Consider the following 51,430-nt stretch of genomic DNA (forward strand, 5'->3'; position numbering starts at 1 on the left):
GAAATTAACGAGTTTTTTTACTTTGACAAGTAAGTGGTATTTAAAGCGTGTGCAAAAGCTCATTTTTATAGAGTTTTGACAAAAATATGAACAGACAGCGCAGATAATGACCCTGCGCTGTGCTAGATAGGCTATTTGTTTGCGTGGTAGATCGCGAATTTAGTGGTCTTATTTAGAGTCGCGCATTTTCCAAACGCTTGTTCAATAATTGGAACGTATTTTAAGAAACTGTTCGCAACAATAATCATCTCGCCAGAACGCTTCAAATGCTTAGGAGCCTGAGCAAGTAAGGTCTCAGTTGCGCTGTAGCTTGTATCCAAACCAGAATGGAATGGTGGGTTACTGATGATGAATTGGTAGTCTTTTGATGTGTCGGAATAGACATCTGAGGCGAAGACATTTCCCGTTAAACCGTTCGCTTCTAACGTAGCTTGGCTTGATGCCACGGCAAATGCACTGATGTCGCACATTTCTAGCTCGATATCAGGGTGACGAGATGCCATTACCGCGCCTAATACACCTGCACCACAACCGAAATCCAGTACCTTACCTTTCAGCTTTGGTAGAGTATCAAGTAGCAGTTGGCTACCTACATCAAATTGGCCGTGACTAAACACACCTGGAAGGCTTTTTACAGTCAGTGACTGCTCATCAATGTTAACCGTATAGGTTTTAAACCAGTCTTGCAGATTGAAGGCTTGTGGTTGCTCGAAGCATTGACCCCAGTAGAAAGAGCAACGGCGCGCCGAATCGTATTTCACGACTTTACCGTAAGGAGCGAACATCTTCTCGATACTTTTAACACCAGAACGATTCTCGCCAACTACGACAATCTCGGTATCTTTACCTAGCTTGGCAAATAACATCGCCAACAGAAATTCCGCTTCTGCTTTAGCCTTTGGCCAGTACAGCATCACTAAGTCGGCTTTGGTTTCTTCGGTAAACTCCGCACCATAAAAACGTTGGATGGTGTTGCAGCCTTCTAATTGACGGTAGTAGCTGTAATTAGAGGTAAACACGGTGACTGATTCACAATGTTTCGCTAATTCAACAGGGAATAAGTCTTCTGCCTCACCTGCAACTAAAACATGTTTGCCTTCAAAGTAGGCGAGTTGACGTTGAGCAATCTGGCTTGGGGCAATATAAGCTGACATAGGACACTCTATTGAATCGTTAGCAAAAAATGAGGGCGGATTTTCGCATAATCCGCCCAAAGCTTGAAGTGTTTAATACTCGTTCGGCAACCAAGTTGTCGAACAGTTGATTAACTCTTGTCTTGCTGGTTTAAAAAGTCTTTAAACTCTTCATCGTAGATGTTGAATAGGACAATGGTAATCGCAAAGATTAGCGGGCCGTAGATAAGACCAATTAAGCCGAACAGTTGAATACCACCTAACAGTGAGAAGAAGATCATCAGGGTATTCATGCCTGCACTGCCTTGCATCAGCAGCGGACGAAGCAGGTTATCAATAGAACCAACAATCGCTACACAGTAAACCGTTAGGAAAATCGCCCATGTGGTATCACCAGTTAGGAACAAGTAAGTTGCTGCTGGGATCCAGATTAATGCGGTACCCACAACTGGGATGAAAGAGGCAAAGCCCATCATGGTGCCCCAGAATAGGCCTGGGAAACCGGCAATCCACATACCTAACCCGCCCGCAAAACCTTGCGCTATTGCGGTTAAGAATGAACCCATTACAGCTGATTTCGATACTTGCTCAATCTCGGTTAGCAATTTGTCTTCTTGGCTACGAGATAAAGGCAAAATATGACGAACAACGCTGATGATTTTGTCGTGATCTCTTAATAAGAAGAACAGAACAAACAGCATCAAGAAGAAATCCATCAAGAAATTGGTCGCATCACCAAGGATTTTTGCACTGATACCAACCAGTTTTGAGCCAAAGCTGGTCGCAAATTCACCGACTTTCTGTGCGATGGCTTGAGGCTCAATGTTGTCGAAAGGCAAGTAGTTATTCACAAATGACAGCGCTTTGACCACTAATGGGTGTGCAAATAAAGTCTGAATACCGCCGTGGGTCACCCATTGGTAGGTGTTCTGAGAGAACAGAGAACCTTGCTGAACAATTGCTGCGAATACTGCCAATAAAGGGATAACAATAATGAAAGTCAGAATCACACAAGACAACAGAGAGACGATGTTTTCTTTATTCGGGAGCTTTTTTTCAAGCCACTCATGGATTGGGAACATCAATAGTGAAATGATAAAGGCCATCACGATTGAGTTGACGTACGGCTCTATAAGCAAGTAACAAGCATAAGCCGCCGCAAGTAGGGCAATGATGATCACCCAGTGGCTGGTATTGATTTTGAGTTTTTCTGACACGTTAATGGTCTCTATATTTGCGTTCTGAGTTTATAATGGCTGCAAAACAGAGAGTTAGCAATGAGGAGTTTTGATAATGGGATGCTGTAATAAAGATAAGAAATGCCAAGATGAAGAACAGCAAACAAAAAAAGAGATCCCTTGGTTCAGAATGTTCCTTGGTACCTTGATGTTGTTGGTTTTTCTTTTCTGGGAACGTTAGGCGTTTTCAGTTCAGTTTTAGCCTTAATCGAAGGGTAAGTAAGCTGTTATATTTGTGGTTAGCGAGCGTGATGTATTAAAAAGGGCTGCATCTAATGCAGCCCTAAATTCAATCGGTTAGCGACTTATAAAGTGCTTTCGACTATTTGCTTTCAGCAGCAATAATCGCAAGAGAGCGATCAGCAGCTTCTAGTGTTGCATCCAGTTCTTTTGAACCATGAGCAAGAGAAGTAAAGCTTGCTTCGAATGCCGACGGTGCAAGGTAAACACCGTGATCTAACATTAGATGGAAGAAGCGCTTGAAGCGTTCGACATCACACTTAGTTACATCTTCGTAGCAGGTTACTGTTTCTTGATCTGTGAAGAAGAAACCAAACATACCGCCAACTTGGTGGACTAGCATTGGAATGCCGTGCTTGTCTGCAAGTTGCTTGAAGCCATTAGCTAGTTGCTTAGTTTTTGATGCTAGACGCTTTTCGTTGCCTTCTTCTCTTAGAAGGTTCAAACACGCGTAGCCAGCTGCCATAGCTACAGGGTTACCTGAAAGCGTACCCGCTTGGTAAACAGGGCCCGTTGGCGCGATGTACTGCATCACATCTTTACGACCGCCGAAAGCACCCACAGGCATTCCGCCGCCAATCACTTTACCAAGACACGTTAGGTCTGGCTTGATGTTGTAGTAAGCCTGAGCACAACCTTCAGCAACGCGGAAACCTGTCATTACTTCATCAAAGATTAGCAACGCACCTTCTTGGTCACAGATTTCACGTAGACCTTCGTGGAAGCCTTCTACTGGAGGGATGCAGTTCATGTTACCCGCTACAGGCTCAACGATGATACAAGCGATCTCGCCTTTGTTTGCTGCGAAGATTTCACGTACTGAATCTAGATTGTTGAAGGTTGCTGTTAGCGTTAGTTTCGCAAAATCAGCAGGTACACCAGGAGAGCTTGGTTGACCTAAAGTCAGTGCGCCAGAACCTGCTTTTACCAGTAGGCTGTCTGCGTGACCGTGGTAACAGCCTTCAAACTTAAGAATTTTGTCACGACCAGTAAAGCCACGAGCAAGACGAATCGCACTCATTGTTGCTTCTGTACCTGAGCTCACCATACGCAGCTGTTCCATTGATGGAACCATCTCAGAGACAAGTTCAGCCATTTTGATTTCAGTTTCGGTTGGAGCTCCGAAGCTAAGGCCGCGTTGCGCTGCATCAATGACAGCTTCACGGATAACTGCGTGGTTGTGACCAAGGATCATTGGGCCCCAAGAGCCAACGTAATCGATATATGCTTTCCCATCAGCATCAAAAAGAAGTGGGCCGTCAGCTCTATCAACGAAGATTGGAGAACCACCTACACCGTTAAAAGCGCGCACTGGAGAGTTAACGCCACCTGGAATAGTTTGCTGTGCCTTTTGATACAGTTCTGCTGATTTGGTCATTGATATATCCTCTTTTGACTGTCGGACCAATTGGCACGCATTGTACCTATCCAGAATCCAACTAGGAATGCTTTCGCCGATATAATCCCCCGAATCTGGTTGTTTTGTGTGGTTACACGTTTTAATTGTCAGATATGGGCGAGTTTACGACAGTAAAAGGAACGATCCTGTGGTGAATACTTGAACGTTTCAGTCAGGTATTAGATAATCACCAGAATATAAGAAAATACTCAACAACTATGGTCTCGAATTAGATTTGTATCATGTTGTTTTTGACACAGGTAAGAGAGGTTGTCGTGAGCGAAGTAAATATCCCATTGTCTTTTTCTGATGCAGCAGCTACACGCGTACAAACGCTAATTGCTGAAGAAGAAAACCCAGAACTAAAACTGCGTGTATACATTACAGGTGGCGGTTGTAGTGGTTTCCAATACGGCTTCACATTTGATGAAAAAGTAAATGATGGCGACACTACTATTGTAAACAGCGGTGTTACGCTGGTTGTTGACCCAATGAGCCTACAGTACTTAATGGGCGGCATGGTTGATTACACTGAAGGCCTAGAAGGCGCACGCTTCTTTGTGAACAACCCGAACGCGACAACAACATGTGGTTGTGGTGCATCATTTAGCGTCTAACGTGAACTGAAAGGTAGCTTGATCTGAGAGCTACATTAGAAATATTTTAAACGCTGAGCTCATGCTCGGCGTTTTTGTTTTTAAGAAATACATCATATAAAACAGACAGTAATTCGACCTATTCTAGCCATATACACCAAGAGATATTTAGGTGGGGAATGTGTAGTCTTTATTTCATCTACCTGTCTTATAGTAAACGCCATATTTTTTAAACTGTCGATAGAGTCCAACTTCGTTGGGTGTGGGTCTGTTAAGGTTACCGCTGTGCATCAGGATGTTGCATATGACAGTGTTAAGCTAATTAGCGCGCCTTAATAACATCGGACAAAAGGATTTGCTATGCCCACTCTATTTTCTAACTCTCCACTTTTTCAGAAACTGAAACAGCCGTGGTTGGTTTCTCTGATTCTAGTTGTGCTGTTGTCGATTTGGCTTGGTTTAGGAGTGGGGCAAGCGGAAGAGTCGCCTGAGAAAAAAGCGACAGAAATTCCGTTGGCGAAGGTCTCCTTTCAAACATTTACTTCATCACCGACCTTTAAAACGATTGATCTCTATGGTCGAACGGCGCCCGATAGACATGCTCGTTTGGGGGCTGAAGTCGCGGGCAAGGTTGTTAGATTGAACGTTGTTAAGGGCGATGCGGTTAAAGTTGGACAAGCCATTGTTCAGATAGATAAAGGTGATTTAGAGATTCAACTGGAACGAGCCTCTGCTTTATATCGATTAAAACAAAAAGAATTTAAGGCCGCGCAATCATTGAAGAAAAGAGGGCTTCAAGGAGAAATCGCTTATACCACCGCTGAGGCTTCATTAACGGAAGCAAAGGCCATGAAGCGCAATGCGGAATTGGCTTTAAAGAATACTGTGATTACTTCGCCTTTTTCGGGTGTGGTTCAAGATTTGATGGTGGAGCTCGGTGATTTCGTTGGTGTTGGCGATCCGGTCGCGGGCGTGATTGACCTCGATCCTTTGGTTATTGAGGCCGATGTCAGTGAGCGTCATATCCAGCATTTGCTAGTCAATCAATCTGCTTTGGTTCGCTTGTTAGGGCGAGAAGAAGCGGAAGGCCGCTTACGCTATGTTTCTCGTATCTCTTCTGCTGCTACCAATACCTTCCCAATAGAGATTGAAATCGATAACTCCGATGGCCTGTTACCTGCCGGTGTCAGTGCCGAAGTAACCCTCAATCTAGAAACGAGAGACGCTATCAAAGTGACACCAGCCATGTTGGCACTAGATGAGGCTGGTAACCTTGGGGTCAAAACTTTGGTTTTAGTCGATGACTCACCAACCGTGAAATTTGTAGGCATTCAGCTAATAAAGGCAGAGCAAGATGGAGTTTGGCTCACAGGACTTGGACAACGCGTCGATATCATCACAGTAGGCCAAGGGTTTGTTCGTGATGGTGATTCGGTGATTGCTGTTGAGCAAGGCGCTGAACTCTCTAATGTAATTGCTGAGTAGGAGATAGCCGATGTATTCAATTATTGATGCAGCCTTGTCTCGTGCTCGAACAATGCTCTCCCTTTTAGCGTTAATCCTTGTAGCCGGTGTCGTCACCTATATCACGATACCTAAGGAATCGAGCCCAGACATTACCATCCCAATTATCTATGTTTCGGTCGGGCACCAAGGGATCTCGCCAACGGATGCAGAACGTTTATTGGTTCGACCTATTGAGCAAGAGCTTAGGTCAATCGAAGGCGTAAAAGAGATGACAGCAACCGCAGCAGAAGGGCACGCCTCTGTGGTGTTAGAGTTTAATGTTGGCGTCGATCTTACTAAAGCGATGGCTGATGTTCGTGACGCGGTTGATCTGGCTAAGCCCAAATTGCCAGAAGATAGCGATGAGCCGACTGTAAATGAAGTTACCCTCGCTTCTGAGCAGCCTGTGTTGTCTGTGGTTCTGTTTGGTACCGTGCCTGAGCGCACCATAGTGCAAATTGCTCGAGAACTTGGGGATAAGCTCGAAAGTTATCGTCAGATCCTTGAAGTCGATATTGCGGGCGATCGCGATGACATCGTCGAGATCATTGTCGATCCGCTGTTGATGGAGAGTTACAGCCTAGATCAAGCGGACATCTATAATCTGATTGCTTTGAATAACCGAGTGGTGGCCGCAGGCTTTGTTGATACAGGCTACGGGCGTTTTTCGGTCAAAGTCCCTTCTGTGTTTAACTCTTTAAAAGACGTACTAGAGTTGCCAATCAAAGTGGATGGTAAACAGGTAGTGACCTTTGGCGATGTCGCCACGGTTCGCCGAGCGTTTCGAGATCCTGAAAGCTTTGCCCGTTTAGATGGTAAATCTGCGGTGGTCTTGGATATCAAGAAGCGTGCAGGTGAAAATATCATCGAAACCGTAGAGTTAGTTAAAGCGGTTATGGCTGGTGCTCAACAACAAGCGGAATGGCCAAATAACTTATTAGTTAAATACACCTGGGATGAATCTAAAGATGTGAAGATCATGCTCAACGATCTTCAAAATAATATCTTGTCCGCCATCATTTTAGTGGTGATCGTGATCATCGCCATTCTTGGTGTTCGAACCGCGCTATTGGTCGGAATTTCAATTCCTGGATCATTCCTCACGGGATTGTTGGTGTTGTCTGTGTTTGGTCTAACCGTCAACATCGTGGTGCTGTTCTCGTTGATCATGGCGGTTGGTATGTTGGTCGATGGCGCAATTGTGGTGACCGAGTTTGCCGACAGGCGAATGCAAGAAGGTGAAGGGCGTAAAGCCGCTTACCGAGATGCAGCGAAACGAATGGCGTGGCCAATAACGGCATCTACTGCGACAACCTTGGCGGCATTTGCTCCGTTACTGTTTTGGCCGGATGTAACGGGCGAATTCATGAAGTTCCTGCCATTAACGTTGATTGCAACCTTAACCGCTTCATTGATTATGGCGTTGTTGTTTGTGCCTGTACTCGGTGGTTTGATTGGTAAACCTCAATATGTATCGCCCAAAAGCCAAGCTCGAATGGTGGCACTGCATAATGGTGATTTTTCACAAGCGACAGGCTTAACCAAAGCGTACTACCACACGTTGTCGATTGCGATTAAGCACCCCTTTAAGATTCTTATCAGTGCGATACTGCTCGCGGTTGCGGTTGGTTTTACGTATTCAAAAGCGGGTCTAGGTGCAGAGTTCTTCCCAGAAGTGGATCCGCCATTCTTTAATGTCAAAGTTCGCTCCCATGGTGATCTTTCTATCCAAGAGAAAGATGTCATCATGCGTGATATTGAGTTGATGATGCTCAATCATGATGAGTTCGATACCGTTTATACGCGTACTGGTGGTGATGATCAGATTGGTTTGATCTCGATTACCCCTGTTGATTGGCAATACCGTCGCAGTGTTAAGGTGATCATTGAAGAATTAAAGGTGTACACCGATCAATACGCAGGGGTCGAGATTGAATATAAGTTTCCAGATGCAGGGCCTCCGGTTGAGAATGACTTAGTGATTGAGCTGTCGGCAAGAACACCAGAGCAACTGAATCAGGCTGCAAAAATTGTAAGAAACTGGGCGGATGGCAATCAGGCACTGACCAATATAAGTGATACCGCGAGTAAAGATGGCATCGATTGGAAAGTGGATATTCGCAGAGATGATGCTGCGCGTTTTTCGGCTGATGCGACCTTGGTGGGTAATACGGTTCAATTCGTCACTAATGGGCTAAAGATTGGCGATTACCTCCCAGATGATTCTTCAGAAGAGGTCGATATCTTGGTGCGCTACCCAAGCGATAAAAGAGATATTGGGCGCTTTGACCAACTAAGAGTTAAAACACCAGCAGGCTTGGTGCCGATCACTAACTTTGCTCAGATAGTGCCAGACCATAAGCAGGACACGATAAAGCGCCTTGACGGTAAGCGTGTCGTGAACATCATGGCGGATATGGAAGAGGGTTATAACCTTGCACTCGAACTGCCAAAGATTGAGCAAGCGTTAAGTGAGTTAGGTTTACCAAGTAGTGTCGAGTTTCGTATCCGTGGTCAAAATGAAGAACAAGAAAACTCGTCAGCCTTCTTACAAAGTGCTTTCTTAGTTGCATTGGCAGTGATGGCTTTGATTTTGATTACTCAGTTCAATAGTTTCTATCAAGCGTTTTTGATTCTTAGTGCGGTGTTGTTTTCGACCGTTGGTGTATTTGTTGGTTTGCTAATCTTCCAGCGCCCGTTTGGCATCGTGATGTCTGGTATTGGGGTGATTGCACTGGCAGGAATAGTGGTGAATAACAACATCGTGCTGATCGATACCTATAACCAGCTAATCAAAAGAGGCTTGGATAAGCGAGATGCGATTCTAAGAACCGGTGTTCAACGTTTAAGACCAGTAATGCTGACTACGGTTACCACCATTTTAGGCTTGATGCCGATGGTGTTAGAAATGAACATCGATTTGATTAATCAAAAGATAGAATTCGGCGCGCCGAGCACTCAATGGTGGTCTCAACTCGCGACGGCAATTGCGGGAGGTTTGGCCTTTGCAACGGTACTAACCTTGGTCCTGACACCTTGTCTGTTGATGTTAGGGCGAGATAAGAAGCCTGATATGATCCAAAGCAACGACGATGAACGATAAATACTAGTTCGACGGAAATGAAAAGAGCGCCTTGGTGGGCGCTCTTTTCGTTGGTTTAGATGGCTATTAATCTAATTAGTCGCTAGTCACCTAATTAGTTGCTAGTAACTGGCCGTATCGCTCTAGGTTACTCAATCGAATTTCTGAGTTCGCAATAAATGTTGCTTTTGCTTTACCTGTTAACGACTTAGATTGCGGTAATTTCACGGTACGCGCATTTTTATGTACGCCATTAACCAAGAATTCATAATGTAAGTGCGGGCCAGTCACACGGCCTGTACCGCCCAAAGTACCAATGGTTTGGCCTTGTTTTACGCGCTGACCTGTTTTCACCATACGTCGCTTCATGTGCAGGTACTTGGTGATGTAGGTGTTGCTGTGGCGGATAAACACGTAGTTACCATTAAATTGGTTGTAACCAGACTTCTGAACAATACCGTCACCGGCTGCCCAGATAGGCGTGCCAACAGGAGCTGCGTAGTCAGTACCGCGGTGAGCTCGAACCTTACCGGTTACTGGGTGTCTCCTGGTAGGATTAAAGTTCGATGTTACACGACGAAAATCAATTGGTGAGCGCAAGAACGCTTTCTTCATTGCTCGACCATTTTCATCGAAGTAGTTGCCGCTCTTATCATCCAATACCGCGGTAAATGAATCGCCTTGGTTTTTGAATACAGCTGCCATGATCTTACCGCGACCAACCACCTCACCTTCAACCACTTTCTCTTGGTATAAGATTTTGAAGCTGTCGTTCTTACGAATATCCAATGCAAAGTCGATATCCCAGCCAAAGATGCCCGCCAGTTCCATGATTTGGTTGGCGGTTAAACCTGCGCTAACGCCTGCATTCCAGAAGTTAGAGGTAATGTTGGCTTCAGCGTAATTGTATTGGTAGGCAACTTCTTTCTTGTCGATGCTAGAGGTAAACGAATCGCCAGACTTAGTGATCTTGAAGCTTTCAAACGCACTAAGTTGTCTTTTTAACTGAATAAGGTCGTTGTTTTCGTCAAAACCGAATTGCAATACATCGCCAGGTCTTAGGTTAGACAGCTGCTTCTTAATATCGTTATTGGTATTGAGTAGCGTGATCAGCAAGCGGTATGAGAGACCAATGCGTTCAAATAAAACAGAGGTGCTTTCGCCAGAACGAACAGTGTATTTCTCCCAATTGAGCACAGCCGTCGGCGGCGCGTCACTTGAGCTAACAAGTGCGGATGCATTGATAGTTAGTGGGTAATGTTTCCCCACCACTAAAGCGCCCGTATCGTCACGTAAACTGCTGACATCGGGGAGTAAGAAAATCGCGACGAAAATTACGGCACTAAAAAATGCGATAAAAGCCCGGTGCAAAATAGGAAGGCGTGCAAAAATAGACAACATGTTCCGGTTCGTTCTGTAAATATTATGAAAATCGACGACGGAATAGTGTAACTGGTTTCAAAATACATCGCTATTCAAGTAAGATGTCTAATTATTATATTTTTGCCAAATCTGTGGGAGTGAACAAGAATGGCGAGTATTGAAGCTGCACTAGCCGAGATCAAACGTGGCGTAGAAGAACTGATTCCAGAAGACGAACTGATTGCTAAATTAAAAGAAGGTCGTCCTTTACGCATTAAGCTGGGTGCCGATCCAACTGCTCCAGATATCCACCTAGGCCATACGGTTATCTTTAACAAGCTTCGTGCTTTCCAAGAGCTTGGTCATGAAGTGACATTCCTTATTGGTGATTTCACTGCAATGGTTGGTGATCCATCAGGTAAGAACTCAACGCGTCCACCGCTAAGCCGTGAAGACGTATTGAAGAATGCTGAAACTTACAAAGAGCAAGTATTCAAGATTCTAGATCCTGCGAAAACACAAATTCGTTTCAACTCTGAGTGGCTATCTGAGCTTGGTGCTGAAGGCATGATTCGTCTTGCTTCTAACCAAACGGTTGCTCGTATGCTTGAGCGTGATGACTTTAAAAAGCGTTACGCTGGTGGTCAACCGATCGCAATCCACGAATTCATGTACCCACTTCTACAAGGTCACGACTCTGTTGCACTAGAGAGTGATGTTGAGCTTGGTGGTACTGACCAGAAGTTTAACCTTCTAATGGGTCGTGAACTGCAAAAAGCAGCAGGTCAAAAACCACAAGCGGTACTGATGATGCCATTACTTGTAGGTCTAGACGGCGTTAAGAAGATGTCTAAGTCTGCGCACAACTACATCGGTATTAGCGAAGCACCAAGCGAGATTTTTGGTAAGATCATGTCTATCTCTGACGATCTAATGTGGAGCTACTACGAGCTACTGTCTTTCCGTCCACTTGAAGAAGTTGCGGAACTGAAAGCTGGCGTTGAGGCGGGCAAAAACCCTCGTGACGTTAAAGTACTTCTAGCGAAAGAGATCATTGCTCGTTTCCACAGTGAAGCAGATGCTGAAGCCGCTGAGCAAGAGTTCGTTAACCGTTTTGCTAAGAACCAAGTTCCTGATGAAATGCCTGAATTTGAATTCGAAGCCGGCCTACCGATTGCGAACGTTCTAAAAGAAGCGGGTCTTGTAAACTCTACTTCTGATGCGATGCGTATGATCAAGCAAGGCGCTGCTAAGCTTGAAGGCGAGAAGATTGAAGACAGCAAATTCGTACCTGAAGCTGGTACTGCAGTTTACCAAGTAGGTAAGCGTAAGTTTGCTCGCATTACTATCAAGTAATATTAAATCTCAATGATTTGACGAAAAGGCATCTACGGATGCCTTTTTTATTGCCCCTAATTATTGACTCCTATTTATTGACAGGAATTTGACGAAGTTTTTGAACGGCTATTGCTACACTATGCGCGCTGTCATATTGACAGTAATTCTGGAGATTTTTATGAACAATACCGACCATCCTCCTAGTTTGAATGGAGAAGAATAACCCGTCTCGGTATTGATCTATTGTCCTGCCGTTCGGGTAGGGTATCTTTGTTTTTCCCCCTCATTCTTTTCCACACACTAGATTCTAACAAGTAGACACACCAGTAGCTTTCAGTTCTTGGTGCGCATAAATCTATAAATCTATAAACTTATGCTATTTGTTTTGATGGTCGTTACCTTTGCCAATCGGGAGATTCGCCATGACGGTAATGAACAACACTTTTTTATCTATCGAAGCTTTGTACACAGAGCAAGACATCCAAGCTGTATCGAATGCATTTCAACAGTATGGGCGTGAGCAACAAATTAACCTTTTGAACCGAATGCCGCTTGAAGATGCGGTGTTAGTACTTGGGCAATGCTCTCTCAGTATTATTCAGACTTTACTTAGTGAGCTAGAGGAGCAGGGCTTTGAGAAGCGCTCTCGACATCTAGCTCACCAACTAGGGCTGATCTACTCAGAGGTTGAGCCTCAACAAGGTTACCTTTCAACTGGAGTGCTAAGCCACGTAAGGCAACGTATCGGTTGGATTATTGCCTTAGCGCTGTTGGGTATTGTCTCTGGGCTTATCATTGCTCAGTATGAAGACATTCTTAGTCAGCTAGTACTTCTGGCGATCTATATGCCGGTGATCGCTGCTGCGGGTGGCAATACAGGAACACAAGCTGCGACTTTGGTCATTCGGGCCTTAGCCACGGGCGAGTTGAAGAAGCGCCAATGGGCGAACGTTTTATGGAAAGAACTTAGAGTTGCCATCTGCTTGGCGCTTGCGATTGCCTTGGTGATGATAGGCCGCATCTTACTGTTCAGTGACAACCAATCAACGGGGGGTTACGACATTAATATGATTGCTTACGCGATTGCTGTCGCTCTGTTTATTCAAGTGACAATATCAACCGTGCTTGGCGCTGGATTGCCGATTGTTGCTCGGTTATTCAAGTTAGATCCTGCGGTGCTGGTGAGCCCTGTCTTGGCTTCAGTAGTCGATATTTCGGGGATGTGTATTTACTTCACGGTAGTGAATTCATTCTTGGGCATTGCTTAACGCCCTTAAATAAATATTCTGGAAAAAAAAACACTTTCGAAGAAAAATATCTTAGAAAGAAAAATGGCGCTGAAGATCATACGATCTTCAGCGCGATTTTTTATTGTTTAATTAACAGCACTTTACAAGTAAGCCGCTATTGAGATTGACTCTGTATTTGACTGAACTCGACCACATCTTTGTAGAAAGCTCGTTCAAACTGGGTGATTGGTGCTTCTACAGGTTTTTCTGGATCTTGCTCTTCCGGGAAGTAATCTCGGACAAACTGTACAAACAGAGAGTTTGGATTGCCCGCTTTGTCTAAACCAAAACCTGCCATGTTGTAGCTACCGTACAAAGACCCACTTTTCGCAATAATATTACCTTGGATTGGTGCCTTTCTCATGCTTTGACGGTATTTAAGCGTCCCATCAGTGCCCGAAGTTGGCATTGCCCCAACTAGGTTGAGCTGTTGATCGTTTTCCCAGATATAACGAAGCACTTGAGCCATGGTCTGTGACCTCATTCGATTATTCCTGGATAACCCTGAGCCATCGACGAGCTGTGCTTTGCTTAGGTCAATGTTGGCCTTGGTCAGTAATATCTGTTTTATCGCCTCGGTGCCATTATTGAAGCTGCCCGGTTGGACATAAAACGTTGCACCCAGTGTTTTGGTTAGGTTGTCTGCTATTAGATTGTCTGATTTCTTCAGCATGGTATCGAGCAGTTCGGGAAGCTTTTCAGAATGATGGCTTGCGACTAACGTGGTTTTGTTTGCTTTTGCTTTTTTACCAATAATCACATCGCCTTTAACTTGGATTTTCAGCTCTTCAAGAAGCGATGTCACGACTTGATAGGTATAAAGCTCGGGGTTTTGAATCGCAAACTTGAGTGGTAGTGGCTTCTTACGCTCTACTAAGCAACCAGAGAGCTTGTAAGCGTTGTCTGGAGTGGTAATGAGCTCTAAGTCGCATTGTGTCGCCTTCTGCCCTGATCGAGTTACGGTGGCTGCGGTGGTTGTCACGTCTATCGGATAGTGAGCGGGAATATAGACACGAGTGCTGCCGTTATCTTTTGTATAAATAGAGGCTTGTGCGCAGTTGCTGTCTAAGGTCATCGCACTCGAAGGCGCGCTGTAACAAACCCCTAGAATGTCCCAAGGCCAACCCACCGCTCGCTGATAGCCCGTAAAAGTCGAGTTATCTAGGTATAAGTTGCCCTTGATGGTTCTGGATTGAGATTTTGCGTATTGAGCCAAAAGGCTTTTAAGCTGTTCTCGTTGTAGGGTCGGGTCGCCACTAAATGAAATGATTGAGTCATTCCCAGAACGGGCAATGCTGGTCGTGTAGTGAAAGTCATCCCCTAACTCCAACTTAGCCGCTAAAGCTGTCACCAGCTTTAAAGTACTGGCGGGCGGGTAGAAGCCATCACTGTTGGAATTCATTTTGTTTGAATCGCCTCTCAGGGATTCCAAAATTACACTTGTGCTACTGCCATCAGGCAATTTATCTAGAGGGGGGTAAGCGAAAGCGTTAACTGAGAAAGCGCTAATGGAAAAACTACATACAAGTAGTGTGGATAGAAGGCGCATAGAAGATTTCTTGGATGGCTGATGTTTTCAGTATACAGATATAAAAAACGCCCGCTAGATAGCGGGCGTTTTGATTCTCAATTAACTAATTAATCAATTAGATAATCAGAATTAGAAGTCGTAACGCATACCTAGAGCAACTTCGTCTTCAGCGCCTTTCTTACCAACAGTGCTTGTACCTAGAGTATCATTAGCATCAAGTAGGTTGAAGTTGTATGAAACGTAGCCACGGAAGTTAGGTTTGAAGTAGTAAGTAGCGTCAATTGCGATGTTGTCTGCAGATGTGTCGCTACCTGTCTCAGCGTTGTTGTATGTTGTAGATAATACAGTCTGACCAAGAGTATAAGCTGCTGCTAGCTCGTAACCAGTGTAGTCTTGAACACCTGTGAACTTGCTACCAATGCTCGAAGCGTTTGAAGAGTTGTACTGGCGGTCAAAATCTTTTTCACCGTCAGTGAATACACCAGCGAAGTATAGGTCACCCATAGTGTAAGAACCAGAAAGCATGTATTCATTGTTCTTATCTTGATCTGCGTAACCAGCACCTACTTTTGCGCCAGTATCGCCAATAGCGTAGATACCAGAAAGAGAGTAGCCGTCTTGACCGTTATCTGTGTAACCAGAACCATTTAGAGTTGAGTCTTCGCGATCTGCGAAACGGTAGCTAGCTTTAAGGTTGAGGTCTTGGAATTGACCTTTGTAAGAAATCATGTTGTCTGAACGATCAGCTACTGCTAGTTTGTCTGCAGCAGAATTACCGTGGTAAGCCATGATATCTGTGAAGTCAGTGATTACGCCTAAAGCACCTTCGTTTTTACCGTAAGTTACTTCACCGAATGTACCACCTAGACCGGCGTACGTGTAACGGTTTGTGATGTCACCGTCGTTGTTATCAGTAGAGCCGCCGTCTTCAGCAGTTGTGAATTCGCCTTCGTAAAAACCAACACCGTATAGGCCGTCTTGGATTTCTACTTTACCTAGGAAGTTAAGACGGATGCGTGTTTTATCTTCAGCTTTACCATCTTTCATAGATAGACGAGCTTCAGCTCGGCCGCCCATTTCAACAGAGTTACCGTCTTGGTTGTATAGTTCTGCCGCGTTAGCGCCAGTAGCAAGAGCTGCAGCAGATACAGCAAGCGCGATCATAGTCTTGTTCATGTTATTAATTCCTAATTACTGTCCATAAAGGTATTTATTAAGGATTTGAATCCTTTTTGTGTATTGCTCGTATTAATCAAGCTTCATAATCATGCTTAGAACAAAAGCGTGAAACTTGCCAGAGCAATTCATGAGGTACTTTTTACCCCTAAAGTTCCATAGTCAGTTAGTAAAATGATATCAATAAAAATTATGAACACTGTTTTATTATATTTACTATTGTTTAACTTGTTGTTTTTACTTATTTTTTATAAAAGTGTGATCTGTGTTTATTTGGTTTGTTTTTGTTTTTTTTAGGTATTTGATCGCTGACTTATTGATGGGTGGGTTACTATTCATTTTTGTGATGTCTGTAATTTAGACTTAGATAAAGCTTTTATAACGCAAAGTGGAATAAAGGTGATTTAGCCATCAAGTTTGTTTACACTAAGCCAAATCGTTTTGTTTCTATCACCCAATAACTATGTTGGGTGGATTTATGTTGGCCAAAGAAAGCTTTGGCATAGAGGTAAAAAATGGAAAAGGTTCCAATGACAGTACGTGGCGCTCAGAAGCTACGTGACGAATTAGATCGCCTACTTAAGCTACGCCCTATTATTTCAGCAGCTATTGGTGAAGCACGTGAACTCGGTGACTTGAAAGAGAACGCTGAATATCACGCCGCTCGTGAAGAGCAGGGTATCTGTGAAGCTCAAATTCGAGATATCGAATACAAGCTATCGCTAGCTCAGATCATCGACGTAACTCAAATGGATAACACAGGCAAGGTTATCTTTGGTACTACGGTTACTTTGATTGACGTAGATACTGATGAAGAGTTCCGTTACCAAATCGTTTCTGAAGATGAAGCTGAAATCAAAACTGGCCGCATTTCGGTGAAATCACCGATCGCTCGTGGCCTTATTGGTAAGATGGAAGGTGACGAGGTTATAATCTCTACACCTGGCGGCGATAAAGATTTCGAAATCGACAAAGTAGAATACATCTAATTGAATTTACTTTGGTTCTAATAAGTAAAAAGGTCGCTAATGCGACCTTTTTCGTTTCTCACGCTACACTAAAAGATAAGCACGGTGGCTTTCTTATTGTGGAGCTAGCTTGATGTCAAACTAGCTTATTTGCGTGGAATCTCGATTTTACGTGCTTCTGACTGACGGAACAGTACTAGAACTTTACCGATAGTCTGTACTTTCTCAGCTTTAGATTCACGTACAATTGCATCGATAATCAGTTGCTTAGTCTCACGGTCTTCTGATGCAACTTTAATCTTGATCAGTTCGTGGTGGTCTAGAGCCAATTCGATTTCCGCTAGAACAGCTTCAGTAAGTCCATTTGCGCCCATTAGCACGACAGGTTTTAAACTGTGAGCTAGGCCCTTTAGATGCTGCTTTTGTTTGGTACTTAGGTTCATTACGCGGCCAATTTTATTTAGTATTAGGGTTGAAAAAACCTATTTTAACGCCATCTAAAGCTGAAGACTATAATTTATTCAGCAATTAGTACTTTCCTCCAGTTTAGGTATCCAATGAGCAAACAGAAACACTCGGCCAGTTCAGGCCGTTGGTTGAAGGAACACTTCGACGACAAGTATGCAAATGAAGCAAGAAAAAGAGGCTATCGTTCGCGTGCTTATTTCAAAATGGAAGAGATTCAAACGAAAGATAAATTGCTGACTCCTGGGATGACCATTGTGGATTTGGGCGCAGCCCCTGGCGGTTGGTCTCAATATGCTGCTAAGATTATCGGAGACAACGGTCAAATCATTGCTTGTGACTTGCTACCTATGGATCCGATTGCTGGAGTGAGCTTTTTACAAGGCGATTTCCGCGAAGAAGCTGTGCTAGATGCTTTGTTGGAACGTATACAACCAAACATGGTTGATGTAGTGATGTCTGATATGGCACCTAATATAGCAGGCAACAATTCTGTGGATCAGCCGAGAGCTATGTATTTAGTTGAATTAGCTTTGGATATGTGTCGACAAGTTCTAGCTACCAATGGTAGTTTTGTTGTAAAAGTATTCCAAGGCGAAGGGTTTGACCAATATGTTAAGGACGTCCGTGAGATGTTTAAAACAGTCAAAGTGAGAAAACCCGACTCTTCTCGAGCTCGCTCTCGTGAAGTGTTTATCGTAGCAACTGGTTACAAAGGTTAACGATTCTCTTCCAAGAGTGAGAGTTAACAACATGGCTACAGGTTACAAACTGTAGTACCCTACCTTTAATTACAATTAGTTATCGAGAGGCTTACACCTTGAGTGACATGGCAAAAAATTTAATTCTGTGGCTTGTTATCGCGGTAGTGTTGATGTCGGTATTCCAGAGCTTCGGCCCTGGGGAAAGTAACGGCAGAGCAGTAGATTACACCACATTTGTACAGGAAGTTGGCCAAGGCCAGATTCAAGATGCACAGTTCAATAACAGCGAGATCACTTTCACACGTCGTGGTGGTGGCTCTAAGTATGTAACTTACATGCCTGTTTATGATCAAAAGCTACTTGATGACTTAATTAATCAAAACGTAAAAGTTCAGGGTACACCACCTGAAGAGCAGAGCCTGCTTGGCACTATCTTCATCTCATGGTTCCCAATGATCTTACTGATTGGTGTGTGGATTTTCTTCATGCGTCAAATGCAAGGCGGCGGCGGCGGTAAAGGCGCGATGTCTTTTGGTAAGAGCAAAGCTCGAATGATGAGCGAAGAACAAATCAAAACGATGTTTGCTGATGTTGCTGGTTGTGACGAAGCAAAAGAAGACGTGAAAGAGCTTGTTGATTATCTTCGTGACCCAAGTCGTTTCCAAAAACTGGGTGGTAAGATCCCGACAGGTATCCTGTTGGTCGGTCCTCCTGGTACTGGTAAGACATTGCTTGCAAAAGCAATTGCTGGTGAAGCGAAAGTACCATTCTTTACTATCTCAGGTTCTGACTTCGTTGAAATGTTTGTTGGTGTCGGTGCATCTCGTGTGCGTGACATGTTCGAACAAGCGAAGAAAGCAGCGCCTTGTATTATCTTTATCGATGAAATCGATGCTGTTGGTCGTCAGCGTGGCGCTGGTGTTGGTGGTGGTCACGATGAGCGTGAACAAACACTAAACCAAATGCTGGTTGAGATGGATGGTTTCGAAGGTAACGAAGGTATTATCGTTATCGCTGCGACTAACCGTCCAGACGTACTTGACCCAGCATTGCTTCGTCCAGGCCGTTTTGACCGTCAAGTGGTGGTTGGTCTACCAGATGTACGTGGTCGTGAACAGATTCTTAAAGTACACATGCGTAAGGTTCCACTATCAGGCGATGTTGAACCATCTCTGATTGCTCGCGGTACACCCGGTTTCTCTGGTGCAGACCTTGCGAACCTTGTGAACGAAGCGGCTCTATTCGCTGCTCGCGGTAACAAACGCAATGTATCGATGGTTGAGTTTGAATTAGCGAAAGACAAAATCATGATGGGTGCTGAGCGCCGTTCAATGGTTCTGACTGAAGAAACGAAAGAATCGACGGCTTACCATGAAGCTGGTCATGCAATTGTTGGTCGTTTAGTGCCTGAGCACGATCCAGTGTACAAAGTATCTATCATCCCTCGTGGTCGAGCGCTTGGTGTTACTATGTATTTACCAGAACAAGATCGTGTAAGTATGAACCGTCAACACCTAGAATCGATGATTTCTAGCCTATACGGTGGTCGTCTTGCTGAGGAATTGATTTACGGTTCAGACAAGGTATCGACAGGTGCATCAAACGATATTGAACGTGCCACTGATATTGCTCGTAAGATGGTGACTCAATGGGGCTTCTCTGAAAAACTAGGCCCTCTTCTTTATGCAGAAGAAGAAGGTGAAGTTTTCTTAGGCCGCGGAATGAGCAAAGCGAAACACGTCTCGGATGAAACCACTCGACTTATCGATGAAGAGATTCGTATCCTAATTGATCGTAATTACGCTCGAGCGAAACAAATACTCGAAGACAATATGGATTTAATGCACTCAATGAAAGATGCATTAATGAAGTATGAAACGATTGATGCGGGTCAAATTGATGATTTGATGGATCGTAAAACCGAGATCCGTGAGCCTGCTGGTTGGGGGGAGCAAGTAAAAGCAGAACCTGAAAAGGAAGAAGCCAAGCCTGAAGCTGAAGTTAAATCTGAAGAACAAGCTAAAGCCGAACCAGAAGCTGAAGAGTCGAAAGTTGAAGAAGTTAAATCTGAATCAGATGATACTCAAAACAAAGATTCTTAATCGCTAAGCTATAAATTAAAACCCTGAGTACGCTCAGGGTTTTTCTGTTTATAGCCTAAAGTGTTTTTTACTCTTTAAGACCTGCCTTTCATGATATTAAAAGCAAATAATAAAACGCTCGTTTTAGATCGCCCACATGTAATGGGTATCCTCAATGTCACGCCTGATTCTTTCTCTGATGGCGGAAAATTCAACTCATTAGACAATGCATTGCTGCAAGCTGAACGAATGATTCAAGCCGGCGTTAGCATTATTGATATTGGAGGTGAATCGACTCGTCCTGGAGCACCGGACGTTTCCTTAGAGGAAGAGCTCGCTCGAGTTATTCCTGCAATTAAAGCGATTCGTGCCAAGTTTGATGTTTGGATTTCTATTGATACCAGCAAAGCGGAAGTGATGCGCCAAGCTGTTGAAGCGGGTGCTGATTTGATCAATGATGTACGCGCTTTACAAGAGCCAGGTGCCCTACAAGCTGCCGCTGAGGCTAATGTTCCTGTTTGCTTAATGCACATGAAAGGCCAACCAAGAACCATGCAAGCTAGCCCAGTTTACGACGATGTTTTAATGGATGTTGAAGCATTCCTACAAGAAAGAGTGAAAGCTTGTGAGGCTGTAGGCATCTCAAAAGAACAGCTGATTCTGGATCCTGGTTTTGGTTTTGGTAAAACCATTGAACACAATTACCACCTATTAGCGCACCTTGAAAAATTTCATACGCTTGGGTTGCCAGTTTTAGCTGGGATGTCGAGAAAATCGATGATCTTTAAGCTACTGGACAAGGCCCCTGCAGATTGCATGGTAGCCAGTGTCACTTGCGCGACTATCGCAGCAATGAAAGGCGCACAAATTATTCGCGTTCACGATGTTGAAGATACATTGGAAGCGATGAAGATAATCGAAGTGATGAATAACAATCACTAATAATAATTAAGGAAAATCAATATGTCTGATAAAAGACGTTACTTCGGCACAGATGGTGTACGTGGCAAAGTTGGCCAATACCCGATTACACCTGATTTTGTTCTGAAGCTTGGCTGGGCTGCAGGTCGTGTTCTTGCGAAGCAGGGCACCAAGAAAGTGATCATTGGTAAAGATACTCGTATCTCTGGCTATATGCTTGAGTCTGCGTTAGAAGCTGGCCTTGCTGCTGCGGGTCTTCAGGCTACGTTTACTGGCCCAATGCCAACACCTGCTGTTGCTTACTTAACACAAACTTTCCGTGCTGAAGCTGGTATCGTTATCTCTGCATCGCATAACCCTTTCTATGACAACGGCATTAAGTTCTTCTCTTCTGAAGGCACTAAATTGTCGGATGACATTGAGTTGGCTATCGAAGCTGAACTAGATAAAGATATCGAGTGCGTGGAATCTTCTGCATTGGGTAAAGCTGTACGCTTAAATGATGCAGCTGGCCGTTATATTGAATTTTGTAAAAGTACATTCCCACACAAAATGACGTTAGCGGGCATGAAAATTGTGGTGGATTGCGCACATGGTGCGACTTACCACATTGCGCCAGCGGTATTTAAAGAGTTGGGCGCTGAAGTGATTGCAATGGGTGTTGAGCCAAATGGTACTAACATCAACCACGAAGTGGGTGCGACAGATGTGCGTGCTCTGCAAGCTAAAGTACTTGAAGAAAAAGCAGCTCTAGGCCTAGGCTTTGATGGTGACGGTGACCGTATCATCATGGTTGACGAGCTAGGCAACAAAGTTGATGGTGACCAAATTGCTTACATCATTGCTCGTGATGCACTGCGTCGCGGTGAGTTGAAAGGTGGCGTTGTTGGTACACTAATGACGAACCTTGGTATGGAAAATGGCCTTAAGCAATTAGGTATTCCATTTGTACGTGCTGCTGTTGGTGACCGTTACGTCATGGAGCAACTTCTTGCTAAAGGCTGGAAGATCGGGGCAGAAAATTCGGGTCACGTTATCCTATTGGATAAAGTGACGACGGGTGATGCTATCGTTGCTGCTCTGCAAGTGTTGGCTTCAGTTGTTGATAGCGAAATGACACTGAATGAGCTGTCTCAGGGCATGACGTTATACCCTCAAGTTCTAGAAAACGTTCGTTTCAGCGGAGATTCAAACCCACTAGAAGCCGAAGCGGTAAAAGCAGCGGTTGTAGAAGTAGAAGCTGAGCTTGGCGAGAAAGGTCGTGTGCTATTACGCAAGTCTGGTACCGAGCCACTACTGCGTGTCATGGTTGAAGGCGAAGATGCTGAGCTTGTTCAATCGTCAGCGCTTAAGATCGCAGATGCAGTAAAAGCAAACTGCTAATTTAACCTTTTACTTAACGGGCGTACGAATAGCACCTGTGCTTAGAAGTGATTGACTTGTATCACGGTTAAGAGATATCACGGTCAAAAGAGACGTAAATGAGTTTTGTGTCGCTTTTGACCTTTTTTTAACCATTCGCTTGGTAAAGGCTTATTTTTTAGCAAATTCCCCTTGTCAGCCATCGTCGCATTCGCTAGTATTGCTCGGCCTTCAGTTAGGAGGTCGCTAGCCTTGTTCTCAAAAATAGTTTTTTGAACGGCGCTGGCTCAACAATTAGGAACATAGGTGGAAAAATGTTTACAGTTCTACTTGTGATTTACCTGTTGGCAGCGCTTGGTGTAATTGGCCTAGTGTTGATTCAACAAGGTAAAGGCGCAGATATGGGAGCCTCTTTCGGTGCTGGCGCTTCAAACACTGTGTTTGGTGCTGGTGGCTCAGGAAATTTCCTTACCCGAATGACTGCAGTTTTTGCAACTACATTTTTTATCCTTAGCTTAGTGCTTGGTAATATGTCTACACATAAAACTGAGTCACAATGGATTGACCCGACTCAAGGTCAGGTAATTCAGCAAGCTGAAGATGCAGTGAGTGAAGTTCCGACGCAAGGCGACGAAATTCCACAATAAGCTGCAAAGATTTGATGCCGAGATGGTGAAATTGGTAGACACGCTAGCATGAGGTGCTAGTGCCTTAGGGTGTGAGGGTTCGAGTCCCTCTCTCGGCACCATGTTTACAAACTTGTAAAACATCTTGTTGGGCGTATAATGCTCACAAGTCGGACGCGGGATGGAGCAGTTTGGTAGCTCGTCGGGCTCATAACCCGAAGGTCGTCGGTTCAAATCCGGCTCCCGCAACCAATTTCAATGCTATTATATAGCTTGTATTGGTAGCAAGTTTGCACAGTGTGAACCTCACTGTGAGTTAAGTGTGATATCGAATGTGATGACACTTAACATATAAGGGTCCAGCAACAAAAACCCCGGCTTATACGGGGTTTTTTGTTATCTAAGCATTTGTAAATGCCTTTAGATGATAATGTTTGCTTGGAATTTAAATTGGGCTTTGAGCCCTTTTTTTGTTTCTGGAGTGGTTAAATGACTGGTTTAGAGAGACAACTTACTGAAATGCTTGACGCTCCAGTAGCAGCATCAGGTTATGAGTTAGTTGGATTAGAATTTATTCGTGCTGGTGAGCACTCAACGCTACGTATTTACATCGATTCACCAAATGGTATCAATGTAGATGATTGCTCTGAGGTTAGTCACCAAGTAAGTGCCGTAATGGATGTTGAAGATCCAATTTCAGTGGCTTATAACCTTGAAGTGTCTTCACCAGGTTTAGAGAGACCACTGTTCAAAGCAGAGCATTACCAACAATTTATTGGTCACGAGGTAAGCATCGTTTTGAAAATGGCTGTCGGCAACCGTCGTAAATGGAAAGGTGATATCCAATCTATCGAAGGCGAGACAGTGAAAGTATTGGTTGAAGGACAAGAAGAAGAATTCGTCCTGAGCAATATTGCAAAAGCTAACCTGATCCCTAAATTTTAGTTCTCCTAGTGAGAAGAGCTTAAGAGGCTAGATTAATGAACAAAGAAATTTTGGCGGTAGTAGAAGCTGTTTCAAATGAGAAAGCAGTTCCTCGTGAGCGTATTTTTGAAGCGCTTGAAATCGCGCTTGCAACGGCAACAAAAAAGAAAAGCGAATTAGAAATTGAAGTTCGTGTAGAAATTGACCGTAAAACGGGTAATTTCGAAACTTTCCGCCGTTGGGAAGCTGTTGAGGAAGTTGAATTCCCAACAAAAGAAATCTCTATTGAAGCTGCAAAGTACGATGATCCAGAGATCGAACTTGGCGGTTTCATTGAAGATGATATCGAATCAGTAACGTTTGACCGTATTACGACTCAAACGGCTAAGCAAGTTATCGTACAGAAAGTACGTGAAGCAGAACGTGCTCAAATCGTTGAACAGTTTATTGACAACGAAGGCGAGCTCGTAACTGGCGCAGTTAAGAAAGTTAACCGTGACACAGTTATTCTAGACCTCGGTAACAACGCTGAAGCGGTAATCCTTCGTGACGACCAACTTCCTCGTGAAAACTTCCGTCCAGGTGACCGTGTTCGTGGTCTTCTTTACGCAGTTAAACCAGAAGCTCGAGGTTTCCAGCTTTTCGTTACTCGTTCGAAGCCAGAAATGCTAGCTGAACTATTCCGCGTTGAAGTGCCTGAGATTGGTGAAGAGCTAATTGAACTTAAAGGTGCTGCACGTGACGCTGGTTCTCGTGCTAAAATCGCTGTGAAAACAAACGACAAACGTATTGACCCTGTTGGTGCGTGTGTTGGTATGCGTGGTGCACGTGTACAAGCTGTTTCTAATGATCTTGGCGGTGAGCGTATCGATATCGTTCTTTGGGACGATAACCCAGCTCAGTTCGTTATTAACGCAATGGCGCCTGCTGATGTTGCTTCAATCATCGTTGATGAAGATGCACACTCTATGGATATCGCTGTTGAAGCCGATAACCTGGCACAAGCGATTGGCCGTAGCGGTCAAAACGTACGTCTAGCTTCTCAACTAACGGGTTGGGAACTGAATGTAATGACTGTTGCTGATCTAGAGAAGAAGCACCAAGAAGAAGCCGTTGCTTCTATTGAAAACTTCATGAAGCACCTAGACATTGAAGAAGACTTTGCTCAAATGCTTGTTGAAGAAGGCTTCTCTACACTTGAAGAAGTGGCATACGTTCCTGTGAACGAGCTTCTTGAAGTCGACGGTCTAGACGAAGGTATCGTTGAAGAACTACGTAACCGCGCGAAAGACGCACTGACTACTCTAGCGCTAGCGAAAGAAGAGACTTTCGACGGTGTTGAGCCTGCTGAAGACTTACTTGCACTTGAAGGTCTTGAGCGTGAAATGGCTTACAAGCTAGCAGCAAAAGGCGTTGCGACATTGGAAGACCTAGCTGACCAAGGCGTTGATGAACTAGAAGGCATCGAAGACCTAACTGCAGAGCGAGCAGGCGAGCTGATTATGGCTGCGCGTAACATCTGTTGGTTCGGCGACGAAGAATAATTCAGCAAGGAGAGAAAGCGGTATGACACAATTAACAGTTAAAGCACTGAGTGAAGAGATTGGTACGCCAGTTGACCGCTTAATTGAACAACTTGCTGATGCAGGAATGAAGAAAGCAGGGTCGGATCAAGTGACTGATTCAGAGAAGCAAACATTGCTAACGCACCTTAAAAAGGAGCATGGCGATACTTCTGGCGAAACAGAACCGACTCGTTTAACTCTTCAACGCAAGACCCGCAGCACGCTAAGTGTTGCTGCTGGAGGCGGTAAGAGTAAGGATGTTCAAGTAGAGGTACGTAAAAAGCGTACTTACGTGAAGCGCAGCACTATTGAAGATGAAGCGAAACGTGAAGCTGAGGAAGTAGCTAATCGTGAAGTGGAAGAGAAAGCACAACGCGATGCTGAAGAGCAAGCGAAACGTGATGCTGCAGAGAAAGCACAGCGCGAAGCCGAAGAAAAAGTAACACGTGAAGCGGATGCAAAACGTGATTCTGAAGAGAAGGCTCAACGCGCACAAGCTGAAAAGGCTAAAAAAGACATGAATTCAAAAAATGCAGACGCTAACGCACAAGCGAAAAAAGAAGCGGATGAACTTAAAACTCGTCAAGAGCAAGAAGCAACTCGTAAAGCCGAAGCTGAAGCAGCTAAGCTTGTTGAGGAAGCTCGTAAGTTAGCAGAAGAGAACCAAGAACGTTGGTCTGAAGAAGAGAAGAAGAAGAAAGAGCAAGAGAAATCTGCGGATTACCATGTGACTACTTCTACTTATGCTCGTGAAGCAGAAGATGCGGCTGATAAAAAAGATGAGAAAGCTCCTCGTCGTCGCAAGAAGAAACCTGCTCCAGCAGCTCAACCTGGCAACAACCGTGGTGGTCGTAACCAACGTGGTCGTGGCGGTAAAGGTAAGCTTGCTAAACCAACTTCAATGCAGCAAGGCTTTGATAAGTCAGCAACTGTTGCTAAATCTGATGTTGCTATTGGCGAAACTATCGTTGTTTCTGAACTGGCTAGCAAAATGTCAGTTAAAGCAACTGAAGTTATCAAAGTAATGATGAAGATGGGCGCTATGGCGACTATCAACCAAGTGATCGACCAAGAAACAGCACAACTTGTTGCTGAAGAAATGGGTCACAAGGTTATCCTACGTAAAGAAAACGAACTAGAAGAAGCAGTGCTAGCTGACCGTGATAGCGATGCTGTCGCAGAAGGTCGTGCTCCTGTTGTTACTATCATGGGTCACGTTGACCACGGTAAAACTTCTACACTTGATTACATTCGTAAAGCACACGTTGCGTCTGGCGAAGCTGGCGGTATCACACAGCACATTGGTGCTTACCACGTAGATACTGACAACGGCATGATCACGTTCCTTGATACTCCTGGACACGCGGCGTTTACAGCTATGCGTGCTCGTGGTGCTCAAGCGACAGATATCGTTGTACTTGTTGTTGCCGCTGATGATGGCGTAATGCCACAAACAATCGAAGCAATCCAGCACGCGAAAGCGGCAGGCGTTCCTCTGATTGTTGCTGTGAACAAGATCGACAAAGAGGGTGCAAACCCAGACAACGTTAAGAATGAGCTAGCTCAATACGACGTTATCCCTGAAGAATGGGGCGGTGAGAACATCTTCGTTCACATCTCTGCAAAACAGGGTACAAACATCGATGGTCTTCTAGAAGCTATCCTTCTTCAGTCTGAAGTTCTTGAGCTTACAGCGGTTAAAGAAGGCATGGCATCTGGTGTTGTTGTTGAATCTCGTCTTGATAAAGGCCGCGGTCCAGTTGCAACAGTACTAGTACAGTCTGGTACTCTTAACAAAGGCGATATCGTTCTTTGTGGTCAAGAGTACGGCCGTGTTCGTGCAATGCGCGATGAAAACGGTAAAGACATCGAAACTGCAGGTCCATCTATCCCTGTAGAAATTCTAGGTCTTTCTGGCGTTCCTGCTTCAGGTGATGAAGCAACGGTTGTACGTGATGAGCGTAAAGCGCGTGAAGTTGCGAACTACCGTCAAGGTAAATTCCGTGATGTTAAACTAGCTCGCCAACAAAAAGCGAAACTAGAGAACATGTTCGCGAATATGACGGCTGGTGAAGTTGCTGAACTTAACGTTGTACTTAAAGCTGACGTTCAAGGTTCTGTAGAAGCAATTGCTGACTCTCTACTGAAACTGTCAACTGACGAAGTTAAAGTTAACATCGTAGGTTCTGGTGTTGGTGGTATTACGGAAACTGATGCAACTCTTGCAGCTGCTTCTAACGCTATCATCCTTGGTTTCAACGTTCGTGCTGACGCAACTGCGCGTGGTACTGTTCAGAATGAAAACCTAGATCTACGTTACTACTCAATCATTTACCAACTGATCGACGAAGTGAAACAGGCGATGGGCGGTATGCTTGCTCCTGAATTCCGTCAAGAGATCATTGGTCTTGCTCAAGTTCGTGACGTATTTAAGTCGCCTAAACTTGGTGCAATCGCTGGTTGTATCGTTACTGAAGGTACGATTAAGCGTAGCAGCCCAATCCGCGTACTTCGCGAAAACGTTGTTATCTACGAAGGTGAACTAGAGTCACTTCGTCGCTTTAAAGATGACGTTCAAGAAGTTAAAAATGGTTACGAGTGTGGTATCGGCGTTAAGAACTACAACGACGTTCGCGTTGGTGACCAGATCGAAGTATTCGAAATTGTTGAAGTTAAACGTACTCTAGACTAACCAGTCAGTACGACTCGACATATTGACTAAGGTTACTAACATTACCTGTAAAGGTAATAAGTAATCGGTTGTTGAATACACCATGGGGGGCTGGTAATTACCAAGCCCCCCATCTTTCTAAGTGAGAAAAGAAAATGTCAAAAGAATTTAGCCGCACACAACGTGTGTCTCAGCAGCTTCAAAAAGAGCTCGCACTTATCCTCCAACGTGAAGTTCGTGACTCACGCATTGGTATGGTAACTATTTCAGATGTAGAAGTGTCTCGTGACCTTGCATACGCAAAAGTGTTCGTGACTTTCCTATGTATCGGTGAGCAAACACCTGAATCATGTCTTGCTGCTCTTAAAGAGCATGAAGTGCCAGTTCGTATGGCTCTTGGCAAGCGTATTCGTCACCGTCTAACACCTGAAGTTCGTTTTACTTACGACAACACATTGGTAGAAGGCATGCGTATGTCTAACCTAGTAAGTGAAGTACTGAACGATGACAAGCGTAAGCAAGAAGAATCTGGCCGCACTGACGAAACTCAGTCTAAGGATGAAGAGTAATGGCTCGCCGTCGTAAAGGTCGCCCTATAAATGGGGTAATTCTGTTAGATAAGCCAACAGGCATTTCATCTAATGATGCACTGCAAAAAGTAAAGCGTATTTACTTTGCAGAGAAGGCAGGGCACACCGGTGCTCTGGATCCTCTTGCGACTGGCATGCTGCCAATTTGTCTTGGTGAAGCAACGAAGTTCTCTCAGTTTCTTCTAGATTCTGATAAGCGCTACGTTGTTGTCGCGAAGCTTGGTGAGCGTACCAACACCTCAGATTCTGATGGTGAAGTGGTTGAAACGCGTGAAATTAACGTGACTCAAGAGCAACTTGAACGCTGCATTGCAAGCTTCAAAGGTGAAACCGACCAGATTCCATCAATGTTCTCAGCATTGAAGTATCAAGGTAAGCCTTTGTATGAATATGCACGTGCAGGTATCGAAGTGCCTCGTGAGTCTCGCAAGATCACTGTGTATTCTATTGAGCTACTTCGCTTTGAAGGTGATGAAGTTGAGATGGAAGTGCATTGTTCTAAAGGTACTTACATCCGTACAATTACCGACGATCTTGGTGAAATGCTAGGTTGTGGTGCTCACGTGACAATGCTTCGTCGTACTGGTGTTGCAAAGTACCCGTATGAACGCATGGTTACCTTAGAACAGTTGAACGAAATTCTAGAGCAAGCACAAGCGCAAGAAATTGCTCCTAAAGAGTTGCTTGATCCATTGTTAATGCCAATGGACACCGCTGTAGAAGACTTACCTGAAGTTAACTTGAATGCGGAACTGACTGATCTTGTTCAGCACGGTATGCCCGTTCAAGTCGCAGGCGCTCCTGCTGAAGGTACCGTTCGTATGACAAGCGGTGCAGAGAAGCTGTTTGTTGGCGTTGCTCAAATTGCTGAAGATGGCCGAGTTGCACCTAAGCGTTTGGTTGTTTTCAGAGATGAAGAGCCACAAGCGTAACGCTGAAACCTAATTAGGTATTGGCGCTTAGCCTGGAAAAGCGAATCAATAATACAGAAAGCGAGCCCTTAATTTTAATGGTTCGCTTTTTTCGTTTTTCACCAGTTCGATTGTTATTGCACCAACTCGTAAACTTCCCTATAATCCTCGGCTCGCGTAGCGGCTGAATCAGAGATTGGCTGCTACAAATATAAACTTACTCTTATCAGGAGAGATTTATGTCTCTGAATGCAGAAACTAAAGCAGCAATCGTTGCAGAATACGCACAATCTGAAGGCGACACAGGTTCACCAGAAGTACAAGTAGCACTACTTACTGCTTCTATCAACCACCTACAAGGTCACTTCAAAGCGCACAAACACGATCACCACAGCCGTCGTGGTCTATTACGTATGGTTTCTAGCCGTCGTAAGCTTCTTGATTACTTGAAAGGCAAAAACCTTACTCGTTACCAAGATCTAATCAAGCGTCTAGGCCTACGTCGCTAATAGCGATGTCTGCAAAGACAGTTTGAAGAAAAGGAGCATTTATGCTCCTTTTTTTGTGCCTGTAAGAAAATGTTTGGCCGGATGCACAGAATATCATCTGGCTTTTTCTGATAGGAAATATCTCTCCTAATAAAAATAGTTTATACTACGCCCGCCTATGCGTTTTCAACGCTGGGCAATCAACCTCTCAAGACGTTACAGTCACAGATGTCGGCCAATAGGTCGCGACTATTCAAAGGCGGATTTGGTCTTAATTCGGCGTATGAACTCATACAAAGAAGCATCATTCCCAAGTCTCTTTTCACTAGTCGCGATTGGTAATATCTTGAGTCAATCTTCACTTAATCTAAAGTCATGACTTTAGAGCTAAGGATATACAATGTTTGAAAAACCAGTTGTAAAATCGTTCCAGTACGGTAACCACACCGTTACTCTAGAAACGGGCGTAATGGCACGTCAAGCTACTGCTGCTGTAATGGCGACTATGGACGATACATCAGTATTCGTTTCTGTTGTTGCTAAGAAAGAAGCTGTTGCAGGCCAAGATTTCTTCCCTCTAACAGTTAACTACCAAGAGCGTACATACGCTGCGGGTAAAATCCCTGGTGGTTTCTTCAAGCGTGAAGGTCGTCCTTCTGAAGGCGAAACGCTAACAGCTCGTCTGATTGACCGTCCAATTCGTCCACTTTTCCCAAGTGCGTTTAAAAACGAAGTTCAAGTTATCGCTACGGTTGTTTCTATCAACCCTGACGTAAACCCAGACATGATCACAATGATCGCAACGTCTGCTGCTCTTGCTATCTCTGGTGCACCATTCAATGGTCCTATCGGTGCTGCACGTGTTGGTCACATCGACGGCGAACTTGTTCTTAACCCATCAAATACTGAGCTTGAAAACTCTAAACTAGACCTAGTTGTGTCTGGTACAGAAGGCGCAGTACTTATGGTTGAATCTGAAGCAGATAACCTATCTGAAGAAGAAATGCTTTCAGCTGTTGTTTACGGTCACGACCAACAACAAGTTGTAATCAAAGCAATCAACGAGTTTGCTGCTGAAGTTGCAACTCCATCTTGGAACTGGGAAGCGCCAGCAATTAACACTGAGCTTAAAGCTAAAGTTGCTGAGCAAGCTGAAACACGTCTATCTGACGCGTACCAGATCACTGAGAAAATGGCGCGTTACGAGCAAGTTGGCGCAATCAAGAGCGACACTGTTGAAGCTCTAATTGCACAAGACGAAAACCTAGATGAGCGCGAAATCCGCGGCATGCTTGGTTCTCTAGAGAAAAACGTAGTACGTAGCCGCATCATTGCTGGCAACCCACGTATCGATGGCCGTGAAAAAGACATGGTTCGTGCGCTAGACGTACGTACTGGTGTTCTTCCACGTACACACGGTTCTTCTCTATTCACTCGTGGTGAAACTCAAGCACTTGTTACTGCAACGCTTGGTACACAACGTGATGCTCAAATCATCGACAGCCTAATGGGTGAGAAGAAAGATAACTTCCTTCTACACTACAACTTCCCTCCATACTGTGTAGGTGAAACTGGTTTCGTTGGTTCTCCTAAGCGTCGTGAAATTGGTCACGGTAAGCTTGCTAAACGTGGTATCCAAGCGGTAATGCCTTCTGTTGACGAATTCCCATACACAGTTCGTGTTGTATCGGAAATCACAGAATCTAACGGTTCTTCTTCAATGGCTTCTGTATGTGGTACATCTCTAGCACTTATGGATGCTGGTGTTCCAATCAAAGCTTCTGTTGCGGGTATCGCAATGGGTCTTGTTAAAGAAGGCGACGATTTCGTTGTTCTTTCTGACATCCTTGGCGACGAAGATCACCTAGGTGACATGGACTTTAAAGTAGCAGGTACTAACGCTGGTATCACTGCACTTCAAATGGACATCAAGATCGAAGGTATCACTAAAGAGATCATGCAAATTGCTCTTAACCAAGCGCAAGGTGCACGTAAGCACATCCTTTCTGTAATGGATGAAGCTATCTCTGGTGCTCGTGAAGATATCTCTGAATTCGCTCCACGTATCCACACAATGAAAATCAGCTCTGATAAGATCAAAGATGTTATCGGTAAAGGCGGCGCAGTTATCCGTGCTCTTTGTGAAGAAACAGGTACTACAATCGAAATCGAAGACGATGGCACAATCAAGATTGCTGCTACTGAAGGCGCAGCTGCTCAAGAAGCTATCCGTCGTATCGAAGAGATCACTGCTGAAGTTGAAGTTGGCCGCATTTACCAAGGTAAAGTTGCTCGTCTAGCTGACTTCGGTGCATTCGTTACTATCCTTCCAGGTAAAGATGGTCTAGTACACATCTCTCAAATCGCTGACAAGCGTGTTGAGAAAGTATCTGACTACCTAACTGAAGGTCAAGAAGTACCAGTTAAGGTTCTTGAAATTGACCGTCAAGGCCGTGTACGTCTAAGCATGAAAGAAGCAGTTGAAACGCCAGCTGAAGGCGAAGCACCTGCTGCTGAGTAATTCTTAGCCTATTAATGGGATTATCGCTTTTTAGTGATTTCTAACCCATTGGTAAAAAAGCATGTTATAAAGGGGAGCATATCGCTCCCCTTTTTTATTGCGGTCATAACAGGAGTAATTATTTGTGAAATGGTTTCAAACCGCGAGTATGTGTTTACTGCTTGTACTAACTGGTTGTGCGACAACATCAGATAACACCTCACGTTGGGTTTATCCACCAATGGCTGTACCGCTTCAACCAAGTGTTCAGCAAGAAGTGCAAATAGCGCGCCTTAGTCAGTTATTACAGCGCCCAGACTTGAACGATGAAGTTCGAGCTAAAATGTTGTTCGAGCGTGGTAATTACTACGACAGCGTTGGCCTGCGCGATTTAGCGCGTCTTGATTTCAATCAGTCTCTTTCATTGAACCCCGCTCAACCTGATATCTTCAACCTTTTGGGTGTTTACTTTACGCAGGTAGGGGAGTTTGATGCCGCTTATGAATCTTTTGATTCTACGTTAGAGCTTGATCCTGCAAACTCATATGCAGAACGAAATCGCTCTATCGCACTCTACTATGGCGAGCGCTATGACTTAGCCAATGAAGAGATGATCAAGCACTACGCCGATGATCCTAGCGATCCGTTTCGCGCTCTGTGGCTTTACATCATTCAGCATGAACTCACGCCAGAACAAGCAAAGCTTGATCTTCAAAAGCGTTACGAGAGCCGTGACGAACAGTGGGGCTGGGTATTAGTTGCGATCATGCTTGACGATATTACCGAAGAGCAGGCATTCAAAGCTATTCTAACCGGGACTCGTGACAATACGCTCCTAGCTCAACGTCTGACTGAAACGTACTTCTACCTTGCTAAGCGCCACCACATGAATGGTGATTACGCGAATGCTATCTCTTTGTACAAATTAGCGGTTTCTTTTAACGTGTATGAATACGTAGAACACCGTTACTCTTTCTTAGAGTTAAGCCGTATCTTCACTACGCTTAAAGCCGAGCATTTAGCGCAAGTTAAGTTGGCTGAGGCCGAAGAAGAAGCTAACGCTAAGTAAGCGATACATTTTGATTCCGAAAAGCCGCTGCCTGTCAGCGGTTTTTTTATGCTCGTTTTTGATTGCATTTTATTTAAACAAGATTAAAATAGTTAGCCTTGCTAACTAAATGTAAATTCTGTGGTTGGAAATCTATGCTGGACCAAAATCTAGAAAAAATTGAACGCTTTGCTTCTAAGATATGGCGAACTCAAGTTAATGAAGATCCTATCTGCCAGTTGAGCTTCAATGAGTACGATTATTTGAAGGTTATTCAAGCATCGTTAGAGCCTATTCGACTAACAGACCTCGCTATTGAGATGCAGGTGACAAAACCTTCTGCGACGACTATGGTTCAAAGGCTAGAAAGAAAAGGTCTAGTTGAGCGCAAAGCGTCTCTTGAAGATGCGAGATCAAAGCTGGTGATTTTGACCCAAAAGGCTGAAGTCGGTTTGGAAGAAGAAAGTAAAATCTATCAGGTCATGGCACAGATACTGGAAAGTCGCTTGTCTGAGCAAGAATCCCACCAGCTGAACCTATTATTAAACAAGGCTTTGAAATAAATAATTTAGATATTTAGTTAGCCTTGTTAACTAGTTTTACGAGTCATATCCCATTGATATGCGACTCACTGAAGAAAGTAGAGTAAGAAATGAGTAACTCAATTAGTCGTCAATTCTGGCGATACACAATTCCTACCGTAGCGGCCATGTTAGTTAATGGCCTTTACCAAGTGGTGGATGGTATTTTCATTGGCCGTTATGTCGGAGCCGATGGACTTGCGGGCATTAACGTCGCGTGGCCTGTTATTGGGTCGATCCTCGGTATTGGTATGCTTGTGGGAGTGGGGACAGGTGCGCTTGTCTCGATCCGTCAAGGCGAAAAAGACACCAAAGGCGCTAAGCAGATCTTAGCAACCGGTCTAACATTGTTGTTGGCGATAACCCCCATTGTTTCTGGATTGTTGTTTCTGTTTGCCGATAACTTCTTGCTTTGGCAGGGTGCTGAAGGGCGAGTGTATGAACTAGGCCTGCAATACTTACATATTCTGATTGGAGCTAGTGTCTTCACTTTAGGCTCTATCGCGATGCCGTTTTTACTGCGTAACGATGACAGTCCTAATTTGGCCACCATACTGATGATTGTCGGTGCGGTGATTAACATTGTATTGGATTACCTATTTATCGCGCAGCTTGGTTGGGAGTTGAAGGGTGCTGCATTGGCAACCGCAATTGCTCAGTTTGTGGTAACGGGTTTGGGGTTGGCTTACTTTTTCTCACGTCGAGCAAACTTACGCTTACGTTGGAATGAACTGAGACTGAAGTTATCGGTGATTCCTGAAATCTTCGCCATTGGTACCTCGAGCTTCTTTATGTACGCTTATGGTTCGATGATGGTGGCGCTGCACAATGCCTTGTTCTCTCAATATGGCGACCAGCTGATGATTGGTGCTTACGCTATTTTGGGCTACATAGTGACGGTTTATTATCTCACAGCGGAAGGTATCGCCAACGGCATGCAGCCATTAGTGAGCTACAACCATGGTGCGCGTAATCAAGCCAATATTCGTAAGTTACTTAAGATTGCGATGGTGAGTTCAGTATTGATCGGTGTCGCGTTTGTATTGCTGCTGAACGCATTCCCACGTGAGTTCGTTTCTGTGTTTAGTTCGGATGAACCTCAGCTAGTCGAGTACACAGTGTTGGGTATCCGACTGCACATGTTTGCACTGGCGCTTGATGGCTTCTTGGTGGTAGCGGGTGCTTACTATCAGGCGGTGAACAAAGGCAGTAAAGCGATGTTTGTGACGATAGGCAATATGCTTATCCAATTACCTTTCTTGTACATCATGCCTAAATTGTACGGTGTGCCGGGGATCTGGATTGCCTATCCACTGTCTAACATCGCGCTAAGCGTAGTGGTTATGATTATGCTCTATAAAGACGTAAAGAAGCTCGACGATGCGCCGCTAGAAACAGTGACAGCATAGGTCGCTTTTCTTGAGCTAAATAAAAAAAGGTCTAGCGATTGCTAGACCTTTTTTGTATCTGTTGCTGGTTAGTTCAATTCGAGGTACTAGATGTTCTTAACGTCTAAACCCGCAAGCTGATGCCAATAACCGTTGCATTGGCGGCTTTCAATGGTCTTTGGGTTTTGACCTTGTTCGTTCGCTCTGAAGTTATTGATTTCAGAGAAGGTATCGATGCCCAATGGGCTTAAACGAACCACATCAACCAAGTCATGCATGCTCGGTAGATCATTGACTAGGTTGTAGCAGTAACCTGATTGAGTTTGAATACCGTTAAGGTTAAAGACAGACTGGCCTTCTTGGCTATCGACTTGTAGGCCAGTAGGGTATTTGATGCAGCAGGTTTCGCAATCGTCTTTGGCTTTGTTTTCTGCGCGAGCGGTAAAGCATCGTGCTGAGTAAGCAAGCGGTAGGTAGCCGTGGCTAAATACTTCTACTTCGAACTTATTACGGATATTAAGCTCTTCGCACTGTGTCATTACGTTGCTTAGCCATTCGCGAGAAAGCTCAACAGGCATACACCAACGCGTCATACCTTGTTTCAAGAACAGGTTCAGAGTACGTGCGTTGTAGGTGTTAACCGCCGGGCCAACCACAAAAGGCACTCTGCTTTCGCTTGCTAATTGAATCGCAGACACGTCGTTGGCTTCAATCGCAAAGTCACCGTTATCAATGTACTTCTTCATGATGTTGACTTCGCTTGGTGCTTCTAGCAATGCCATGGTGGAAAGTACGACTTGCTTACCTGAAGCCGACAGCTCTTTGGCAATATCCATCCAGTGTTTTGCTTTCATCTCACGACGCTTTGAACACACGGCTTCACCTAGATAGATGATATCAGCAGAGCTTGATTTCGCTTGTTCATAGAAGCTTTCAACGTCTTGTTTTGGCCAAAAATAAAGAAGAGGGCCTAATGCGTATTTCATTGAGTTCTCCATTTGGCTCTATTGCCATTTACGGTGATAAGCGCCAAGCGTGGTTTGTGTACCTTCAGATACATTCGCCAGTGTCGCATTCCAAGCTTGTTCCACTTGGTATTGTTCTGGGTTCGCTAAGTAGCGGTCGATAGCTGCACGCCAAGTACGAGTCACTTGCTCGACATAAGCAGGGCTACGTTGGCGACCTTCAATTTTCACTGAGGCAACGTTGGCAGCAAATAGCTCAGGCAGCATAGACAGTGTGTTGAGACTGGTTGGCTCTTCAAGTGCGTGATAGCGTTTACGCTCACCATCGATCTCTGCTTCAAAGCGGCCTTTACACAGCGTTGGGTAGCCCGCGTTTTCGCCGGCTACGTACTTGTCGATAAGAATCTCATTCAAGCGTGATTCTAGGCCGGTTTCTGTTTCTTGCCAGCGAACGTATTTTGCTGGAGAACAAGCACCAACGGTATTGGGTGACTCGCCGGTCATATATGAAGAGAGGTAACAACGACCTTCCGCCATGATACACAAACTACCAAAAGCGAATACTTCAAGGTCAACGTCAGAGGTGATGTTACGAGAAAGCTGTTTGACCTGATGAATCGACAATACGCGAGGCAATACCACACGCTTTACATTGAAGTTCTTGTGGTAGAAGTCGATTGCAGCCGCATTGGTTGCAGAAGCTTGAACCGATAGATGCAATTCTAGTTCTGGATATTTGTTTGCTGCGTACTCAAGCACTGCGATATCAGCAATGATCAGTGCATCAACACCCAGATCGGCGGCGTTGTCTACGGCATTTGTCCAGCGTTCGAAGCCATTTGGGTGAGCAAAAGTATTTAAGGCAACGTGAATTTTCTTGTTGCGGTCATGCACATATTGCACAGCACGATCGAGCTTTTTACCCGCAAAGTTAAGGCCTGCAAAGTGTCGGGCATTGGTATCGTCTTTGAATCCGATATAGACAGCATCCGCACCACAATCAATAGCGGTTTTCAAAGCAGGTAAGTTACCCGCTGGGCATAAGAGTTCCATTTGCTCACTACCAGTAGAATGAAATTGAAGCGAGTATTTTATGAAGAATTATGAATGACGGAATTGATGTAAGGCAGGTTTAGATGGATAAATCTGCTTTTACTCCGTTTGGGGTACTGACTAGTAAGGCTTTTGTGCTTTGGTGTGGCTTTTGACTGGGGGATAGTTGAATCGTGTACTAGTTCTTATGGCGACGATTTTGGGCAAACAGCTCTTCGACGTCTTGTTTTGGTTGAGGACGATAGAAGTGGAAACCTTGAATGGAGCTACAGTTGAGGTTTGATAGAAGCGTCGCTTGTTCACTGGTTTCGACGCCTTCTGCCACTACGGTTAAATCGAGAGATTTACCAAGGTTGATGATGTTTTCGATTACTGTAATTTGTTTCGGCAGAGTATCGATATCAGAGATAAACGCACGGTCAATCTTAAGCTCATCAATTGGGAAGCGAGCCAAATAAGACAGAGAAGAGTAGCCCGTACCAAAATCATCGATAGATAAAGCAAAGCCGAGTTTCTTTATAGCGTTAAGCATTTGAAGTGTGTGTTCACTATCACTCATCACCGCGCTTTCTGTTAGCTCAAACGTAATAGCACTAGGGTCAAGCTCTGTTGAACGAAGTAACTTTTCAACGTAATCAATCAGTTTCGGGTTACCAAATTGCTCGGGAGACAAATTGATAGCCACTCTACCTGGAAGGATACCTTGCATCTTCCAACGCTTAACCGTGGCAAACACTTCACGCATTACTACACGACCAAGCTGTTCGATAAGACCAGCTCGTTCCGCTACAGGGATGAATGCTGCAGGGCTGATGTAGCCTTCTACTGGGTGCTTCCAGCGCACTAACGCTTCTGCACCGTTGATGGTGAAATCACGCGCGTTGACCTTAGGTTGATACCAAACCTCAAGTCCATTCTGTTGCAGTGCTTTTTGTAGCTCTATCTCCAACCACAATCGCATACGCGCTTCTTTGTTCATCTGTTCGTTGAACTTGATCAGGCGGTTACGTCCACGATCTTTCGCTTCATACATTGCGGTGTCTGCATTTTGCAGCAAGATACGAGCATCGGTGCCATCTTGAGGGAAGCTCACGCTGCCAATCGAGCAGGCTAAGCGCTTACTAAAGTGGTGAAGATCGAAGGGTTGATTGATCAGGGAAATGATCTTTTCAGCGAGCATTTCAGGCGTTCGCTGATGTTCAGGTTCTGGCAGGATAATACCAAACTCATCCCCGCCTAAATGACCAATAACGGCCTGACGAGGCAGTAAACGTTTTAGGCGTGAAGCAACCTCTTTAATCACTTTATCGCCAATATGATGACCTAGTGAATCATTGATATTCTTAAAGTTATCAATATCTAAGTAGAGCATCACAACTGGCGTATCGTTTTGAATGAACTGCTCAAGACGTTTGGTGAACCCAACTCGGTTGTAGAGCTTGGTCAGTGCATCGATGTAGGCATCTTCACTGTTTGCAGGCGTATACTGCTTTGTGGTCTCTTGTGCATCTTGGATAAGCACCAGCTGAGTGTTACTTCCAAGAATAGTGGTGGAGTCGATGTTGAGTTGAACCTTACGTTCAAATCCGCATCGGGCACCCGTTAAGCAAACCAAACCAGACTCAGAAATAATAGAACTGAGGTTATTATTGAAGACTGTTTTGGTTTGTTCATCGATGAATAATCGTCCCAACTCTTCGCCAATTAACTCGGTGGTGGAGTTAAAGCCGAGCAAGCGTGCTGCTGCTGGGTTTGATGACAAGATGTAGTCACTTTCAACTAACAGTAATCCGTCAGGGAGTAGGTGAGATAGCTTGTGGAATTTCGCTTCGGATTCTTCTAAAGAACGGGCAAGTACTTGGTTTTCTGATGTGTCGAAGGCATGAAAGACAATGTAGTCGGTTTTGTTGCCATTTGTCAGCGGAGATAGGCTGAAATGAAGGCTGGTATCGAGGTCAGTTTCGTTGAGAGTGACTTCAGCCTCAATCGTTTCACCATTGAATGCACGCTCATAGTAAGGCTTAAGGTGTTGGTAGAATTGCTCACCTAATGTTTGGCGGTCATTCATGCCAGCAAGCTCGGTTTTACTCAAACCAGCAATATCGCAGTAACGCTCATTAACCATAAAATAGTTATGTTGGGCGTCAAGTACCGCAAAAAAGAACGGACTGTTTGCTGTTAGCTGGGTAAACCAATGTTGTAGTTGCTGGGGAGGCATCAAAGTACTACCAATTCTCCAAGAGCTTGAATATTCACTATCGATAAATATTTATTACTTTTTGTGTGGCTATCGATATTTACCTGTGAGTGCAGCGATCCGCTGTAATTCTCATGACCTGAGTTACTATAACTGTGATTTTCAGGATATTAAAGGTCGAGTATCAAACCGAAGTTAATTTGATACATAACAGTAACTGAGATTTCAACATCATCTATGATGCATTCCATATTATTGACAAAGTTACGGATAAGTCACGTGATAAACAAGATTCGCACTCAACTAGTTCAAAATGCCGCATCAATTTTGCGATCTCCAGTCCAGTTATTGCCTAAAACAGTACAAAAAAGAGCCTTATTGGAGGCGCTTAAGAATGTCTTTAAGGAAGCTTTAGAGGACGGTGACTTTGAATTCTTAGAAGACAAGTGGCTTAAAGTCTCAATAAAAGATATGGGGTTAAGTTGGTGTATTAGCTATCAAAATGAGCAACTAGTTGTAGCTGATAACGAGGTTGTTGAAGATGTAAGCTTTAGCGGAAACCTTAACGATCTTGTGCTGATTGCCGGGCGTAAAGAAGACCCAGATACGCTTTTCTTTCAACGTAGACTGTCTATTGAGGGCGATACAGAGCTTGGTTTAGAAGTCAAAAACTTGATGGATAGCGTAGATTTAGACGTATTGCCGACTCCTATGAAAACTTTGTTAAATCAATTAGCTGATTTTGTGCAGAAGGGAGTACAATCCCCAGATACACAAAGTGAGGTAATGAATGCTTATTCGAACTGAAGCACCGGCAGATATACTTGTCATTGATCGTTTATTGAAATCTGTTTTTGAAACAGATGCAGAAGCTAATTTGGTTATGAGCTTGCGTGAGAATAGCCATTTAACGCTATCGCTGGTGGCTTGTTCTGATGAGGGCGAGGTGGTTGGTCACCTGATGTTTAGCCCTATCACTCTCCATGGTGACGATCATAACTGGCAGGGACTTGCGCCTCTCGCAGTGAAAGAAGAGTACCGCAATCAAGGTATTGCCAAATCACTGGTTGAAGACGCATTTTCTACATTGGTAGATTTCGGTTACCCAGCCTGTGTTGTGCTTGGTGATCCTGCTTACTACGGCCGCTTTGGTTTTAAGGCTGCGAGCGAGTTTGGCCTGAGTTGTGTTTGGGATGTACCTGAAGGTGCTTTCCAAGCGATTGAGTTGGTAGAAGGTGTGTTTGCTGGGCATTCTGGTGAGATTGCTTACAGCCCAGAGTTCAACGACTTATAAGCTGATTTACCACGTAATCCGATACAAACTGATTTAGTCTAAATAAAGGAGCTTGATGCTCCTTTATTTTTTGTTAGTATCAGCCCCAATGAGCTCCTTTTCAGTTCGCTCTAAGAAGAGCAATACCAACAAACCTAAGGTTACACCGCTAGATATGTCACAAACACACGCACAATACCTGCAAGAGATGGGCATCAGCCAATGGGAGCTTAGTCACCCAGAGCGTTTGGTTGGCTACGAATCTGAATTGATTCCACTATCGAGCGACTGTAAGTTGCTACTGGTTTCGCCTGAAAAACCTCAGGAAGATCTCGCTGTGATGTTTGAACGCGTACTTAAAAGTATCAAGCTCGACTTATCTCAGGCTTTACACCTTCAACCACAACACTTGTCTGCTGTGGATTTAGGTTCGGTTGAATGGGTATGGTTTGCTGGTTGCGAATCTGCCCATGAACTGAAGGCAAAAACACTTCAATCTCCATTACTGTCTGACATTAACGGTAATAACCAACATCGCCGCGACTTATGGCAACAAATTTGTGCTTATGACTAATCAACTTTTACCAACTTCAGAACAACACCTAGACGCAATTTGGCAAATTGAGCAGACCGCGCATTCTCATCCTTGGTCTGAAAACATGATTCGTGATCTTAATAGCCGTGGAGGCAGCCACCGTGTTTTAGAAGTCGATGGAAAGGTTGTCGGCTATTTCTATGCTCAGAACATTGTCGGTGAAGTGACTTTGCTGACGATAGCGGTTGACCCTAAGCAGCAAGGTAAAGGTTACGGCAAGGCTTTGGTTGAGCACTTTCTCGATATGTGTGAACAAGCTGACGCGGAAAGTGCTTGGCTGGAAGTTCGCGAAAGTAATGTGAATGCTTTTAATCTTTACGAGAAGGCTGGCTTTAATGAAGTTGACCGTCGTCGTAACTATTACCCAACCAAGCAAGGCAACGAAGATGCGATCATTATGAGCTATCTTTTTATGTCGTTTAGTTAGGGCGTGTTACGTCTTTTAGCCGACTAGATAACTAACCACAGAATTAGCCACAAAATAGGGTGTAAACTGACCCTTTAGAAAGTGACTCGCTTTCTGTATAATCCGCACACAGAATTCAAGGGCAAGTATTATCTACTTGCCCTTTTTACGCTTTAGATCAGCAAAGGGCGACTATGTCTTTCCAACAAGAAGTGAGCAAACGTAGAACGTTTGCAATTATCTCTCACCCGGATGCGGGTAAAACCACGATTACTGAAAAAGTTCTTTTATTCGGAAACGCAATTCAAAAAGCGGGTACCGTAAAAGGTCGTGGCTCTAACCAGCACGCTAAATCTGACTGGATGGAGATGGAAAAAGAACGTGGTATTTCGGTAACCACGTCGGTAATGCAATTCCCATACAATGATTGCCTAGTAAACCTACTCGATACTCCAGGACACGAAGATTTCTCGGAAGATACGTACCGTACTCTAACAGCGGTTGACTCTTGTTTGATGGTTATCGATGCTGCGAAAGGTGTCGAGGATCGTACTCGTAAACTGATGGAAGTAACGCGTCTACGTGATACTCCAATCGTAACGTTTATGAACAAACTTGACCGTGACGTTCGTGACCCAATGGAAGTGCTTGATGAAGTGGAAAGCGAGCTAGGTATGGCTTGTGCTCCAATCTCATGGCCAATCGGTTGTGGTAAAGAGTTTAAAGGTGTTTATCACATTCATCGTGATGAAACGATCTTGTACGAATCTGGCCACGGCCATGAGATCCAAGAAGTTCGCATCATTAAAGGTTTAGATAACCCTGAACTAGACGAAGCTGTTGGCGAAGATCTGGCGAGCAGTGTTCGTGAAGAGCTTGAATTGGTTATTGGCGCATGTCCTGAGTTTGATCTCGATTTGTTCCTTGCTGGTGAACTAACGCCTGTTTACTTCGGTACAGCATTGGGTAACTTTGGTGTTGACCACATGCTAGATGGTTTGACTAAGTGGGCTCCGGGTCCTCAAACTCGTCAAGCTAACGAGCGTGATGTTGAAGCGACAGAAGAGAAGTTCTCTGGCTTCGTCTTTAAGATCCAAGCAAACATGGATCCAAAACACCGTGACCGTATCGCATTCATGCGCATCGTTTCGGGTACTTACAACCAAGGTATGAAGATGAATCATGTTCGTACTGGCAAGAACGTAAGTATTTCGGATGCGGTAACTTTCATGGCGGGCGACCGTGCGCGAGCTGAAAAAGCGTATGCTGGTGACATCATTGGCTTGCATAACCATGGCACAATCCAGATTGGTGATACCTTTACTCAAGGCGAAAGCTTGAAGTTCGCTGGTATTCCAAACTTCGCGCCTGAGCTATTCCGTCGTATTCGTCTACGCGATCCACTAAAGCAGAAGCAACTTCTAAAAGGTTTGGTTCAGCTTTCTGAAGAGGGCGCAGTACAAGTATTCCGTCCTATGCAGAACAACGACCTGATCGTTGGTGCGGTTGGTGTACTTCAGTTCGACGTGGTTGTAGCGCGCTTGAAAGCGGAATACAACGTAGAAGCTATCTACGAAGGTGTTAACGTTGCGACAGCTCGCTGGGTTGAATGTGATGACGTGAAGAAACTAGAAGAGTTCAAACGTAAGAACCAAGCTAACCTAGCGTTAGATGGTGGTGATAACCTGTCTTACATCGCACCTACAATGGTGAACTTGAACCTAGCTACTGAGCGTTTCCCTGACGTTCAGTTCCGAGCGACGCGCGAGCACTAATTTCTCCGCGATCTATTCGAGTTAAACAAAAACGTCTATTGTTCTGCAGTAGGCGTTTTTTAATACGTGCTGTTTGAGGATGAATACTGAGGTTTGAGCATGAGTATTTTGGGTTGGATAAAAGCTTGGATTAAGAAATACGACAAGTGGTGTGAAGAGCTTGGTTTAACGCCTGAGAACAAGCGCAGTTGTGTTGCTTATCGTCGTGATCCCCAAGGGAAACAAACAGAGAGTAGGGAAGATGACACAGAAAATAAGTGACTTTCCGCTGTTTGATACTCATTGCCATGCGGATTTTGAGGCGTTTGAGCAAGGTTTTACACCGGATCAAAGTATTGATAGCTATCTTAAAGAAGCGAAACAAGCTCAAGTCGAGAAGATTCTTATTCCTTCTATTGGCCAAAGTAACTGGTCGAAGCTCGATAAAATCGCCAAATCTTACCCTAATGTTTACTACGCCTTAGGTTTCCACCCTTACTTTTTAGAGCAAGCCAATGACGAGCAATTCTCAGAGCTTCGCCAATTACTCTCATCAAGAACCGGTCAATGCGTTGCGATAGGAGAGTGTGGTCTCGACTTTTTTGTCGATGTCGAGCGGGAGAAACAAGAACGCTTTTTCATCCAACAAATGGAGCTAGCGAAGGCATTTGAGCTGCCTTTGATCATCCATGAGAGGAAGTCTTATAACCGACTCATTGAATTATTAAAGCAGCACAAGTTCACTTTTGGCGGGGTGATTCACGGTTTTTCAGGGAGTGAACAGCAAGCTTTGGCGTGGACCAAGCTCGGTTTCTATATTGGTGTCGGTGGAACGATTACTTACCCAAGAGCACAAAAAACACGCACAACCATCGCAAAACTGCCTCTTGAATGCTTGGTATTGGAAACGGATGCTCCGGACATGCCCATGTATGGAAACCAAGGAAATGTTAATCATTCCAAATATTTAGTTACGATTTTAAATGAACTATTTTTGCTTAGAAAAGAGCCAAAGCAATCGGTTGCAGCGCAAATTTGGCAAAATAGCCATCGTGCATTCGGTATATGTGAATAAAATCGAAGGTTTTTGTTTATCGTTTGCGTAAATTGCACTGAGCTTGTGATTTGGTTCACATTTGCGTGTGAATGGTACATGAATCTTGTACGAAAGTGTGAGGACGGCATTACTTTATTAGTGGTCGCATGAGTATAATTGCCTCCGCTTTATAGCCCCATTTTGTAACACGCCAATAAATAACTAATAAGGAAGTCATAAACTATGAGCCTGTTTATGAGCCTCGTCGGAATGGTTGCACTGATTGCAATCGCAGTACTACTATCCGACAACCGCAAAGCTATTAATCTAAGAACAGTGGGTGGCGCTTTCGCTATCCAATTCGCACTTGGTGCATTCGTACTTTACATCCCTTGGGGTCGTGATCTACTTGCAGGTTTCTCTGCTGGTGTAGCAAACGTGATCGACTACGGTAAAGACGGTACTGGTTTCCTATTCGGTAGCCTAGTTAACTTCTCAGTTGACGGTATCGGTTTCATCTTTGCTTTCCAAGTACTACCAACTCTGATTTTCTTCTCTGCACTTATCTCTGTACTTTACTACATTGGTGTAATGCAAATTGTAATCAAAGTTCTTGGTGGTGGTCTTCAGAAAGCTCTAGGTACTTCTCGCGCCGAGTCTATGTCTGCAGCAGCAAACATTTTCGTTGGTCAAACAGAAGCACCTCTAGTTGTTCGTCCTTTTGTTCCTAAAATGACTAACTCCGAACTATTCGCAGTAATGTGTGGTGGTTTGGCTTCTGTAGCTGGTGGTGTACTAGCAGGTTACGCATCTATGGGTGTACCTCTAGAGTACCTAGTTGCAGCGTCATTCATGGCAGCACCTGGTGGTCTACTCTTCGCTAAAATCATCAAGCCTGAAACTGATGAAGTTGACGAGAACCTAGGTTCAGACATCGACGGTGGCGACGACAAGCCTGCTAACGTTATCGATGCAGCTGCTGGCGGTGCGTCAGTTGGTCTACAACTAGCACTTAACGTTGGTGCAATGCTACTAGCATTCATCGGTCTAATCGCTCTTATCAACGGTATCCTAGGTGGCATCGGTGGTTGGTTCGGTATGGAAAACCTAACTCTAGAACTTCTTCTAGGTTGGATCTTCGCACCGCTAGCATTCATCATTGGTGTTCCATGGGAAGAAGCAACTATCGCTGGTTCTTTCATTGGTCAGAAGACAGTTGTTAACGAATTCGTTGCATACCTAAACTTCGTACCATACATCGGTGAGAACGCTCAAATCGTTGAAGCGACTGGCCAAGTAATGTCTGTTAAGACTCAAGCAATTATCTCGTTCGCTCTATGTGGTTTCGCAAACCTTTCTTCAATTGCGATTCTTCTAGGTGGTCTAGGTGGTATTGCACCAAGCCGTCGCCACGACATCGCACGTATGGGTGTTAAAGCGGTTGTAGCTGGTACTCTATCTAACCTGATGGCAGCAACAATTGCTGGCTTCTTCCTGTCTTTCTAATCAGTTAGAAATCGATATATAGACGCCATAATAATATCGCCCCGTAGCAAGAAATTGCTGCGGGGCTTTTTTGTTTTTGGGCCTAGTGATTTTGAGCATTAGCATGAGTGAATGCTTGGAGTCGAAAATGGGTCTAGAATGTTTTTTTGAGATACAAACCGTTTGCGTTCTAAGGAGCACTACAATTTATTGATGGATACCTATAATGTATAAGCTTAAGGGACAGGATGTCTCTTGTTGGCAAGAAAGTAACTGCTTGGATTTATCTAAAGGTTATTCTTCTGGGATTAAGCCAAACTTAGCGATACGCTATAGATGTTAGACACAACATGACTGATTTGTTGTGCCATAGACCAAACTGGTACTGTGCGGTGACAAGGATTGCAATTGATAGCGAAAGTTATCAAGTCTTCAGGGAACCAAGTCCGTTCATTTGTGACTACTGAGCATTACTAAAATATCCATCTATACTGGATGGGTGGCGAAGTAGTTAACTATTTGAATATATTGATCGGAGATAGAAATGAGCGATTTAAAAGCAGCAGCTCTACGTGCACTTAAACTTATGGACCTAACGACGCTAAATGATGACGATACTACTGAAAAAGTAGTGGCGCTTTGTCATGACGCGAAGACTGCAGTTGGTAACACCGCTGCAATCTGTATTTACCCTCGCTTCATCCCAGCCGCTAAGAAGGCGTTGCGTGAGCAAGGTACTCCAGAAGTACGCATCGCGACTGTAACTAACTTCCCTCATGGTAATGACGACATCGAAATTGCTGTTGCAGAAACGAAAGCAGCGGTAGCGTACGGCGCAGACGAAGTTGACGTAGTATTCCCATACCGTGCTCTTATTGCTGGCAACGAAGAAGTTGGCTTTGAGCTAGTTAAGCAATGTAAAGCCGCTTGTGGTGACATCACGCTTAAAGTGATCATCGAAACTGGTGAGCTAAAAGAAGAAGCACTGATCAAGAAAGCTTCTCAGATCTGTATCGAAGCAGGTGCAGACTTCATCAAAACTTCAACAGGTAAAGTGCCAGTAAACGCGACTCCTGAATTCGCGCGCATGATGCTTGAAGTTATTCGTGACATGGGCGTGGCTAAAACTGTTGGTTTCAAACCAGCTGGTGGCGTACGTACAGCTGAAGATGCTCAAGCTTACCTAGCAATGGCTGATGAGCTACTAGGCGCTGAATGGGCAGACAACATGCACTACCGTTTTGGTGCTTCAAGCCTACTAACTAACCTTCTTAATACATTAGAAGTGACAGACCAGACTGCTGATCCAGCAGCATACTAATTTACCCATTCGGGTATATAACAATTAAGTCTGTTTGATGGAGTGGCGTTAAGTCACTCCATATTACCTCTTTCCCTACACACCATACTCACTAGAGTTTGGGAGGCACTAATGTATCTACCTCAAGAAATTATTCGCAGAAAACGTGATAACGAAGTACTGACCACAGAAGAAATTAACTTTTTCATCCAAGGTGTCGCTAAAAACACGGTTTCTGAAGGCCAAATTGCCGCATTCGCAATGGCTATTTTTTTTAATGAAATGACGATGCCAGAACGTATCGCACTAACATGTGCAATGCGTGATTCAGGCATGGTGATTGACTGGAGCCACATGAACTTTGATGGCCCAATCGTTGATAAACACTCTACTGGTGGTGTTGGCGACGTAACTTCTCTGATGCTTGGCCCTATGGTGGCAGCATGTGGCGGTTTCGTTCCAATGATCTCTGGTCGTGGTTTAGGCCACACTGGCGGTACGCTAGACAAGCTAGAATCTATCCCTGGTTACAACATTACACCAACCAACGATGTGTTTGGTGCCGTAACCAAAGAAGCTGGCGTGGCGATCATCGGCCAAACCGGCGATCTAGCACCGGCTGATAAGCGTGTTTATGCGACTCGCGATATCACAGCAACAGTAGACAACATCTCACTGATCACCGCTTCAATCCTATCTAAGAAACTGGCCGCTGGTCTTGATTCTCTAGTAATGGACGTAAAAGTCGGTTCAGGCGCATTCATGCCAACGTATGAAGCATCTGAAGAGTTAGCAAAATCTATCGTTGCAGTAGCAAACGGTGCAGGCACTAAAACAACAGCAATCCTAACGGACATGAACCAAGTTCTGGCTTCTTCAGCGGGTAATGCAGTTGAAGTCCGTGAAGCGGTTCAATTCCTAACAGGCGAATACCGTAATCCACGTTTGTTGGAAATCACGCTAGCGTCGTGTGCGGAAATGTTGGTGCTGGGTAACCTAGCAAAAGATTCAGATGAAGCGCGTGAAAAACTGATGGCAGTACTGGATAACGGTAAAGCAGCAGAGTGCTTCGGTAAGATGGTAGCGGGCCTTGGTGGTCCAGTAGATTTCGTAACGAACTACGATAACTACCTAGAAAAAGCAGAAATTGTTAAACCAGTGTACGCCCTCGAAAGCGGTGTAGTATCAGCGATGGATACGCGTGCAATTGGTATGGCTGTCGTTGGTATGGGCGGTGGTCGCCGCGTAGCAACAGACAGCATTGATTACGCAGTCGGTTTTGATAGCTTCATTCGCCTTGGCGAAGTAGCAAGCGACGATAAACCATTAGCAATGATTCATGCTCGCAATGAACAACAGTGGCAAGAAGCTGCGACGGCATTACAAAATGCAATCACTGTGGGCGGAGAATATACAGCAACGCCAGATGTTTACCGTCAGATTCGTTCTGAAGACGTGTAAATAACAGATATCGGTATACCTCGTGTATACCGATAAACAGAGTTCTGGTGCAAAGAGCAATAAGTTGGTGAAGAAAATGAAAAGAGCATTTATTTTAGTTTTAGATTCATTCGGTATCGGTGAAACAGCGGATGCTGACACATTCGGCGATGTAGGTTCGGATACAATGGGTCACATTGCTGACCGTTGTGATCAAGGCCTTGCAGACAACGCGGATCGTAAAGGTCCACTAACGCTGCCAAACCTGTCTAAGCTAGGTTTAGCGATGGCTCACAAAGAGTCGACAGGTCGCTTTGCTCCTGGTATGGACGCAAACGCTGAGATCATTGGCGCTTACGGTCACGCGGCTGAGCTGTCTTCTGGTAAAGACACGCCATCAGGTCACTGGGAAATCGCAGGTGTGCCGGTATTGTTTGACTGGGGCTACTTCACCGACAAAGAGAACAGCTTTCCAAAAGAACTGACTGATCGCATCCTTGAGCGTGCTGGTCTGTCTGACTTCTTAGGTAACTGCCACTCATCGGGTACAGAAATCCTAGATAACCTAGGTGAAGAACACATGAAGACTGGCCTGCCAATCTTCTACACTTCTGCAGACTCTGTTTTCCAGATCGCATGTCATGAAGAGACATTCGGCCTACAAAACCTATTAGATCTTTGTCAGATTGCTCGTGAAGAGCTAGCTGACTACAACATTGGTCGTGTTATCGCTCGTCCGTTTATTGGTGCAGGTAAAGGTCAATTCGAACGTACTGGTAACCGTCGTGACCTTTCTGTTGAGCCACCAGCGGCGACGGTACTTCAGAAGCTGGTTGATGAGAAGGGCGGCAACGTTCACTCAATCGGTAAGATCTCTGATATCTACGCAGGTTGTGGTATCACTCAGAAAACCAAAGCAACAGGTATTCCAGCGCTATTTGAAGCAACCAAAGAAGCGATTACTGAAGCGTGCGACAACACTATCGTGTTCACTAACTTCGTTGATTTCGACTCAGCATACGGCCACCGTCGTGATGTTGCCGGTTACGCAGCTGCGCTTGAGTACTTCGATGGCCGTATCAATGAAATCATCGATATGATGAAAGAAGATGACGTGCTTATCCTAACTGCAGACCACGGTTGTGACCCAACATGGCCGGGTTCAGACCATACTCGTGAACATATCCCTGTGATTGTTTACGGTAACAAGGTTCCAGCAGGCTCTCTAGGCCGTCGTGATACCTTCGCTGATATCGGTCAAAGCTTAGCGTCATACTTTGGCACATCGCCAATGGGATACGGTACAAGCTTTCTGTAATGGTTAACTAAGAGAGAGGGAAACCTCTCTCTTCTTTTTTGTTTTGAGATTAAGGATATTTTCAATGGCTACTCCACATATTAATGCTGAAATGGGTGATTTCGCTGACGTAGTTCTAATGCCTGGCGATCCGCTACGCGCTAAATACATCGCTGAAACCTTCTTAGAAGAAGTGGTTCAGGTGTGTGATGTTCGTAATATGTTTGGTTACACGGGTACTTACAAAGGTCGTAAGGTTTCGGTTATGGGGCACGGTATGGGCATTCCATCTTGTTCTATTTACGCGACTGAGCTGATCAAAGACTTTGGTGTGAAAAAGATCATTCGTGTCGGCAGTTGTGGTGCAGTGAGTGAAGATATCAAAGTGCGTGATGTGGTGATTGGCATGGGCGCGTGTACTGACTCAAAAGTGAACCGTATTCGCTTTAAAGGCCATGACTTCGCGGCTATCGCAGATTACAAAATGGTGCGTGCGGCAGAAGATGCAGCAAAAGCGCGTGGTGTAGACGTAAAAGTGGGTAACCTGTTCTCGGCGGAGTTGTTCTACACGCCAGATCCAGAGATGTTCGAAGTGATGGACAAATACGGCATTGTTGGCGTCGAGATGGAAGCAGCAGGTATCTATGGTGTGTGTGCTGAATACGGCGCAAAAGCTCTGACTATTTGTACTGTTTCTGATCACATCAAAACTGGTGAGCAAACCACATCAGATGAGCGTCAAACGACCTTCAACGACATGATGGTTATCGCACTAGACTCTGTGCTTCTTGGTGATCAAGAGTAAGAGTTACTTTGTGGTTTAAGTTGTTTCTAGCTCTCGAATAAATATAGCTAGCCAAATTAACAGATGTCTCGTCCTAAAATACGTTGACGATTTTAGTAAGCCAGTAACGCAAGTTGCTGGCTTTTTTCATGCATCTTATTT

Annotated in this window: 43 protein-coding genes and 2 tRNA genes; 35 read left to right on the plus strand and 10 right to left on the minus strand. The window is 44.6% G+C overall.

The window, feature by feature from the left end; all coding sequences use genetic code 11:
- Positions 1-131 precede the first annotated feature (131 nt).
- The 3 genes from rsmC to hemL all read right to left on the minus strand — a co-directional run bounded on the left by rsmC (position 132) and on the right by hemL (position 3,989).
- Positions 132-1,154, minus strand: coding sequence for a 16S rRNA (guanine(1207)-N(2))-methyltransferase RsmC (gene rsmC / locus NX845_RS17715; RefSeq protein ID WP_017088379.1), 1,023 nt, complete (start codon positions 1,152-1,154; stop codon positions 132-134).
- Positions 1,155-1,264: 110 nt separating this feature from the next.
- Positions 1,265-2,350, minus strand: coding sequence for an AI-2E family transporter (locus tag NX845_RS17720; protein WP_004734536.1), 1,086 nt, complete (start codon positions 2,348-2,350; stop codon positions 1,265-1,267).
- Positions 2,351-2,693: 343 nt separating this feature from the next.
- Positions 2,694-3,989, minus strand: a complete 1,296-nt coding sequence (hemL, locus tag NX845_RS17725; protein WP_017084255.1) for a glutamate-1-semialdehyde 2,1-aminomutase — start codon at positions 3,987-3,989, stop codon at positions 2,694-2,696.
- A 296-nt stretch (positions 3,990-4,285) separates the two neighbouring features.
- Here hemL and erpA point away from each other — a divergent pair, with 296 nt between their 5' ends.
- From erpA to NX845_RS17740, 3 genes are all read left to right on the plus strand, one after another.
- Positions 4,286-4,627, plus strand: coding sequence for an iron-sulfur cluster insertion protein ErpA (erpA, locus tag NX845_RS17730; protein ID WP_004734539.1), 342 nt, complete (start codon positions 4,286-4,288; stop codon positions 4,625-4,627).
- A gap of 339 nt (positions 4,628-4,966) precedes the next feature.
- Positions 4,967-6,091 (plus strand): efflux RND transporter periplasmic adaptor subunit, encoded by a 1,125-nt coding sequence (locus NX845_RS17735; RefSeq protein ID WP_065682528.1) that lies wholly within the window; start codon positions 4,967-4,969, stop codon positions 6,089-6,091.
- 10 nt (positions 6,092-6,101) lie between these two features.
- The gene (locus tag NX845_RS17740; protein ID WP_065682527.1) at positions 6,102-9,215 is read left to right on the plus strand and encodes an efflux RND transporter permease subunit; all 3,114 of its coding nucleotides are present in this window, start codon (positions 6,102-6,104) and stop codon (positions 9,213-9,215) included.
- A 90-nt stretch (positions 9,216-9,305) separates the two neighbouring features.
- On the opposite strand, the gene NX845_RS17745 is transcribed toward NX845_RS17740, so the two are convergent.
- Positions 9,306-10,595 (minus strand): peptidoglycan DD-metalloendopeptidase family protein, encoded by a 1,290-nt coding sequence (locus NX845_RS17745; RefSeq protein ID WP_017084252.1) that lies wholly within the window; start codon positions 10,593-10,595, stop codon positions 9,306-9,308.
- A 129-nt stretch (positions 10,596-10,724) separates the two neighbouring features.
- Between NX845_RS17745 and tyrS the strand changes: the two genes are divergently transcribed.
- Complete coding sequence (gene tyrS / locus NX845_RS17750) at positions 10,725-11,912, plus strand: tyrosine--tRNA ligase (protein ID WP_065682526.1); 1,188 nt, start codon at positions 10,725-10,727, stop codon at positions 11,910-11,912.
- A gap of 404 nt (positions 11,913-12,316) precedes the next feature.
- Positions 12,317-13,162: a magnesium transporter gene (locus NX845_RS17755; protein WP_065682525.1), complete on the plus strand. Its 846-nt coding sequence runs from the start codon at positions 12,317-12,319 to the stop codon at positions 13,160-13,162.
- A gap of 136 nt (positions 13,163-13,298) precedes the next feature.
- On the opposite strand, the gene dacB is transcribed toward NX845_RS17755, so the two are convergent.
- Together dacB and NX845_RS17765 are read right to left on the minus strand one after the other, a co-directional pair.
- Positions 13,299-14,732: a serine-type D-Ala-D-Ala carboxypeptidase gene (dacB, locus tag NX845_RS17760; RefSeq protein WP_065682524.1), complete on the minus strand. Its 1,434-nt coding sequence runs from the start codon at positions 14,730-14,732 to the stop codon at positions 13,299-13,301.
- Positions 14,733-14,843: 111 nt separating this feature from the next.
- Positions 14,844-15,890, minus strand: a complete 1,047-nt coding sequence (locus NX845_RS17765; RefSeq protein WP_017087428.1) for a porin — start codon at positions 15,888-15,890, stop codon at positions 14,844-14,846.
- A gap of 515 nt (positions 15,891-16,405) precedes the next feature.
- Here NX845_RS17765 and greA point away from each other — a divergent pair.
- Positions 16,406-16,879 carry a transcription elongation factor GreA gene (greA, locus tag NX845_RS17770; RefSeq protein WP_017079993.1) on the plus strand — a complete coding sequence of 158 codons (474 nt, stop codon included), beginning with the start codon at positions 16,406-16,408 and terminating at the stop codon, positions 16,877-16,879.
- A gap of 125 nt (positions 16,880-17,004) precedes the next feature.
- Here the strand turns inward: greA and yhbY are convergent, their stop codons facing one another.
- Positions 17,005-17,301, minus strand: a complete 297-nt coding sequence (yhbY, locus tag NX845_RS17775; RefSeq protein ID WP_004734509.1) for a ribosome assembly RNA-binding protein YhbY — start codon at positions 17,299-17,301, stop codon at positions 17,005-17,007.
- A gap of 114 nt (positions 17,302-17,415) precedes the next feature.
- Between yhbY and rlmE the strand changes: the two genes are divergently transcribed.
- The 17 genes from rlmE to NX845_RS17860 all read left to right on the plus strand — a co-directional run bounded on the left by rlmE (position 17,416) and on the right by NX845_RS17860 (position 35,704).
- Complete coding sequence (rlmE, locus tag NX845_RS17780; RefSeq protein WP_004734508.1) at positions 17,416-18,045, plus strand: 23S rRNA (uridine(2552)-2'-O)-methyltransferase RlmE; 630 nt, start codon at positions 17,416-17,418, stop codon at positions 18,043-18,045.
- Between the two features lie 107 nt (positions 18,046-18,152).
- Positions 18,153-20,129 (plus strand): ATP-dependent zinc metalloprotease FtsH, encoded by a 1,977-nt coding sequence (gene ftsH / locus NX845_RS17785; RefSeq protein WP_029222733.1) that lies wholly within the window; start codon positions 18,153-18,155, stop codon positions 20,127-20,129.
- Between the two features lie 90 nt (positions 20,130-20,219).
- Positions 20,220-21,050 carry a dihydropteroate synthase gene (folP, locus tag NX845_RS17790; RefSeq protein WP_260257033.1) on the plus strand — a complete coding sequence of 277 codons (831 nt, stop codon included), beginning with the start codon at positions 20,220-20,222 and terminating at the stop codon, positions 21,048-21,050.
- A 21-nt stretch (positions 21,051-21,071) separates the two neighbouring features.
- On the plus strand, positions 21,072-22,412 hold the full coding sequence (gene glmM / locus NX845_RS17795; RefSeq protein WP_017087432.1) for a phosphoglucosamine mutase: 1,341 nt from the start codon (positions 21,072-21,074) through the stop codon (positions 22,410-22,412).
- Positions 22,413-22,705: 293 nt separating this feature from the next.
- Complete coding sequence (gene secG / locus NX845_RS17800) at positions 22,706-23,038, plus strand: preprotein translocase subunit SecG (protein WP_004734504.1); 333 nt, start codon at positions 22,706-22,708, stop codon at positions 23,036-23,038.
- Positions 23,039-23,054: 16 nt separating this feature from the next.
- Positions 23,055-23,139: transfer RNA gene (locus tag NX845_RS17805), tRNA-Leu, on the plus strand.
- A gap of 53 nt (positions 23,140-23,192) precedes the next feature.
- Positions 23,193-23,269: transfer RNA gene (locus NX845_RS17810), tRNA-Met, on the plus strand.
- A 237-nt stretch (positions 23,270-23,506) separates the two neighbouring features.
- On the plus strand, positions 23,507-23,962 hold the full coding sequence (gene rimP / locus NX845_RS17815) for a ribosome maturation factor RimP (protein WP_004734501.1): 456 nt from the start codon (positions 23,507-23,509) through the stop codon (positions 23,960-23,962).
- Positions 23,963-23,997: 35 nt separating this feature from the next.
- On the plus strand, positions 23,998-25,485 hold the full coding sequence (gene nusA / locus NX845_RS17820) for a transcription termination factor NusA (protein WP_004734499.1): 1,488 nt from the start codon (positions 23,998-24,000) through the stop codon (positions 25,483-25,485).
- Between the two features lie 22 nt (positions 25,486-25,507).
- On the plus strand, positions 25,508-28,198 hold the full coding sequence (gene infB / locus NX845_RS17825) for a translation initiation factor IF-2 (RefSeq protein ID WP_004734497.1): 2,691 nt from the start codon (positions 25,508-25,510) through the stop codon (positions 28,196-28,198).
- Between the two features lie 134 nt (positions 28,199-28,332).
- Entirely contained in the window at positions 28,333-28,746 is a 414-nt protein-coding gene (gene rbfA / locus NX845_RS17830; RefSeq protein WP_004734495.1) for a 30S ribosome-binding factor RbfA, read from the plus strand.
- Positions 28,746-29,699, plus strand: a complete 954-nt coding sequence (gene truB / locus NX845_RS17835) for a tRNA pseudouridine(55) synthase TruB (protein WP_017094781.1) — start codon at positions 28,746-28,748, stop codon at positions 29,697-29,699. Before rbfA ends, truB begins: the two co-directional genes overlap by 1 nt.
- A gap of 218 nt (positions 29,700-29,917) precedes the next feature.
- A complete protein-coding gene (gene rpsO, locus NX845_RS17840) occupies positions 29,918-30,187 on the plus strand; it encodes a 30S ribosomal protein S15 (protein WP_004734493.1) in 270 nt (89 codons plus the stop codon).
- 379 nt (positions 30,188-30,566) lie between these two features.
- Positions 30,567-32,687, plus strand: a complete 2,121-nt coding sequence (gene pnp, locus NX845_RS17845) for a polyribonucleotide nucleotidyltransferase (protein WP_017094780.1) — start codon at positions 30,567-30,569, stop codon at positions 32,685-32,687.
- A gap of 124 nt (positions 32,688-32,811) precedes the next feature.
- Positions 32,812-33,735 carry a lipoprotein NlpI gene (nlpI, locus tag NX845_RS17850; protein WP_017084244.1) on the plus strand — a complete coding sequence of 308 codons (924 nt, stop codon included), beginning with the start codon at positions 32,812-32,814 and terminating at the stop codon, positions 33,733-33,735.
- 134 nt (positions 33,736-33,869) lie between these two features.
- Entirely contained in the window at positions 33,870-34,277 is a 408-nt protein-coding gene (locus NX845_RS17855) for a MarR family winged helix-turn-helix transcriptional regulator (protein ID WP_004734490.1), read from the plus strand.
- Positions 34,278-34,366: 89 nt separating this feature from the next.
- A complete protein-coding gene (locus NX845_RS17860; RefSeq protein WP_017092486.1) occupies positions 34,367-35,704 on the plus strand; it encodes an MATE family efflux transporter in 1,338 nt (445 codons plus the stop codon).
- A gap of 86 nt (positions 35,705-35,790) precedes the next feature.
- Here NX845_RS17860 and NX845_RS17865 read toward each other — a convergent pair whose 3' ends face one another.
- The 3 genes from NX845_RS17865 to NX845_RS17875 form a co-directional block, all read right to left on the minus strand.
- A complete protein-coding gene (locus NX845_RS17865; RefSeq protein ID WP_065205110.1) occupies positions 35,791-36,669 on the minus strand; it encodes a U32 family peptidase in 879 nt (292 codons plus the stop codon).
- 18 nt (positions 36,670-36,687) lie between these two features.
- Positions 36,688-37,701, minus strand: coding sequence for a peptidase U32 family protein (locus tag NX845_RS17870; RefSeq protein ID WP_065682523.1), 1,014 nt, complete (start codon positions 37,699-37,701; stop codon positions 36,688-36,690).
- Positions 37,702-37,879: 178 nt separating this feature from the next.
- A complete protein-coding gene (locus tag NX845_RS17875; protein ID WP_017084241.1) occupies positions 37,880-39,919 on the minus strand; it encodes a bifunctional diguanylate cyclase/phosphodiesterase in 2,040 nt (679 codons plus the stop codon).
- Positions 39,920-40,135: 216 nt separating this feature from the next.
- Here NX845_RS17875 and NX845_RS17880 point away from each other — a divergent pair, with 216 nt between their 5' ends.
- The 12 genes from NX845_RS17880 (at position 40,136) to deoD (ending at position 51,289) form a co-directional block, all read left to right on the plus strand.
- Positions 40,136-40,705 (plus strand): SCP2 domain-containing protein, encoded by a 570-nt coding sequence (locus NX845_RS17880; RefSeq protein ID WP_017080003.1) that lies wholly within the window; start codon positions 40,136-40,138, stop codon positions 40,703-40,705.
- Entirely contained in the window at positions 40,689-41,192 is a 504-nt protein-coding gene (locus tag NX845_RS17885) for a GNAT family N-acetyltransferase (RefSeq protein ID WP_004734484.1), read from the plus strand. Before NX845_RS17880 ends, NX845_RS17885 begins: the two co-directional genes overlap by 17 nt.
- Before the next feature lie 154 nt (positions 41,193-41,346).
- The gene (locus NX845_RS17890; RefSeq protein WP_029222295.1) at positions 41,347-41,745 is read left to right on the plus strand and encodes a DNA polymerase III subunit psi; all 399 of its coding nucleotides are present in this window, start codon (positions 41,347-41,349) and stop codon (positions 41,743-41,745) included.
- A complete protein-coding gene (gene rimI / locus NX845_RS17895) occupies positions 41,738-42,193 on the plus strand; it encodes a ribosomal protein S18-alanine N-acetyltransferase (protein WP_029222735.1) in 456 nt (151 codons plus the stop codon). Before NX845_RS17890 ends, rimI begins: the two co-directional genes overlap by 8 nt.
- 173 nt (positions 42,194-42,366) lie before the next feature.
- Positions 42,367-43,947, plus strand: coding sequence for a peptide chain release factor 3 (gene prfC, locus NX845_RS17900; protein WP_017095469.1), 1,581 nt, complete (start codon positions 42,367-42,369; stop codon positions 43,945-43,947).
- A 105-nt stretch (positions 43,948-44,052) separates the two neighbouring features.
- Complete coding sequence (locus tag NX845_RS17905; protein ID WP_157939097.1) at positions 44,053-44,208, plus strand: DUF5363 family protein; 156 nt, start codon at positions 44,053-44,055, stop codon at positions 44,206-44,208.
- Positions 44,189-45,001, plus strand: a complete 813-nt coding sequence (locus NX845_RS17910) for a TatD family hydrolase (RefSeq protein WP_050546471.1) — start codon at positions 44,189-44,191, stop codon at positions 44,999-45,001. Before NX845_RS17905 ends, NX845_RS17910 begins: the two co-directional genes overlap by 20 nt.
- A gap of 204 nt (positions 45,002-45,205) precedes the next feature.
- Positions 45,206-46,468 carry a NupC/NupG family nucleoside CNT transporter gene (locus NX845_RS17915; RefSeq protein WP_017080006.1) on the plus strand — a complete coding sequence of 421 codons (1,263 nt, stop codon included), beginning with the start codon at positions 45,206-45,208 and terminating at the stop codon, positions 46,466-46,468.
- Between the two features lie 523 nt (positions 46,469-46,991).
- On the plus strand, positions 46,992-47,768 hold the full coding sequence (gene deoC / locus NX845_RS17920; RefSeq protein ID WP_004734477.1) for a deoxyribose-phosphate aldolase: 777 nt from the start codon (positions 46,992-46,994) through the stop codon (positions 47,766-47,768).
- Between the two features lie 111 nt (positions 47,769-47,879).
- Positions 47,880-49,208 carry a thymidine phosphorylase gene (gene deoA / locus NX845_RS17925; protein ID WP_026012373.1) on the plus strand — a complete coding sequence of 443 codons (1,329 nt, stop codon included), beginning with the start codon at positions 47,880-47,882 and terminating at the stop codon, positions 49,206-49,208.
- Positions 49,209-49,284: 76 nt separating this feature from the next.
- Complete coding sequence (locus NX845_RS17930; protein ID WP_065682522.1) at positions 49,285-50,505, plus strand: phosphopentomutase; 1,221 nt, start codon at positions 49,285-49,287, stop codon at positions 50,503-50,505.
- Between the two features lie 64 nt (positions 50,506-50,569).
- The gene (gene deoD / locus NX845_RS17935; protein ID WP_004734474.1) at positions 50,570-51,289 is read left to right on the plus strand and encodes a purine-nucleoside phosphorylase; all 720 of its coding nucleotides are present in this window, start codon (positions 50,570-50,572) and stop codon (positions 51,287-51,289) included.
- Positions 51,290-51,430: the final 141 nt, after the last annotated feature.

The organism is Vibrio sp. NC2 (assembly GCF_025195005.1).
GTDB lineage: Bacteria > Pseudomonadota > Gammaproteobacteria > Enterobacterales > Vibrionaceae > Vibrio > Vibrio splendidus.

Excerpts from the sequence above, each read along its gene's own strand:
- rsmC (WP_017088379.1), bottom strand. The coding sequence starts at position 1,154 with ATGTCAGCTTATATTGCCCCAAGCCAGATTGCTCAACGTCAACTCGCC.
- hemL (WP_017084255.1), bottom strand. The coding sequence starts at position 3,989 with ATGACCAAATCAGCAGAACTGTATCAAAAGGCACAGCAAACTATTCCA.
- NX845_RS17735 (WP_065682528.1), top strand. The coding sequence starts at position 4,967 with ATGCCCACTCTATTTTCTAACTCTCCACTTTTTCAGAAACTGAAACAG.
- NX845_RS17740 (WP_065682527.1), top strand. The coding sequence starts at position 6,102 with ATGTATTCAATTATTGATGCAGCCTTGTCTCGTGCTCGAACAATGCTC.
- NX845_RS17745 (WP_017084252.1), bottom strand. The coding sequence starts at position 10,595 with ATGTTGTCTATTTTTGCACGCCTTCCTATTTTGCACCGGGCTTTTATC.
- tyrS (WP_065682526.1), top strand. The coding sequence starts at position 10,725 with ATGGCGAGTATTGAAGCTGCACTAGCCGAGATCAAACGTGGCGTAGAA.
- NX845_RS17755 (WP_065682525.1), top strand. The coding sequence starts at position 12,317 with ATGACGGTAATGAACAACACTTTTTTATCTATCGAAGCTTTGTACACA.
- dacB (WP_065682524.1), bottom strand. The coding sequence starts at position 14,732 with ATGCGCCTTCTATCCACACTACTTGTATGTAGTTTTTCCATTAGCGCT.
- NX845_RS17765 (WP_017087428.1), bottom strand. The coding sequence starts at position 15,890 with ATGAACAAGACTATGATCGCGCTTGCTGTATCTGCTGCAGCTCTTGCT.
- greA (WP_017079993.1), top strand. The coding sequence starts at position 16,406 with ATGGAAAAGGTTCCAATGACAGTACGTGGCGCTCAGAAGCTACGTGAC.
- yhbY (WP_004734509.1), bottom strand. The coding sequence starts at position 17,301 with ATGAACCTAAGTACCAAACAAAAGCAGCATCTAAAGGGCCTAGCTCAC.
- rlmE (WP_004734508.1), top strand. The coding sequence starts at position 17,416 with ATGAGCAAACAGAAACACTCGGCCAGTTCAGGCCGTTGGTTGAAGGAA.
- ftsH (WP_029222733.1), top strand. The coding sequence starts at position 18,153 with ATGGCAAAAAATTTAATTCTGTGGCTTGTTATCGCGGTAGTGTTGATG.
- folP (WP_260257033.1), top strand. The coding sequence starts at position 20,220 with ATGATATTAAAAGCAAATAATAAAACGCTCGTTTTAGATCGCCCACAT.
- glmM (WP_017087432.1), top strand. The coding sequence starts at position 21,072 with ATGTCTGATAAAAGACGTTACTTCGGCACAGATGGTGTACGTGGCAAA.
- secG (WP_004734504.1), top strand. The coding sequence starts at position 22,706 with ATGTTTACAGTTCTACTTGTGATTTACCTGTTGGCAGCGCTTGGTGTA.
- rimP (WP_004734501.1), top strand. The coding sequence starts at position 23,507 with ATGACTGGTTTAGAGAGACAACTTACTGAAATGCTTGACGCTCCAGTA.
- nusA (WP_004734499.1), top strand. The coding sequence starts at position 23,998 with ATGAACAAAGAAATTTTGGCGGTAGTAGAAGCTGTTTCAAATGAGAAA.
- infB (WP_004734497.1), top strand. The coding sequence starts at position 25,508 with ATGACACAATTAACAGTTAAAGCACTGAGTGAAGAGATTGGTACGCCA.
- rbfA (WP_004734495.1), top strand. The coding sequence starts at position 28,333 with ATGTCAAAAGAATTTAGCCGCACACAACGTGTGTCTCAGCAGCTTCAA.
- truB (WP_017094781.1), top strand. The coding sequence starts at position 28,746 with ATGGCTCGCCGTCGTAAAGGTCGCCCTATAAATGGGGTAATTCTGTTA.
- rpsO (WP_004734493.1), top strand. The coding sequence starts at position 29,918 with ATGTCTCTGAATGCAGAAACTAAAGCAGCAATCGTTGCAGAATACGCA.
- pnp (WP_017094780.1), top strand. The coding sequence starts at position 30,567 with ATGTTTGAAAAACCAGTTGTAAAATCGTTCCAGTACGGTAACCACACC.
- NX845_RS17855 (WP_004734490.1), top strand. The coding sequence starts at position 33,870 with ATGCTGGACCAAAATCTAGAAAAAATTGAACGCTTTGCTTCTAAGATA.
- NX845_RS17860 (WP_017092486.1), top strand. The coding sequence starts at position 34,367 with ATGAGTAACTCAATTAGTCGTCAATTCTGGCGATACACAATTCCTACC.
- NX845_RS17865 (WP_065205110.1), bottom strand. The coding sequence starts at position 36,669 with ATGAAATACGCATTAGGCCCTCTTCTTTATTTTTGGCCAAAACAAGAC.
- NX845_RS17870 (WP_065682523.1), bottom strand. The coding sequence starts at position 37,701 with ATGGAACTCTTATGCCCAGCGGGTAACTTACCTGCTTTGAAAACCGCT.
- NX845_RS17875 (WP_017084241.1), bottom strand. The coding sequence starts at position 39,919 with ATGCCTCCCCAGCAACTACAACATTGGTTTACCCAGCTAACAGCAAAC.
- NX845_RS17880 (WP_017080003.1), top strand. The coding sequence starts at position 40,136 with ATGATGCATTCCATATTATTGACAAAGTTACGGATAAGTCACGTGATA.
- NX845_RS17885 (WP_004734484.1), top strand. The coding sequence starts at position 40,689 with ATGCTTATTCGAACTGAAGCACCGGCAGATATACTTGTCATTGATCGT.
- NX845_RS17890 (WP_029222295.1), top strand. The coding sequence starts at position 41,347 with ATGTCACAAACACACGCACAATACCTGCAAGAGATGGGCATCAGCCAA.
- rimI (WP_029222735.1), top strand. The coding sequence starts at position 41,738 with ATGACTAATCAACTTTTACCAACTTCAGAACAACACCTAGACGCAATT.
- prfC (WP_017095469.1), top strand. The coding sequence starts at position 42,367 with ATGTCTTTCCAACAAGAAGTGAGCAAACGTAGAACGTTTGCAATTATC.
- NX845_RS17910 (WP_050546471.1), top strand. The coding sequence starts at position 44,189 with ATGACACAGAAAATAAGTGACTTTCCGCTGTTTGATACTCATTGCCAT.
- NX845_RS17915 (WP_017080006.1), top strand. The coding sequence starts at position 45,206 with ATGAGCCTGTTTATGAGCCTCGTCGGAATGGTTGCACTGATTGCAATC.
- deoC (WP_004734477.1), top strand. The coding sequence starts at position 46,992 with ATGAGCGATTTAAAAGCAGCAGCTCTACGTGCACTTAAACTTATGGAC.
- deoA (WP_026012373.1), top strand. The coding sequence starts at position 47,880 with ATGTATCTACCTCAAGAAATTATTCGCAGAAAACGTGATAACGAAGTA.
- NX845_RS17930 (WP_065682522.1), top strand. The coding sequence starts at position 49,285 with ATGAAAAGAGCATTTATTTTAGTTTTAGATTCATTCGGTATCGGTGAA.
- deoD (WP_004734474.1), top strand. The coding sequence starts at position 50,570 with ATGGCTACTCCACATATTAATGCTGAAATGGGTGATTTCGCTGACGTA.